The sequence below is a fragment of the Brevundimonas sp. EU05-FHT14B11 genome, from assembly GCF_058790835.1.
In genome coordinates, this window is record NZ_JBYTCY010000001.1 from 496183 (window position 1) to 551084 (window position 54902).

55 protein-coding genes (2 of these 55 only partly in view) are annotated in these 54902 nt (G+C 69.0%); 22 read left to right on the forward strand and 33 right to left on the reverse strand.

What is annotated here, in order from left to right; all coding sequences use genetic code 11:
* On the forward strand, positions 1-52 hold the end of the coding sequence (locus AC3WRV_RS02535; protein WP_492312027.1) for an EcsC family protein. 746 nt of this gene lie to the left of the window's left edge; 52 of the gene's 798 nt are visible here — the last part of the coding sequence; the start codon falls outside the window, past its left edge; it ends in the stop codon at positions 50-52.
* Here the strand turns inward: AC3WRV_RS02535 and AC3WRV_RS02540 are convergent.
* The gene (locus AC3WRV_RS02540; RefSeq protein WP_492312028.1) at positions 49-3144 is read right to left on the reverse strand and encodes a DUF2339 domain-containing protein; all 3096 of its coding nucleotides are present in this window, start codon (positions 3142-3144) and stop codon (positions 49-51) included. The two genes, AC3WRV_RS02535 and AC3WRV_RS02540, sit on opposite strands and share 4 nt — an antisense overlap.
* Before the next feature lie 209 nt (positions 3145-3353).
* On the opposite strand from AC3WRV_RS02540, the gene katG reads away from it, so the two are divergent.
* From katG to AC3WRV_RS02555, 3 genes are all read left to right on the forward strand, one after another.
* Positions 3354-5591 (forward strand): catalase/peroxidase HPI, encoded by a 2238-nt coding sequence (gene katG / locus AC3WRV_RS02545; RefSeq protein WP_291835772.1) that lies wholly within the window; start codon positions 3354-3356, stop codon positions 5589-5591.
* 97 nt (positions 5592-5688) lie between these two features.
* A complete protein-coding gene (locus AC3WRV_RS02550; protein WP_492312713.1) occupies positions 5689-6576 on the forward strand; it encodes a hydrogen peroxide-inducible genes activator in 888 nt (295 codons plus the stop codon).
* Between the two features lie 89 nt (positions 6577-6665).
* On the forward strand, positions 6666-9509 hold the full coding sequence (locus AC3WRV_RS02555) for a M16 family metallopeptidase (protein WP_492312029.1): 2844 nt from the start codon (positions 6666-6668) through the stop codon (positions 9507-9509).
* Between the two features lie 147 nt (positions 9510-9656).
* On the opposite strand, the gene AC3WRV_RS02560 is transcribed toward AC3WRV_RS02555, so the two are convergent.
* The 4 genes from AC3WRV_RS02560 to AC3WRV_RS02575 form a co-directional block, all read right to left on the reverse strand.
* Entirely contained in the window at positions 9657-10478 is an 822-nt protein-coding gene (locus AC3WRV_RS02560) for a S1 family peptidase (protein WP_291841066.1), read from the reverse strand.
* Between the two features lie 4 nt (positions 10479-10482).
* Positions 10483-10926, reverse strand: coding sequence for a DUF350 domain-containing protein (locus tag AC3WRV_RS02565; protein ID WP_291841064.1), 444 nt, complete (start codon positions 10924-10926; stop codon positions 10483-10485).
* A 224-nt stretch (positions 10927-11150) separates the two neighbouring features.
* Positions 11151-12326 carry a dual-specificity RNA methyltransferase RlmN gene (gene rlmN, locus AC3WRV_RS02570; RefSeq protein WP_492312030.1) on the reverse strand — a complete coding sequence of 392 codons (1176 nt, stop codon included), beginning with the start codon at positions 12324-12326 and terminating at the stop codon, positions 11151-11153.
* 75 nt (positions 12327-12401) lie between these two features.
* Complete coding sequence (locus AC3WRV_RS02575) at positions 12402-12812, reverse strand: metallopeptidase family protein (protein WP_492312031.1); 411 nt, start codon at positions 12810-12812, stop codon at positions 12402-12404.
* Between the two features lie 157 nt (positions 12813-12969).
* On the opposite strand from AC3WRV_RS02575, the gene AC3WRV_RS02580 reads away from it, so the two are divergent.
* Entirely contained in the window at positions 12970-15291 is a 2322-nt protein-coding gene (locus AC3WRV_RS02580) for a PAS domain-containing sensor histidine kinase (protein ID WP_492312032.1), read from the forward strand.
* Between the two features lie 4 nt (positions 15292-15295).
* On the opposite strand, the gene AC3WRV_RS02585 is transcribed toward AC3WRV_RS02580, so the two are convergent.
* Positions 15296-15913: an ankyrin repeat domain-containing protein gene (locus tag AC3WRV_RS02585; RefSeq protein ID WP_492312033.1), complete on the reverse strand. Its 618-nt coding sequence runs from the start codon at positions 15911-15913 to the stop codon at positions 15296-15298.
* 115 nt (positions 15914-16028) lie between these two features.
* Here AC3WRV_RS02585 and AC3WRV_RS02590 point away from each other — a divergent pair, with 115 nt between their 5' ends.
* A complete protein-coding gene (locus AC3WRV_RS02590; RefSeq protein ID WP_492312034.1) occupies positions 16029-16883 on the forward strand; it encodes an HAD family hydrolase in 855 nt (284 codons plus the stop codon).
* A 149-nt stretch (positions 16884-17032) separates the two neighbouring features.
* Here AC3WRV_RS02590 and AC3WRV_RS02595 read toward each other — a convergent pair whose 3' ends face one another.
* A complete protein-coding gene (locus AC3WRV_RS02595) occupies positions 17033-17926 on the reverse strand; it encodes a LysR family transcriptional regulator (protein WP_492312035.1) in 894 nt (297 codons plus the stop codon).
* A 94-nt stretch (positions 17927-18020) separates the two neighbouring features.
* Here AC3WRV_RS02595 and AC3WRV_RS02600 point away from each other — a divergent pair, with 94 nt between their 5' ends.
* Together AC3WRV_RS02600 and AC3WRV_RS02605 are read left to right on the forward strand one after the other, a co-directional pair.
* Positions 18021-19028 carry an aldo/keto reductase gene (locus AC3WRV_RS02600; protein WP_492312036.1) on the forward strand — a complete coding sequence of 336 codons (1008 nt, stop codon included), beginning with the start codon at positions 18021-18023 and terminating at the stop codon, positions 19026-19028.
* 70 nt (positions 19029-19098) lie between these two features.
* Complete coding sequence (locus AC3WRV_RS02605; RefSeq protein WP_492312037.1) at positions 19099-20061, forward strand: dienelactone hydrolase family protein; 963 nt, start codon at positions 19099-19101, stop codon at positions 20059-20061.
* On the opposite strand, the gene AC3WRV_RS02610 is transcribed toward AC3WRV_RS02605, so the two are convergent.
* From AC3WRV_RS02610 to sdhC, 8 genes are read right to left on the reverse strand one after another with little or no spacing between them, the layout of a single operon-like run.
* Positions 20058-20381 (reverse strand): PilZ domain-containing protein, encoded by a 324-nt coding sequence (locus tag AC3WRV_RS02610; RefSeq protein ID WP_492312038.1) that lies wholly within the window; start codon positions 20379-20381, stop codon positions 20058-20060. The two genes, AC3WRV_RS02605 and AC3WRV_RS02610, sit on opposite strands and share 4 nt — an antisense overlap.
* Entirely contained in the window at positions 20378-21232 is an 855-nt protein-coding gene (locus AC3WRV_RS02615; RefSeq protein ID WP_492312039.1) for a kinase, read from the reverse strand. The genes AC3WRV_RS02610 and AC3WRV_RS02615 overlap by 4 nt, the downstream gene beginning before the upstream one ends.
* The gene (locus tag AC3WRV_RS02620) at positions 21166-21486 is read right to left on the reverse strand and encodes a 2Fe-2S iron-sulfur cluster-binding protein (RefSeq protein WP_291833500.1); all 321 of its coding nucleotides are present in this window, start codon (positions 21484-21486) and stop codon (positions 21166-21168) included. The genes AC3WRV_RS02615 and AC3WRV_RS02620 overlap by 67 nt, the downstream gene beginning before the upstream one ends.
* A gap of 18 nt (positions 21487-21504) precedes the next feature.
* Positions 21505-21846, reverse strand: a complete 342-nt coding sequence (locus tag AC3WRV_RS02625) for a gamma-glutamylcyclotransferase family protein (protein ID WP_492312040.1) — start codon at positions 21844-21846, stop codon at positions 21505-21507.
* A gap of 5 nt (positions 21847-21851) precedes the next feature.
* Positions 21852-22655, reverse strand: coding sequence for a succinate dehydrogenase iron-sulfur subunit (locus tag AC3WRV_RS02630; protein WP_291833493.1), 804 nt, complete (start codon positions 22653-22655; stop codon positions 21852-21854).
* A gap of 2 nt (positions 22656-22657) precedes the next feature.
* Positions 22658-24445, reverse strand: coding sequence for a succinate dehydrogenase flavoprotein subunit (gene sdhA, locus AC3WRV_RS02635; protein ID WP_291833491.1), 1788 nt, complete (start codon positions 24443-24445; stop codon positions 22658-22660).
* Positions 24446-24448: 3 nt separating this feature from the next.
* Positions 24449-24868, reverse strand: coding sequence for a succinate dehydrogenase, hydrophobic membrane anchor protein (gene sdhD, locus AC3WRV_RS02640; protein ID WP_492312041.1), 420 nt, complete (start codon positions 24866-24868; stop codon positions 24449-24451).
* Complete coding sequence (gene sdhC / locus AC3WRV_RS02645; RefSeq protein ID WP_291833523.1) at positions 24865-25242, reverse strand: succinate dehydrogenase, cytochrome b556 subunit; 378 nt, start codon at positions 25240-25242, stop codon at positions 24865-24867. The genes sdhD and sdhC overlap by 4 nt, the downstream gene beginning before the upstream one ends.
* Positions 25243-25540: 298 nt before the next feature.
* Between sdhC and AC3WRV_RS02650 the strand changes: the two genes are divergently transcribed.
* Positions 25541-26095, forward strand: coding sequence for a hypothetical protein (locus tag AC3WRV_RS02650; RefSeq protein WP_492312042.1), 555 nt, complete (start codon positions 25541-25543; stop codon positions 26093-26095).
* Here the strand turns inward: AC3WRV_RS02650 and AC3WRV_RS02655 are convergent.
* Positions 26079-26507: an HIT domain-containing protein gene (locus AC3WRV_RS02655; RefSeq protein ID WP_492312043.1), complete on the reverse strand. Its 429-nt coding sequence runs from the start codon at positions 26505-26507 to the stop codon at positions 26079-26081. The genes AC3WRV_RS02650 and AC3WRV_RS02655 overlap by 17 nt on opposite strands.
* Positions 26508-26664: 157 nt before the next feature.
* Positions 26665-27576, reverse strand: coding sequence for an SIMPL domain-containing protein (locus AC3WRV_RS02660; protein WP_492312044.1), 912 nt, complete (start codon positions 27574-27576; stop codon positions 26665-26667).
* Between the two features lie 231 nt (positions 27577-27807).
* On the opposite strand from AC3WRV_RS02660, the gene AC3WRV_RS02665 reads away from it, so the two are divergent.
* Positions 27808-28362, forward strand: coding sequence for a peroxiredoxin (locus AC3WRV_RS02665; protein WP_291833476.1), 555 nt, complete (start codon positions 27808-27810; stop codon positions 28360-28362).
* Between the two features lie 164 nt (positions 28363-28526).
* Positions 28527-29057: an alkylhydroperoxidase, AhpD family gene (ahpD, locus tag AC3WRV_RS02670; RefSeq protein WP_291833473.1), complete on the forward strand. Its 531-nt coding sequence runs from the start codon at positions 28527-28529 to the stop codon at positions 29055-29057.
* A 2-nt stretch (positions 29058-29059) separates the two neighbouring features.
* On the opposite strand, the gene AC3WRV_RS02675 is transcribed toward ahpD, so the two are convergent.
* Positions 29060-29845 (reverse strand): LytTR family DNA-binding domain-containing protein, encoded by a 786-nt coding sequence (locus tag AC3WRV_RS02675; RefSeq protein WP_492312045.1) that lies wholly within the window; start codon positions 29843-29845, stop codon positions 29060-29062.
* A 104-nt stretch (positions 29846-29949) separates the two neighbouring features.
* On the opposite strand from AC3WRV_RS02675, the gene AC3WRV_RS02680 reads away from it, so the two are divergent.
* On the forward strand, positions 29950-30615 hold the full coding sequence (locus AC3WRV_RS02680) for a DUF2306 domain-containing protein (protein WP_492312046.1): 666 nt from the start codon (positions 29950-29952) through the stop codon (positions 30613-30615).
* Here the strand turns inward: AC3WRV_RS02680 and AC3WRV_RS02685 are convergent.
* The gene (locus AC3WRV_RS02685) at positions 30548-31084 is read right to left on the reverse strand and encodes a hypothetical protein (protein ID WP_492312047.1); all 537 of its coding nucleotides are present in this window, start codon (positions 31082-31084) and stop codon (positions 30548-30550) included. The genes AC3WRV_RS02680 and AC3WRV_RS02685 overlap by 68 nt on opposite strands.
* 62 nt (positions 31085-31146) lie before the next feature.
* The gene (locus AC3WRV_RS02690; RefSeq protein ID WP_291833461.1) at positions 31147-31998 is read right to left on the reverse strand and encodes a glutamate racemase; all 852 of its coding nucleotides are present in this window, start codon (positions 31996-31998) and stop codon (positions 31147-31149) included.
* Between the two features lie 121 nt (positions 31999-32119).
* Here AC3WRV_RS02690 and AC3WRV_RS02695 point away from each other — a divergent pair, with 121 nt between their 5' ends.
* Positions 32120-34294: a M3 family metallopeptidase gene (locus AC3WRV_RS02695; RefSeq protein ID WP_291833458.1), complete on the forward strand. Its 2175-nt coding sequence runs from the start codon at positions 32120-32122 to the stop codon at positions 34292-34294.
* Positions 34295-34378: 84 nt separating this feature from the next.
* Here the strand turns inward: AC3WRV_RS02695 and AC3WRV_RS02700 are convergent, their stop codons facing one another.
* From AC3WRV_RS02700 to ppc, 3 genes are all read right to left on the reverse strand, one after another.
* On the reverse strand, positions 34379-34699 hold the full coding sequence (locus tag AC3WRV_RS02700; protein WP_291833455.1) for a UrcA family protein: 321 nt from the start codon (positions 34697-34699) through the stop codon (positions 34379-34381).
* A 175-nt stretch (positions 34700-34874) separates the two neighbouring features.
* Entirely contained in the window at positions 34875-35180 is a 306-nt protein-coding gene (locus AC3WRV_RS02705; RefSeq protein ID WP_492312048.1) for a UrcA family protein, read from the reverse strand.
* Between the two features lie 135 nt (positions 35181-35315).
* The gene (ppc, locus tag AC3WRV_RS02710) at positions 35316-38012 is read right to left on the reverse strand and encodes a phosphoenolpyruvate carboxylase (RefSeq protein WP_492312049.1); all 2697 of its coding nucleotides are present in this window, start codon (positions 38010-38012) and stop codon (positions 35316-35318) included.
* Positions 38013-38173: 161 nt separating this feature from the next.
* On the opposite strand from ppc, the gene AC3WRV_RS02715 reads away from it, so the two are divergent.
* From AC3WRV_RS02715 to rimM, 4 genes are all read left to right on the forward strand, one after another.
* Complete coding sequence (locus AC3WRV_RS02715) at positions 38174-38551, forward strand: hypothetical protein (RefSeq protein WP_291840068.1); 378 nt, start codon at positions 38174-38176, stop codon at positions 38549-38551.
* A gap of 248 nt (positions 38552-38799) precedes the next feature.
* Entirely contained in the window at positions 38800-40332 is a 1533-nt protein-coding gene (gene ffh / locus AC3WRV_RS02720) for a signal recognition particle protein (RefSeq protein WP_492312050.1), read from the forward strand.
* A gap of 25 nt (positions 40333-40357) precedes the next feature.
* Positions 40358-40939, forward strand: a complete 582-nt coding sequence (rpsP, locus tag AC3WRV_RS02725) for a 30S ribosomal protein S16 (protein WP_291837167.1) — start codon at positions 40358-40360, stop codon at positions 40937-40939.
* Between the two features lie 116 nt (positions 40940-41055).
* Positions 41056-41580, forward strand: coding sequence for a ribosome maturation factor RimM (gene rimM / locus AC3WRV_RS02730; protein ID WP_492312051.1), 525 nt, complete (start codon positions 41056-41058; stop codon positions 41578-41580).
* 72 nt (positions 41581-41652) lie between these two features.
* Here the strand turns inward: rimM and AC3WRV_RS02735 are convergent, their stop codons facing one another.
* Positions 41653-41829 (reverse strand): YegP family protein, encoded by a 177-nt coding sequence (locus AC3WRV_RS02735; RefSeq protein ID WP_492312052.1) that lies wholly within the window; start codon positions 41827-41829, stop codon positions 41653-41655.
* A gap of 160 nt (positions 41830-41989) precedes the next feature.
* On the opposite strand from AC3WRV_RS02735, the gene AC3WRV_RS02740 reads away from it, so the two are divergent.
* Together AC3WRV_RS02740 and AC3WRV_RS02745 are read left to right on the forward strand one after the other, a co-directional pair.
* A complete protein-coding gene (locus AC3WRV_RS02740; protein ID WP_492312053.1) occupies positions 41990-42364 on the forward strand; it encodes a DUF3597 family protein in 375 nt (124 codons plus the stop codon).
* 54 nt (positions 42365-42418) lie between these two features.
* Positions 42419-42619 (forward strand): KTSC domain-containing protein, encoded by a 201-nt coding sequence (locus AC3WRV_RS02745; protein WP_492312714.1) that lies wholly within the window; start codon positions 42419-42421, stop codon positions 42617-42619.
* Positions 42620-42628: 9 nt separating this feature from the next.
* Here AC3WRV_RS02745 and AC3WRV_RS02750 read toward each other — a convergent pair whose 3' ends face one another.
* The 6 genes from AC3WRV_RS02750 to AC3WRV_RS02775 form a co-directional block, all read right to left on the reverse strand.
* On the reverse strand, positions 42629-43795 hold the full coding sequence (locus AC3WRV_RS02750; protein WP_492312054.1) for a benzoate/H(+) symporter BenE family transporter: 1167 nt from the start codon (positions 43793-43795) through the stop codon (positions 42629-42631).
* Between the two features lie 84 nt (positions 43796-43879).
* A complete protein-coding gene (locus AC3WRV_RS02755) occupies positions 43880-44584 on the reverse strand; it encodes a hypothetical protein (RefSeq protein ID WP_492312055.1) in 705 nt (234 codons plus the stop codon).
* The gene (locus AC3WRV_RS02760; protein ID WP_492312056.1) at positions 44581-45093 is read right to left on the reverse strand and encodes a hypothetical protein; all 513 of its coding nucleotides are present in this window, start codon (positions 45091-45093) and stop codon (positions 44581-44583) included. The genes AC3WRV_RS02755 and AC3WRV_RS02760 overlap by 4 nt, the downstream gene beginning before the upstream one ends.
* A 108-nt stretch (positions 45094-45201) precedes the next feature.
* The gene (locus AC3WRV_RS02765; protein WP_492312057.1) at positions 45202-45801 is read right to left on the reverse strand and encodes a hypothetical protein; all 600 of its coding nucleotides are present in this window, start codon (positions 45799-45801) and stop codon (positions 45202-45204) included.
* 111 nt (positions 45802-45912) lie between these two features.
* Entirely contained in the window at positions 45913-46518 is a 606-nt protein-coding gene (locus tag AC3WRV_RS02770) for a hypothetical protein (RefSeq protein ID WP_492312058.1), read from the reverse strand.
* A gap of 88 nt (positions 46519-46606) precedes the next feature.
* Complete coding sequence (locus AC3WRV_RS02775; RefSeq protein ID WP_492312715.1) at positions 46607-47404, reverse strand: enoyl-ACP reductase FabI; 798 nt, start codon at positions 47402-47404, stop codon at positions 46607-46609.
* Between the two features lie 206 nt (positions 47405-47610).
* Between AC3WRV_RS02775 and AC3WRV_RS02780 the strand changes: the two genes are divergently transcribed.
* Positions 47611-49704 (forward strand): DNA/RNA non-specific endonuclease, encoded by a 2094-nt coding sequence (locus tag AC3WRV_RS02780; protein ID WP_492312059.1) that lies wholly within the window; start codon positions 47611-47613, stop codon positions 49702-49704.
* Between the two features lie 101 nt (positions 49705-49805).
* Here the strand turns inward: AC3WRV_RS02780 and fabB are convergent, their stop codons facing one another.
* From fabB to AC3WRV_RS02795, 3 genes are all read right to left on the reverse strand, one after another.
* Positions 49806-51035 (reverse strand): beta-ketoacyl-ACP synthase I, encoded by a 1230-nt coding sequence (gene fabB / locus AC3WRV_RS02785; protein ID WP_492312060.1) that lies wholly within the window; start codon positions 51033-51035, stop codon positions 49806-49808.
* A gap of 63 nt (positions 51036-51098) precedes the next feature.
* Positions 51099-51623, reverse strand: a complete 525-nt coding sequence (gene fabA, locus AC3WRV_RS02790; RefSeq protein WP_291839928.1) for a 3-hydroxyacyl-[acyl-carrier-protein] dehydratase FabA — start codon at positions 51621-51623, stop codon at positions 51099-51101.
* A gap of 112 nt (positions 51624-51735) precedes the next feature.
* A complete protein-coding gene (locus tag AC3WRV_RS02795; RefSeq protein ID WP_291839917.1) occupies positions 51736-52299 on the reverse strand; it encodes an SH3 domain-containing protein in 564 nt (187 codons plus the stop codon).
* A 44-nt stretch (positions 52300-52343) separates the two neighbouring features.
* On the opposite strand from AC3WRV_RS02795, the gene AC3WRV_RS02800 reads away from it, so the two are divergent.
* Positions 52344-53330 carry a 2-hydroxyacid dehydrogenase gene (locus AC3WRV_RS02800; protein WP_291839919.1) on the forward strand — a complete coding sequence of 329 codons (987 nt, stop codon included), beginning with the start codon at positions 52344-52346 and terminating at the stop codon, positions 53328-53330.
* A 64-nt stretch (positions 53331-53394) separates the two neighbouring features.
* Positions 53395-54902, forward strand: the 5' portion of a protein-coding gene (locus AC3WRV_RS02805) for an alpha/beta hydrolase family protein (RefSeq protein WP_492312061.1). Its footprint extends 526 nt past the window's final position; 1508 of the gene's 2034 nt are visible here — the first part of the coding sequence; it begins with the start codon at positions 53395-53397; the stop codon falls past the right edge of the window.

Sequence of the window (54902 nt, forward strand, 5' to 3'; positions counted from 1 at the left end):
CGTCATGGCCTGCCGGATGCGGTGGTTCGGCGAGACCGAGGACGCCGTCTAGGTTTCTCCAGCGGGCGCATCGTCGGTCTTCGGCCGGGTGTTCAGCCGCCGAGCGGCCAGCGCCCCGGCCAGGAACAGGGCTCCGACCACCAGGAAGGAGGCGGCGCGGACGATGCCCTGCAACTGGCTGAGATCGAAGAACAGCACCTTCACTGCCGTGACCAGCAGCACCAGCAGGCCCGCCCAGCGCAGGGTCGCGTCCTTGCGCAGCGTGCCCAGGCTCAGGGCCGCCAGACCGAACACCGCCCACAGGGTCGAGAAGGTCCAGGTCTCCAGCCCGCCGCCTTCCGACGCGTCGCCCATATCCACGCCATGGAAGACCCAGCGGATCAGCAGGGTCATCAGGACGAACAGAACGCCGACCGTCGCCGCCATCGCGGCCTTGCCCTGGGCGCCCGGCCCCTTGCGCAGGCCGAAGATCAGCGCGGCGCCCGCGGCGTAGAGGGCGAACAGCAGCAGGGCATGGGGCACGGAGGCCAGCGGGGCGTCCAGCGGGCCCCACCACGGGCTGGCATAGAGGCCGAACACCAGCACCGACACGCCCAGCGCGATCCAGTTCAGCGACCGGGCGATGGTCCCGGTCCATTCGCTTCGGGTCCGGAGCGTCAGAGCCTGGCCGGTCAGCAACAGCAGGACGGCGTAGGCGGCGCTCTCGGCGCGGCCGATCCCGGCCCAATTCATGGCGTCGCCATGGAACAGATGACGCAGGACCAGCAGGGCCCAGAGGAAGGCGAACAGCACGGCCGCCGCCGCCCAGACCCGGGTCCAGACGTCGGCCGGACGCCGGCGCCATGCACTGACGGCCAGCAGGGCCGCGGGGGCCAGGAAGGCGACGATCAGGGTGTTGACCACCGGCAGGCCGACCGGCGCCGCGCCGCCCCCCCACCACGGGTTCCAGACCAGCCCTTGCATCAGCATTCCGTGCAGAGCGCCGACCTCGACCACGATGACCGTGCGCCAGCGGGCGATGGGGCCGTCGTCAGGCCGCTGACGGGTGACCAGCAGGACCCCGGCGGCCAGCAGCAGAAGCGTGCGCAGGGCGCCTTCGAACAGACCGCCCGACACGTCGCCCTTCACGCCGGCCAGCAGGACATGCAGGCCGATGAACAGGCCGGTCAGCAGCACCATCAGGGAGGCGGTGACCTGAGCCTCGACCTCGTTGCGCCGCGCTCCGTCCGGACCGGACATCAGCCGGGCGCCGAGGAACAGAAGGGCCGCGGCGCCGATGGAGACGCCCATCGCGACCGGCAGGGCCAGCCGCCCGTCCAGCGCCGCGCCGATGAAGCCGAAGCGGAACAGCATGGCCAGGGTCAGCAGGCCGCCGACCACGCTGGCCTGGGCCAGGCCCCGCCAGGGGAGGCGGCCGGCGGCGACGGCGAGGAGCAGGGCGGCCGCGGCGAGGGCCAGCGGCTCCAGATGCGTCGGGACCGCCGCATGGATCGACAGGAAGGCCAGCTCGGCGGCGGCGGCGAGCCAGAAGGTCAGCCCCCTGTCGCTCTCGGCCTGTTCGACCCGCCGGGCGATCACGGCGGCCGAGGCGAACATCGCGCCGCTCAGCAGGGCGGCGGGGAGCCAGGGCAGGCGGGCGCCGATCTGATCGAGCAGGGGCCAGGACAGGCTGGCGAGCAGGGCCAGGCCGATACCGCCGACCGCCAGCATGGGGGTGCGCGCGGCGGGGGGCGAACGGAGCGCCCCGATCAGAGTGACGACGGCGATGACGGCGGTCAGCCCATGGATCCAGACCAGGGGCGTGAGCTGGGCGGGATCGTAGGCGAGGGACGCCAGGGTCAGCAGCGAGGCCAGCACCGCCATGCCGACGGGGACCGCGAAGATCATGGGCATGGCCATGCCCAGCGCCACGACGGCCGCGCCGAGCGCGACGAGGACGCCGGCGACCAGCACCGCTTCCGGAACGTCGGCGGCTCCGGTCGGAGACAGCAGCCACAGATGCGCCGAGACCAGGCTGGCCAGGATCAGGGCGACGGCCGGCTGCGCCCGGAAGGTCGCGAGGGGCTGGCCCGGCCGGTCTTCGAGCCCCTGGCGGCGGCGCCACAGGACGGCGAAGACGGGTCCGGCCGCGGCGAGAATCAGCAGGCCTGAGCCGCCCCCGAATTTCGGCGCGAGGCTCCACAGCAGCAGGCCGGCCACGGTGATGAAACCGGCCCGGCCCCACAGCCGCGTGGCGCTGAGCACGAAGCCGGTGACGCCGATCAGCAGGGCGTAGGCGTACAGCACCGTCGGGGACCAGGCGTCCATGCCGGTCACCCACGGCGTGATCACCGCCCCGAACAGCGCCAACAGAGCCAGGGGTTCGCCATGGCGCAGGGACAGGCCGAGCAGGCCGACCGATATGGCCGCCGTCAGCATCGCCGCGACCGGGAAGGGGATCAGGCCGTACAGGGTGTAGGCCGCGCAGACCGCACCATACAGGGTGACCGCCCCGGCTCCGGCCGCGACGGCGGCGGCCAGCAGGTGCCGCCCGCCGGGCGCACGCTTCTGGCGCAGGATCCATTCGCTGGCGGCGATCATCAATCCGCCGAGCACGACGGCGGCGGCGATGCGCAGCGGCGGGCCGAAGACGCCCTGCTGAGCGGCGTAGACCACAAGCAGAAGGCCGCCCAGGGCCAGCCCGCCGCCGCCCAGCCAGGCCAGGCCGTTCTCGGCCAACCAGGTCGACAGCGCGGCCCAGGTCAGATCGGGGGACGACCGGCGCGGCTCCGGAATCGGCGTCGGACGCGGCTCGGCGCGCCAGTCCGACCGGCGCTCGGACCGCGAGGTCGGCGCGTCATCCGAGACGCTCCAGTCGTCGGCGGGCGTTCGCCGGGCGGGCGAAATAGGGGCGGGCTGCGGTGTGATGGGAGCGCTGGCGCGCGCGACGGGGAGACTTTCGGCGACGGCGGGCGCGGGCTTCGGCGTGGCCGGTTCGGGGGCCGCCCGGGCGACCTCGGGTTTCGGCGCCGTCGGGGCGGGCCGGCGCTGGGCCGCCTCCAGCGCGCGCAGCACCATGTCCAGCCGGCGTTCCAGCTTCTGCAGCGCCCTGGCCTGCACAAAGACGAACCCGGCCAGCACCAGGGTCAGAAGCCAATGCAGCATGGTGACGCGCCCCCGAGACACAGGCCTGTCTCTGGGACAGGCTCATCCGGCTATCGCCAGACAGTTGTGCAGGAAGCGTTACCTGCTGCAACCAGCCGGTTGTCGGAGGGGCGGTCCATAACCTGTACTGTTCCCAACGACAAAGTTTATTGATTTTCCCTGTCCACAGTACGGGCATAGGCTCCTCCCGCAATCAGGGAGAAGACATCATGGACGGCAACGCCGGCGGCCCCTCGCCCCTCAACGATCCGAAGAAGGAGCCCGCGGCGCTCCGCAGCCTTGTGGGACGCACCAACCGCGACTGGTGGCCCAACCACCTGTCGATGGACATCCTGCATCAGCAGGGCAAGTCGGGCGACCCGATGGGCGACGACTTCAACTACGCCGAAGCCTTCAAGACGCTGGACTACGCCGCGGTCAAACGGGACCTGACGGCCCTGATGACCGACAGCCAGCCGTGGTGGCCGGCGGACTACGGCCATTACGGGCCCTTCTTCATCCGCATGGCCTGGCACTCGGCCGGGACCTATCGCACCGGGGACGGCCGCGGCGGCGCCGGCGCGGGCCAGCAGCGCTTCGCCCCGCTCAATTCCTGGCCGGACAACGGCAACCTGGACAAGGCGCGCCGCCTGCTGTGGCCGATCAAGCAGAAGTACGGGGCCAGCCTGTCGTGGGCCGACCTGATGATCCTGGCCGGCAATGTGGCCATCGAGAGCATGGGCGGGCCGGTGTTCGGCTTCGGCGGCGGGCGCGCCGATGTCTGGGAGCCCGAGAAGGACGTCTACTGGGGCACCGAGGAGCAGTGGGTCGGCGAGGAAGGCAACGAGACCCGCATCCAGCCGGACAAGCAGATGGCGCTGGAAGAGCCGCTGGCGGCGATCCAGATGGGCCTCATCTACGTCAATCCCGAAGGTCCGGGCGGCGTGCCGGAAGCCCTCGCCTCGGCCCGCGACATCCGCGAGACCTTCGCCCGCATGGGCATGAACGATGAGGAGACGGCCGCCCTGACCGCCGGGGGTCACACCTTCGGCAAGGCCCACGGCGCCGGCGACGCCTCGAAGGTCGGGGTCAGCCCCGAAGGCGCCGACATCGCGCAGCAGGGCCTCGGCTGGATCTCGGGCCACGAGAGCGGCGTGGGCGACCACGCCATTACCTCGGGCATCGAGGGCGCGTGGACCCCGACCCCGATCACCTGGGACATGAGCTTCTTCGACATGCTGCTGGACCATGACTACGAGCTGGTCCGCAGCCCGGCGGGCGCCAAGCAGTGGCAGCCGGTCGGCAATCCGCCGGAGACCCTGGCCCCCGCCGCCCACACGCCGGGCAAGCGCGTGCCGACGATGATGACCACCGCCGACATGGCGTTCAAGATCGACCCGGAATACCGCAAGATCATGGAGCGGTTCCGCGCCGATCCGGCCTATTTCGGCGACACCTTCGCCCGCGCCTGGTTCAAGCTGTGCCACCGCGACATGGGCCCCAAGGTCCGCTACCTCGGTCCGGAGGTCCCCGCCGAGGACCTGATCTGGCAGGATCCGATTCCCGCGCCGTCCGGCCCGGCCCTCGGCGCCGCCGATATCGCCGCCCTGAAGGCGAAGATCGCGGCCTCGGGCCTGTCCGTGGCCGAGCTGGTCTCGACCGCCTGGGCCTCGGCTGTGACCTATCGCGGCTCGGACCATCGCGGCGGCGCCAACGGCGGGCGTCTGCGCCTGGCCCCGCAGAAGGACTGGGACGTCAATGAACCGGCGAAACTGGCCAAGGTTCTCAAGGTCTATGAAGACATCAAGGCCGGGACCAACGCCTCCATCGCCGACCTGATCGTGCTGGGCGGCTCCGTCGGCGTCGAGCAGGCCGCGAAGGCGGCCGGCCACGACATCATGGTCCCCTTCACCCCCGGCCGCACCGACGCCTCGCAGGAACAGACCGATGTCGAGGGCTTCGCGGTTCTGGAACCGCGCGCCGACGGTTTCCGCAACTATCTGCAGGTGCGCTTCAACGTTCCGACCGAGGAGCTGCTGGTTGATCGGGCCCAGCTTCTGGGTCTGACGGCGCCGGAGATGACCGTCCTGGTCGGCGGCCTGCGGGTGCTGGGCGCCAACCACGGCGGATCGAAGCATGGCGTCTTCACCGACCGGCCGGGCCAGCTGACCAACGACTTCTTCGTCAACCTGCTGGATATGAAGACCGGCTGGAAACAGGTCGATGGTCATGCGGATGAGACCTTCGTCGGCACGGACCGGATCAGCGGCGAGGAACGCTGGACCGCGACCCGCACCGACCTGGTCTTCGGCTCCAACTCGCAGTTGCGGGCCCTGTCGGAGGTCTACGCGTCGGCCGACGCCGGTCCGAAGTTCGTGAAGGATTTCGTGGCCGCCTGGACCAAGGTCATGAACGCCGACCGGTACGACGTCACCCTCGGCGAGGAGTTCGGCGCCGCCGCCGTCTGAGCCTGTTCGCCCTTCGCGGCCTCGGTCGCGAAGGGCGGCCTCATAGGAGGCGTGGATCGCCATGGCTTTCCCTATAGCGAACGCCTATGTCGCTCGCATGCTTCCCACCCTGCGCCAGCTTCAGTATCTGCGCCTTCTCGCCGAGCACGCCTCCTTCAGCCGCGCCGCCGAAGCCGCGCATGTCAGCCAGCCCGCCCTGTCCGCGGGCGTGCAGGAGCTGGAGCGGATCCTCGGCGCGCCTGTCGTCGAGCGCACCCGGGGCAATGTCCAGCTGACCGCCGTCGGCGCCGAGGCCGTGCGCCGCGCCGAGGATGTGCTGGCCCGCACCGAGGACCTGGTCGAGGCCGCGCGCAACGCGGGCAAGCCCCTGTCGGGCCGGTTCCGGCTGGGCGTCATCCCGACCGTCGCCCCCTTCCTGCTGCCCGCCCGCCTGCCGGACATCAAGCGGGACTATCCGGCCCTGCGCCTGTTCATCCGCGAGGACCTGACGCCGCGCCTGGTCGCGGCGCTGAAGAGCGGCCACCTGGACGCCGCGGTGATCGCCCTGCCTTACAGCGCCGCGGGCATCGACCACGCGCGCATCGGCGACGACGAGATCCTGGCCGCCGCCCCGGTGGGCCATGCGCTGGCGGGGCCCGGCCCGATCGCCCCGGGCTCGCTGAAGGCCGAGGACCTGATCCTGCTGGAGGACGGCCACTGCCTGCGCGATCAGGCGCTGGCCGCCTTCGACATCGAGGCGCCGAAGGGCGACGACGTCTTCGCCGCCACCAGCCTGCACACCCTGGTCCAGATGGTCTCGTCGGGCCTGGGCGTCAGCTTCCTGCCCGAGATGGCGGTGCGCGCCGGTCTGGCCGACATGCCCGGCGTGGTGGTACGGCCCATCGCCGCCAAGGCGCCCCGCCGCGAGATCGTGGTCGCCTGGCGCACCGGCTCCAGCCGCGCGGCGGAGGCGAAGCTGCTGGCCGAGGCCCTGACCCTCGACTGAGGGCTTCATTACCACTCTGTAAGGTGCGCCCCGGATCGGCCCTGATAGGGTCGCCCCGCCCGTCGTCCGGGCGTCCGGAGTTGTCCTATATGAAGACCCGCCTGATCCTCACCGTCGCCGCCTCGGCCCTGCTGCTCGGCCTGCCCGCCGCCGCGCCGGCCTTCGCGCAGACCGCCGCCCCGACCGCCGGTTCGGTGGTGGTGCCGCCGCTGGGCTTCCAGGAGCGCACCCTGCCGAACGGCCTGAAAATCTATACGGCGCGGGACACCTCGACCTCCAACGTGACGGTGCAGGTCTGGTACAAGGTCGGCTCCAAGGACGACCCCCAGGACCGGTCGGGCTTCGCCCACCTGTTCGAACACCTGATGTTCAAGGCGACGCAGAACTTCCCGGACGAGACCTTTGACCGCCTGACCGAGGACGTGGGCGGCAACAACAACGCCTTCACTTCCGACGACGTGACCGCCTACCACGAAACCGTTCCGGCCAACCACCTGCAGCGCCTGATCTTCGCCGAGGCCGACCGCCTGGGTTCGCTGGTGGTCAATGAATCGGTCTTCGCCAGCGAGCGCGACGTGGTGAAGGAGGAATACCGCCAGGGTGTCCTGGCCAGCCCCTACGGCCGCCTGTTCAGCCTGTTCGTTCCGGCGACCATCTATCAGGACCACCCCTACCGCCGCTCGACCATCGGCTCGATCGAGAACCTCGACGCCGCCACCATCGAGGACGTGCGCCGCTTCCACGCTACCTACTACCGCCCGGACAACGCCTATCTGATCGTGGCGGGCAATTTCGACCAGGCCCAGTTGGACGGCTGGATCGATCAGTATTTCGGCCCGCTGACCAATCCGTCGCGCCCGCTGCCGGTCAATAATGTGCGCGAGCCGGAGCCGACGGCTCCGCGCGAGACCACCTTCTATGCACCCAACGTGCCCCTGCCCGCCGTGGTGCTGGCCTGGCCGGCGGTGCGCTACGACGATCCGGACCGCGCCGCCCTGACGGTGCTGGACGGCATCCTGTCGACCGGCGAGAGCTCGCGCCTGTACCAGGCCCTGATCTACGACCAGAAGATCGCCACCCAGGCCAGCTCGAGCCTCGACGCCAGCCAGCAGGCCGGCGCCGTCGTCACCTACGCCATCATGGCCGAGGGCGAGACGCCTGAGGCCGGTCTGGCCTCGCTGCGCGCCGAAGCCGCCCGCCTGCGCGACGCCCCGGTCACCGAGGCCGAGCTGACCGAGGCCAAGAACGAACTCGTCGCCGGCGCCCTGCGCGACCGCGAGACGGTTGAGGACCGCGCCAGCGCGCTGGGCTGGTCGCTGATCAATACCGGCGACGCGGCCGCCGCCGACCGCGAGGTCGCGGCCCTGCAGGCGGTGACCGCCGCCGACATCCAGCGCGTCGCCCGCCGCTATCTGACGGATCAGCGCAGCATCGCCATCCGCTACCTGAACGCCGACGACCAGCACCCGGCCACGGCCCAGTCGGTCGATGTGGAAGCCCCGGTCAAGGTCGCCGACCTGGCTCCGGTCGGCCGCATCTTCGAACTGCTGCCCGAGGCCCAGCGCGTCGCGATCCCGGCCGCCGGTCCGGCGGTGGATCTGGCCACTCCGGCGGTCGAGACCTTCACCCTCGCCAACGGCCTGGAGGTCTATGTCGCCCACAAGCCGGGCATGCCGCTGATCTCGGCCCGTCTGGGCCTCGCCGTCGGGTCGGCGGACGACGGCGCCAAGTCCGGTCTGTCGGTGCTGACCGCGGGTCTGCTGACCCAGGGCGCCGCCGGCCGTTCCGCGCCGGAGATCGCCGCCGAGATCGAACAGCTGGGGGCCCAGGTCGGCGCCTCGTCCGGCCCGGACTTTTCCAACGTTTCGGCCAATGCGCCGTCCGACGTCTTCCCGCGCGTGCTGGGCCTCATGGCCGATCTGGTGCGCCGTCCGGACTTCGCCGCCGAGGAGGTCGAACGTCAGCGCGATCAGTCGCTGGACGGCCTGCGCGTTCAGCTGAGCTCGCCCGGTCCGGTCGCCGCCATGGCCGCCGGCCGTCTCGTTTACGGCGACGCGCCCTATGGATCGCCTTCGGGCGGCACGCCCGACAGCCTTCCGGGCCTGACCCGCGAGGACGTGGTCGCCTTCCACGCCAGCCGCTACCGGCCGGAGACCGCCCGCCTGATCTTCTCGGGCGACATCACCGTGGCCCAGGCCCGCGCCCTGGCGGAGCAGGCCTTCGGCGACTGGCGCGCCACCGGCCCCGCGCCCGCCCCCCGCGCCCATCCGGCCGGCGCGGTCACCACTCCGCGCGTCGTGGTCATCGACCAGCCGGGCGCCGGTCAGGCGGCGGTCTATGTCGCCATGCGCAGCATCGCCCGCAGCGACGGCGACTACTTCCCGCTGACGCTGGGCAACACCCTGCTGGGCGGCAGCTTCACCTCGCGCCTCAACCAGGAAATCCGCATCAAGCGCGGCCTCAGCTACGGCACGCGCTCGAACATGGGCGTCCGTCAGGACCAGGGCGCCTTCGTCGCCTCGGCCCAGACCCGCAACGACGCCGCGGTCGAGGTGTCCGACCTGATCCTGGCCGAGATCGCCCGCCTGTCGAACAGCCGTCCGACCGACAGCGAGATGACCACGCGCCAGGCCATCCTGTCGGGCGGATTCGGCAGTTCGCTGGAGACCGTCGACGGCCTGGGCGGTCTGGTGGCCGGCCTGGCCCTCTACGACCTGCCGATGAGCGACCTTGCCGCCTATGTCGGGCGGGTCGAGGCGATCACGCCCGATCAGGTGCAGGCCGCCTTCGCCGAGCATCTGCCCGCCTCGAACGCCAGCCTGGTGATCGTCGGCGACGCCTCGAAATTCCTCGAGGCCCTGCGCGCCAAACACCCGAACGTCGAGGTCATCCCGCTGACCGACCTCGACCTCGATACGGCGGCGCTGAAGTAGGGATATGGATCTCCCTCCCCTTCATGGGGAGGGATGTCGGCGCGTCAGCGACGACAGGGTGGGGGACCTTACGGCCGCTCCCCACCCGTCCCGCTGCGCGGTCCACCCTCCCCATGAAGGGGAGGGAGAGATCACCCCGTCACTCGCCTAGACCGACAGACACACCACCCGCGCCACCCGCAGGTCGCGGCGCAGGTTGTCGGCGACGAGGAAGTAGTTGTCGATCGTGACCGCGCGGCTGGTCAGGGGCTCGTCGGCCTTCTGGACCCCGCGCATCGCCGGCAGGAAGGTGTCGGGCGCGGTTGTGTAGATGCGCCCGCGGCGCGGGCTTTCGGCGATGGTCACCCCGACCACCCGACCCTGACGATCCATCACCGGTGCGCCCGACAGCCCTGCAAGGGTCCCGCCCAGCCCGTCGGTCCGGCCGACCTCGGCCCAGACCAGAACCGGCTCGGAGCGTTCGCCGCGACCGCGAATGTTCAGGGTCTCCCGACCCAGCAGGCGCGAGGTCACCTCGCCCGCCCGCGCCTGTGGAAAGCCGGGGTGGAAGCCTCTCTGACCCGCGCGCAGCGTGCCGGGCGGGGCGATCGGCAGGGCAGGGGGGCCGCCGGCGGTTTCCAGCACGGCGATGTCGGCCCGGGCGGCCAGGCGCACGTCGGCGGCCACGGCCCGCCCGCCGCCCACCATGATGGCAGGGCGGCGGCAGCCTTCGACCACGTGGCGGGCGGTCACCCAGCGGCCTGATCGGGCGATGGAGAAGGCGGTGCCCGTGCTGGGCTGGAAGGGAATGTCGGGAGCGTTGACGGTGACGGCCGGATCGAAGGGCGTCACCGGTCCCAGCAGGGCGCCTTCGACGTCGTCCGGAGCGGCCGGCGCGGCCGGGGCGTCCGCGTTCTCGCGATGCGCCAGCGACGCGACCAGAAGGGCTCCGAGCACCGACGAATAGATCAGCCAGTCGGGAACCCGCATCCGATCAGCCCGTGAGAGCCGCCGCGAGGATCACCGCGGTCGCCAGCTTGGCGCCGACCAGCAGGACGGCGGCGGAGACCTCGCCCTCGCGGATGCGCTGGGGCAGGCCGGTCAGCAGCAGATCGACGACGCGGAAGGCCAGCAGCTGCAACGCCAGGGTCGCGACGCCCCACAGGGCGATGTCCTTGATCGAGGTCGAGACGCTGAGCGAGACCGCCAGCGGCACGGCCAGGCCGACCAGAACCCCGGCGAAGGCGACGGCGGCGGCGGCGTTGCCCTCACGGATGAGCGCGATCTCCTTCCACGGGGTGAACAGGGCGTAGACCACGGCTCCGACCAGCAGCAGGCCGAGGGTGACGGCCAGATGGGCCATCGTGGTCGGGAAGCCGGTCGCGAAGGCCTGCACCTCGGCGCTTTCGAGCACATTGGAAAGGGACGAGGAGTCCATGGGAGTCCGGCTGGTCAGGGGGTCGAAAACGATTGCCCGTTTTTCGCCCCAATCCGCAAGCGCGTGGAAGCCACAGGTGGTCAAGATTGGTGACGGGGTGTGTCTGGGGGGGATTAGTGGTTAGTGATTAGTGGTTGGTTGGATCAGGCATCCCAGCCAACGGACCAACCACCGGCGCGTCCGCATCGACCCACTAATCACTAGCCACTAATCACTTGCCGCGCTCAGGCGGCTTCCGCGCTCGCACTGTCGTCCGCGCCAGCTTTGCGCAAGGCGCTCGCCCGCACCTTCTCGCTCTCGGACTTCAGCTGACCGCAGGCGGCCAGGATGTCGCGGCCGCGCGGCGTGCGGATCGGGCTGGCGTAGCCGGCCTTGTTGAGGATGGCCGCGAAGCGCTCGATCGTCTTCCAGTCCGAGCACTCATAGTCCGTGCCGGGCCAGGGGTTGAACGGGATCAGGTTGATCTTGGCCGGGATGCCCTCAATTAGCTTCATCAGGGCGCGCGCTTCCTCGGGACTGTCGTTGACGCCCTTCAGCATCACGTACTCAAAGGTCACGCGGCGCGCATTGGACAGGCCCGGATAGGCCCGGATCGCCGCCATCAGCTGTTCCAGCGGGTATTTCTTGTTCAGCGGCACCAGCACGTCGCGCAGCGGGTCGTTGGTGGCGTGCAGGCTGATCGCCAGCATGGTCTGGGTCTTCTCGCCCAGTTCCGCGATCTTGGGCACCACGCCCGACGTCGACACCGTGATCCGGCGGCGCGAGATGGCGATGCCCTCGTTGTCGGAGATGATGTCGATGGCGTTGGCGACGTGGTCCAGATTGTACAGCGGCTCGCCCATGCCCATGAACACGATGTTCGACAGGCGGCGGTCTTCCTTGGGCGACGGCCATTCACCCAGGTCGTCGCGGGCGACCTGCACCTGGGCCACGATCTCGGCGGCGGTCAGGTTGCGCACCAGCTTCTGGGTGCCGGTGTGGCAGAAGGTGCAGTTGAGCGTGCAGCCCACCTGGGACGACACGCACAGGGCGCCCGCGCGGCCCACGTCGGGGATGTAGACGGTCTCGATCTCGATGCCCGGCGCGGTGCGGATCAGCCATTTGCGGGTGCCGTCCTTGGACACCTGCCGCTCGACGATCTCGGGGCGGGCCAGGGTGAAGGCCTCGGCCAGCTTGGCCTGCATGTCCTTGGCGACATTGCTCATCGCCGCGAAGTCGGTGACGCCGTAGTGGTGGATCCAGCTCCACACCTGCGACGCCCGCATCTTGGCCTTCTCGGGCGGACAGACCCCGGCGTCGACCAGCGCCTGCCGCAGCTCCGCGCGCGTCAAACCGGACAGGTTGACGGGGGCCGTGGACGGGGTCGCGGTCGTGCGCGATAGATCGAGCGTCAGGCTCAAGGCGGCATCCTTGGGTGGCGGGGAACGCGCCTTATACCACAGATCTCGCTGGTTTTAAGGCGGACCGCGGACGGCTCAGTCCGCCTCATCCTCGATGTGGTGGATCTGGTCGTCGTCCAGCCCGAAATGGTGGCCGATCTCGTGGATCAGGACGTGGGCGATGATCTCGCTCAGTCCCACATTCCCGCGCTCGCACCATTCGTCCAGGATCGGGCGCCGGTAAAGGAAGATGCGCGACGGCGCCGCCGCTGGGCCCATGCTGTCCCTCAGGCCGATATCGACGCCGTGGTACAGGCCCGTCAGTTCGAACGGGTCCTCCATGCCGAACCCCGCCAGCACCTCGTCACTGGCGAAGTCGTCGACGCGGATGACCACGTCCCCGGCCAATCCCTTGAACGGCTCCGGCAGGGCGTCGAACGCCTCGCGCGCCAGCCGGGCGAAGTCCTCGAGGGAGGGGGCGAGTTGGTCGGTCCAGGGGGAGGGCATGCAGGATAAGTGAGCAGGCGACGGGCGGCAGGCAACAGGTAAAGCGGTCGCGGGGTCGGTCCAGAGCGTCGCACCATCCCGCCGCCTAACTCCCTAGCCCCTCGCCCCCCATCAGGTATGGTTACCGAATCGGAGCGTGGGAGCTGATCGACACACAATGGCCGAGGCGGACATCGCCTATGTCGCGACCGCGGGCGCCGCGGGCCTCGCCCTGGCGCTCAGCGCCTGGGCCGCGCGGCTGCGCGGGCGGCTGGCCGATCGCAACCGCGTGCTTGAGGCCGCCATGGGCCGCGCCCACGCCGACATCTCCGCCCGAGACGGCGCGCTGGCCGCCTTCGAGGACGTGCGCATCGCCCTGACCCCGGGCGGCGGCGCCGACCGGCTGGGGTCGCCCGCCACCTGGGACGTGATCGTCCGTGATCTGATGACGGACTCGGATGTGGTCCCCTCGGACCCTGTCCTGGTCGTGCTGGACGCCGTCCGCGCCGCCGCCGGCGCGCGTCTGGACGGCCTGATCGACCGGGGCGAGGCCTTCGACGCCGTGCTGGAGGGCCAGTCCGGCGCCTGGGCCGTGGAAGGGCGCTCGGCCGCGGGCGCCGCCTGGCTGCGCCTGTCGCGTCTGGGCCTGATCGGCACGGCGGCCGAGAGCGGCCTGGGCCTGCTGGCCGACTACTATCCGGCCCCGACCTGGGTGGTCGATGCGGGCGGACGCCTGGCCTGGGCCAACCGCGCCTGGCTGGCCGAGATGAAGGTCGAGACCGCCGAGGCCGCCCGCGACAAGGGTCTGACCTTCGACCGCGGGGCCGACGCCATCGTCGCCGAGGCGGGGCGCCTGCATCAGCGTCAGGAAGGCTTCCGCTGGACCACGGGCGGCGGTCGCCGCCGGGCCTGGCGCATCGTGGCCGAGCCCGCGCCGGGCGGCGGCGTGCTGGCCTTCGCCCTGGACATGACCGAGGCGGAAGAGACGCGCGACACCCTGCGCCGTCACGTCGAGGCGCATGACGAGACCCTGAACCACCTCGCCGACGCGGTCGCCATCTTCGGCCCGTCCAAGCGGCTGGCGTTCCACAACACCGCCTTCCAGTCCCTGTTCAGCCTGGACCCCGCCTGGCTGGACGAGCGCCCGACCCACGCCGAACTGCTGGACCGCCTGCGGCAGCGCCGGCTGCTGCCCGAGGTTGTCGACTACGCCGGGTGGAAGGCGCGCGAACTGGACTTCTACGGCGCGGCCGCCGCCGCCCCGGACGACAGCTGGTCCCTGCCTGACGGCCGTACCCTGCGCATGGTGCGCCAGCCCCATCCGCTGGGCGGCGTCCTGCTGCTGTTCTCGGACATCACTGACGAGCTGAAGCTGCGCAGCCGCTTCAACGCACAGATCCAGGTCCAGACCGCCACCCTCGACAAGCTGAACGACGCCGTCGCCGTGTTCGGGTCGGACGGCCGCATCCGGCTGCACAACGAGGCCTTCGAGACCTTCTGGGGCGTCAGCGGCGATCAGCTGCGCGCCGCCGGCGACTTCGACGCCGTCGCGGCCCTGTGCCAGACCACCATGCCCGATCCCAGCCTGTGGCTGGGCCTCAAGGCCCGGGTCGCCGATCCGGATCCGGAAAGCCGTGTGCCGATCTCCGGCGAGGGCCGCACCGCCGACGGCCGCGTCGCCTCATGGCAGACCCGTCCCCTTCCAGACGGCGCGACCCTGGTCGCCTTCTCCGACGTCACCGCCCGCCGCGATCTGGAGCAGGCTCTGGCCGCAAAGGCCCAGGCGCTGGAGGAATCCACCGCCCTGAAACGCGAATTCGTGGGCAGCGTCTCCTACGAGCTGCGCACCCCGCTGACGACCATCGTCGGCTATTCCGAACTCCTGGAGCTGCAGGGCGAGCTGCCCGAGCGCAGCCGCCAGCACGCGGGGGCCATCCGCGTCGCCGCCAGCCAGCTGGCCAGCTCCATCGACGACGTCCTGGACATGGCCCAGATCGACGCCGGGGAGATGGAGCTGACCCTCGGCGACGTCCGGGTCTGCGACCTGCTGGATACGGCGGCTGACAAGGTCCGTGCACGGATCGAGGGTCGAGGCGCGACGCTGACGGTCGCTTGCCCGGCCGGGCTGCGCCCTATCCGCGCCGACGCCCAGCGGGTCGGTCAGGCGCTGGAACACCTGCTGGACAACGCCGCCCGCGCGGTGGGCGACGGCGGCGGCGTCAGCCTGATCGCAGAGGGCGCGCCGGCCGAGGTCCGCATCCGTGTGGAGGACACCGGGCGGGGCATTCCCTATCACCTGCAGGCCCACGTCTTTGACCGCTTCGTCCGGCGCGAGCGCGGCGGTCCGGGCGTCGGCCTGGCTCTGGTGAAGGCGCTCGTCGAGCTGCACGGCGGCTGGGCCGAGGTCGAGAGCGAGCCGGGCAAGGGCGCCGCCTTCATCCTGCACCTGCCGCTGGAAGCGGCGGGCGTGGCGGCCCCGCCGGAGTTGCGGCTCGGCTGAAGCGTTAGCTCCGCGCGCCCTGGCTGACCAGATAGGCGACGACAGCCGCGTGGCGATTGCGACGCGCCTGGCTGAGGGGGGAGCGGATTTCCGTGGCGCCGGAGTTCAGGGTGACCGGCACGGCCAGGTTGACGTCCGCACCGGCCGCCACAAGCTGTCGCACAACATCCAGATGGCCTTCGCGCGCCGCGTTGATCAGGGGTGTCTCGTCATCCGGGACGACGGCGTTCACATCGGCCCCGAGGCTGATCAGGTAGTCCGCCATCTCGGCCCGACCATTGGCGGCGGCGGCGATCAGGGGATTTCCATCGCCCTTCATCGGACGATCGACTTCAGCGCCTTGCCCGACCAGGAAGCGCGCCATGACGAGATCGCCGTTCCGGGCGGCCACGATCAGGGGCGTGCCGTCGTGGTCCCGGCCTGTATTCACATCGGCGCCGTGAGCGATGAAGACCGCGGCTGCGCGCGTATCCCCGGTGCGGGCGGTATCGACCAACCCGCCGCCGGAAGCCCGCGCGACGGGGGTCTGAGCCGAAGCCTGGATGGCGGCGCCGCAAAGGACGGTCGCGGTGAGAGCGCCGGCGGCGATCAGGGTACGGGCGAAAGCAGGCTTCGAGGGCATAAGCGGCTCCGTAGGACAGTCGAACTATGACAGAGGACCGTCACGGAGGTACTTAAGGTTTGGTCATCTCTTGGCGGCGCTGGCGCGCGGTCGAGTGGAAGAATAAGAACCCGGCATGACGAAGCTTCTGAAAACCGCCCTCATCTATGATTTCGACGGCACCCTCGCGCGTGGCAACATGCAGGAGGTCACCTTCATCCCCTCGATCGGGATGGGAATCGGCGACTTCTGGGCCGAGGCCGAAGCCCTGACCAAGGCCGCCGACGGCGACGGCATCCTGATGTACATGCAGTTGATGCTGGCCCACGCGCGCCAGAACGATGCGCCGATCACCCGCGACACCCTGCGCGAGCACGGCCAGGACGTGAAGCTGTTCGACGGTCTGAAGAACGACCTGACCGGCAAGGGCTGGTTCGATCGGATCAACGCCAAGGGCGCCGAGTACGGCCTCGACATCGAGCACTACATCATCTCCGCCGGGCTGGAGGAGATGATCGACGGCTGCCCGATCCGGGACGAGTTCCACCACGTGTTCGCGTCCAAGTTTGTCTATGACGAGCACGGCGTCGCGATCTGGCCTGCGGTGGGCGTCAACTACACCACCAAGACCCAGTATCTGTTCCGCATCAACAAGGGCGTGCTGAACCACTGGGAGCACGACAAGATCAACAAATTCATGGCCGACGACGACCGGCCCGTGCCGTTCGAGCGGATGATCTTCCTCGGTGACGGGGACACCGATGTCCCGACCATGAAGATGATGCACACCAAGGGTGGCTTCTCGATCGCGGTCTACGACCCGCGCTTCAACGAGAAGGATCAGAAGAAAATCTACTCCCTGATCTCCGAGGACCGGGTCAATTTCGTCGCTGCCGCCGACTACCGCGAGGGTTCGGCGCTGGACCTGATCGTCAAGGGCCTGATCGGCCGTATCGCCATCAACGCAGGGACGATGCCGGACGGGGTGTAGTTCTCCCTCCCCTCCTGGGGAGGGTGGCCGAGCGATGCGAGGCCGGGTGGGGCCCCCTCGCAAGGAGAAACTGCCCCGTCGTCCCCCGCCCTGTCGTCGCTTCGCGCCGACATCCCTTCCCACAAAGGGGGGGGGGAGAGTCTTACAGCCTACCCTCGCACCCTGTTCCGCTCCCGGACGAACGCGACGAAGGCCGCCAGCGCCGGCGGCGCATGTCGCCGCGACGGATAATAGAGGAAGGGCCCGTCGAAGGGCGGCAGCCAGTCCTCGAACAGGGACACCAGCCGTCCGTCGGCGATGTCGTTGCGCGCCCAGGCCTCGAAGGTGGCGAAGAAGCCCAGCCCGTCCAGCGCCGCGGTCCGGGCCATTGACGCGTCGCTGATCGTCAGGGGCCCCTGCGGCTGGATGCGGACTGTCCGCCCGTCCTTCTCGAACTCCCACGCCATGACCCCGCCGGGCAGCCGCATCCGCAGGCAGGGCAGGGACGCCAGATCCTCCGGGCGTTCCGGCCGCCCGACCCGGTCCAGCAGCGCGGGCGCGGCGACCAGCACGAAGCGCTCGGGCCCGCCCAGCGGCACGGCGATCATGTCCTTGTCCAGCCGTTCGCCGTAGCGCACGCCCGCGTCGAAGCCCTCGCCGACCACATCGGTGAAGGCGTTGTCGATCACGATCTCCATCTGCACGCCCGGGTGGGTCGCCAGGAAGGGTGCGATCAGCGGCCCCAGCGCCGTATCCGCCGCGCCCGGCGCATTGATCCGCAATCGCCCGACCGGCGCGTCGGCCGGCAGGCCGGTCGCCGCCACCGCCTGGGCCAGATCCTCCAGCGCCGGACCGATCCGCGCCATCAGCGCCTCCCCCGCCTCGGTCGGGCTGACGCTGCGGGTGGTCCGGTTGAGCAGCCGGACGCCCAGCCGATCCTCCAGCGCCCGGACGCGCTCGCTCAGGCTGGACGGCGACACCCCCGCCTCGGCCGCCGCCCGGCGGAACCCGCGATGGCGGATCACCGCGGCCAGCAAGGCCAGATCGTCGTAGGAGGGATTCATTGTTCGCTATTCCGAACGGCTCATGCGGACATTGGCGGATTATCGAACGGCGGGGAAGGGCGCACATATCGCTCCACCGATAAGGAGATCCTCGATGACCGCTTCCCTCCCTACCCGCCGGCTCGGCCGCACCGGTCCTGAAACATCCGCCCTCGGCCTCGGCTGCATGGGCATGTCCGGCATGTATGGCCCTGCCGACCGCGCCGAGAGCATCGCCACCATCCATGCAGCCCTCGACCAGGGGATCACCCTGCTCGACACCGGCGACTTCTACGGCATGGGCCACAACGAGATGCTGATCGGCGAGGCCCTGAAGGGCCGCGACCGCGACGCCGTCATCCTCAGCGTCAAGACCGGCGCCCTGCGCGACCCCGACGGTGCCTTCAACGGCTACGACAGCCGTCCCGAGGCCCTCTACAATTTCGTCGCCTATTCTCTGCAGCGGCTGGGGGTGGACCACATCGACATCTATCGCCCGGCCCGCCTGGACCCGGCTGTGCCGATCGAGGAGACCATCGGCGCGCTGGTCCGCATGGTCGAGAAGGGCTGGATCCGGCATATCGGCCTGTCCGAGGTCGGGGCGGAAACCATCCGCCGGGCCGCCGCCGTCGCTCCTATCGTCGATCTGCAGATCGAGTATTCGCTGATCTCGCGCGGCATCGAGGATGACATCCTGCCGACCTGTCGCGAGCTGGGCGTCGGCGTTACTGCCTACGGCGTGCTGTCGCGGGGCCTGATCAGCGGCCACTGGTCCAAGGACCGCGCGCTGGGTCGGGATTTCCGCGCCATGAGCCCGCGCTTCCAGGGTGAAAACCTGGACCGCAATCTGGCCCTGGTGGACGCCCTTCGCGGCGTCGCCGAGGGGCGTGGCCTGACGGTCGCCCAGGCGGCCATCGCCTGGGTGGCGGCGCAGGGCGATGACATCGTCCCGGTCATCGGCGCCCGCACCCGCGAGCGCCTGACGGAAGCGCTGGGCTCGCTCGACGCCGTCCTGACGCCCGCCGATCTCGCCGCGCTGGAGGCCGCCGCGCCCAAGGGCTCGGCCGCCGGATCCCGCTATCCGGAAGCCCAGATGAAGCACATGGACAGCGAACGCGGCTGAGGTTGCATCCAAAGGCTCCCCCGGCGACGACTACTCCATGAAGGCGGATGATCCGCCGGGGGAATTCCAGATGCTTCATCGAATGGCCGGACTTCTGGCCGCCTTCGTCTTGCTGGCCTTCGGGGGCGTGGCGGCGGCTCAAACCGTGACCGAGCGCCCTATCGCGGGCTTCCCGCACGCGGTCCTCTATACCGTGGGCGAGGCCCCGAAGCCTGTGGTGGTCATCCTCCACGGCGCGGACGGCAATGACGAGGCGAGCACCCGCTTCGGCCCCATCCTGGCCCGCATGGGCTATGCCGCCGTCGGCCTGCCCTACTATTCGCCGAACTGGGGCGAGTATGGTCCGCCGCCGAAATTCCCAGACCTGCCGGGCAGCTTCATCGACATCCGCGTCGACCAGATCGCCGACCTGCGCGAGACCCTGAGCGGCATGCCGGGCGCTGACGTCGAGCGCTTCGGCCTGTTCGGCGCCTCCAAGGGGGCCGAGTTCGCCCTGATCGCCGCCAGCCGCTATCCGTGGATCGACAGCGTCGTCGCCTACGCCCCCACCGACGTGGTCTGGGAGGGCTGGGGTCTGGAAATGGTGGAGGCCGAGGGCACGCGGTCGTCCTTCTCATTCGGCGGCCAGGCGCTGCCCTTCATGCCCTATCGCGGCTTTGTCGAGGGCCTGCTGGCGGGACCCGCCGCCGACCTGCGCGCCATCCACGCCAACGGCCGCACCGATCATCCCGAGAGGGAGGCTGCGGCCCGCATTCCGGTCGAGGCCTACCCCGGCGCCCTGCTGCTGATCGCCGGCGGCAAGGACGCCCAGTGGGATTCAGCCGCGGCGGTGAGCAACATCGTCCGTTCACGGAGCGCAGCGAGTCTTGAGACCACCGCCCTGGTCTATCCGGACGCCGGTCACGACCTCGTGGGCGACGGCGGAGTGCGTCAGGCGAACCGCAGCGGCGGGTCGCCCGAGGCCGATGCGGCGGCGCGCCAGGACGCCTGGCCCCAGGTCGTGGCCTTCATGACGCGAACCCTGGCGAACTAGCGCCCGCCGGCTCTCAGGAAGGCGGCGCGGGCCGCCGCGAAACGCGAGGGGGTCAGTCCGCGCAGGCTGGACTGGCCCTTTCGTTTCAATCCCGCCTCCTGCCCTTTCGACCAGGCCACGTCGGCTTCGATGGCGACGCCCTGGGCGATGTCCACCACCTGCACCTGGGGCGGCAGGGCCAGCTTGCGGTCCAGACGAACCTTCAGTCCGGCGCCGGACACGTCCGCGATCAGACACGGCATCTCGAGCCCGGGCGCGACGACGATTCCGCGCGCATTGGCGGGCGAGCGCGGTTCAAAACGGCGGTCCTGGGAACTCATGCGGACACCGTGACCGGCAATCGGTTTCGATCCAGTTTCACCACCACGTCCGCGCGCACGCCGCCGTCGATCATATGGCGGGTCAGGCGTTCGAAGGCCTGGATGAAATCCGCGATCCGGCCGCGTTCCGCCCCGGTCAGGGCCCTGCCCCGTAACGTCTCTTCCTGCTCGCAGCGCCAGTCCAGGACCACCTCGAACCCCGGCGCTTGGAGGAATACGCGCGCGTCCAGCCGCTCGGCCAGCGCCCGGTAGGTCCCGCCGGTGAAACCGTTCACGGCCCTGCGCCAGACACCGTCCGAATCCTGGTCCCGTTCGAGCGGGTTCAGGGGTTCGATCAGGGAAGCGCCGTCCTGGGCGACCGCGCCGAGGCACCATCCGTCGATCAGGATCGCCGCCGGCCGTCCTCTGAAAGGCGTCCAGTCCTGTTCGGGCACGCGGTCGTCCGTCAGCTTGTCGAAGGCCGGGATCGGGGTCGTGTCGTCCGGTGCCGCCGCGGACAGGCTCGTCACCGTACGCTCCAGCAGCCTCAGGTCATGAGTCCCCGGCGGTCCCCGGACCGCGAACAGGGGATGGACCTTCCGCGCCATGGCCTCGCGTTCGGCCCGGGTCAGGTAGACGTCGTCCAGCGAGATCTGCACCGCCCCGAAGGCCTTCGCCGCGGCCCGCGCCAGAGTCGTCTTGCCCGAGCCCTGCGACCCGGCGATCCCGATCAGGGGCGGACGATCCTTCGGTCCGGCGGCGATCAGGCCGCCGATCAGCGCGACCAGATCGGGCCGGGCGTCGGTCAGTGCTGGTTTTCCGGCAGCCGCACGATCAGGCCGTCCAGATCGTCCGACACGCGGATCTGGCACGACAGGCGGCTGTTCGGCTGGACGTTCTCGGCGAAGTCCAGCATCGACTCCTCCATCGCCGAGGCCCTTCCGGTCTCGGCGGCGAAGGCCTCGTCGACGTAGACATGGCAGGTCGCGCAGGCGCAGGCCCCACCGCAGTCGGCGTCGATCCCGGGCACATTGTTCCGGATCGCGCCTTCCATGACGCTGAGGCCGTTCTTGACCTCGACGACGTGCTCGCGGCCGTCATGCTCGATGTAGGTGATCTTCGCCATTGATGGGCTGCTAGCAGACTATGAACGGGCGACATAGACCCAGGCGACCCGCCCGGATTGCAGTGTCACGAGAATGCGGTGGTAGTCGTCGACCTCATAGTCGTCGGCGGCGCGAAGCTCGGCTTCGGTGATGTGGAAAACCGTGCCGTCAATCCGCCCGCCGCCATCGGCCGTCGGGCGGACGATCGGGTGATGAGTCAGGCCGCTTTCGGCGATGACTTCCGGATCGGTGATTTCGACCAGGGTGCGGTCATAGCCCGGCAGGGCGTCCACCGAACCGTCCAGCCGCCGCCCGAAGTTCGCCTCCTGCACCCGCGGATCCTGAAGGGTGCCGTAGGAGAAGAGGAGAACTTCGGTCATCCGGATCAGGCCGAAGCCTTTTCCTTCTTGCGGCCCGGCGCGACCATCAGCTTCTTGGTCTTGGCGATGGCCTCGGCCGGGTTCAGCCCCTTGGGGCAGACCTGGGCGCAGTTCATGATCGTATGGCAGCGGTAGAGCTTGAACGGGTCCTCGAGGTCGTCGAGGCGCTTGTCCGTCGCGTCATCGCGGCTGTCGGCGATCCAGCGGTAGGACTGCAGCAGGGCCGCGGGACCCAGGTACTCTTCCTGGTTCCACCAGTAGCTGGGGCAGGAGGTCGAGCAGCAGGCGCACAGGATGCACTCGTACAGGCCGTCCAGCTTGGCGCGGTCTTCCGGCGACTGCAGGCGTTCCTTCTCCGGGTCGGGCTCGTCCGACTGGAGATAGGGCTGGATCGAGTCGTACTGGGCGTAGAACAGGCTCAGGTCCGTCACCAGATCCTTGACCACCGGTTGGTGCGGCAGCGGCCCGATCGAGATCGTGTTGGACGCGCACTCGTCCATGCCCTTGGTGCAGGCCAGCGCGTTGCGCCCGTCGATAGTCATCGAGCAGGAGCCGCAGATGCCTTCCCGGCACGACCGGCGGAAGGCCAGGGTCGGGTCGATCTCGTTCTTGATGTGGATCAGCGCGTCCAGCAGCATCGGGCCGTGGTCGTCGGCCGAGACCTCATAGACGTCCCAGCGCGGGTCGGCGTCGACCTCGGGGTCGTAGCGATAGACCTTGTAGGTCTTGACGTTCTGCGCGCCGGCCGGGGCCTTGTGGACCTTGCCGGTGGTGGGCTTGGAGCCGCGGGGGAGAGTGAGCTGGACCATGTTCAGTAAACCCGCGCCTTGGGCTCGATGTACGAGACATCGTCCGACATCGTGTAATTGTGCACCGGACGGTAGTCGATCTTGGTCTGGTCGCCCGGCGTCTTCCAGGCGAGCGTGTGCTTCATCCAGTTGACGTCGTCGCGATCCGGGAAGTCCTCGCGGGCGTGGGCGCCGCGGCTCTCGGTGCGGTTCAGGGCGCCCTCGATCGTGACCAGGGCCTGATCGATCAGGTTGTCGTACTCGAGGGTCTCGACCAGATCGGTGTTCCAGATCAGGCCGCGGTCTGTGGTCTTGATGTCCGCGCCCTGGGCATGGATGGCGCGCAGCTTGGCGACGCCTTCTTCCAGGGTCTTGCCCGTGCGGAACACGGCGGCGTCCGACTGCATGGCGCGCTGCATCTCGATGCGCAGCTTGGCGGTCGGGGTCGAGCCGTCGGCGAAGCGGAAGCGGTCCAGGCGGGCCAGGTGGCCGTCGGTCGAGGCCGCCGGAGCGTCCGGAACGGCGCCGGCCTTGTCGACGATCTCGCCGGTGCGCAGGCCGGCGGCGCGGCCGAACACGACCAGGTCGGTCAGGGAGTTGGAGCCCAGACGGTTGGCGCCGTGCACCGAGACGCAGGCCGCCTCGCCCACAGCCATCAGGCCGGGAACCACGCTGTCAGGGTTGCCGTCGCGCAGGGTCAGGACCTCGCCGTGATAGTTCGTCGGGATGCCGCCCATGTTGTAGTGGACGGTCGGCAGGACCGGGATCGGCTCCTTGGTCACATCGACGCCGGCGAAGATCTTGGCCGATTCCGAAATACCCGGCAGGCGTTCGTGCAGGATCGCCGGATCCAGGTGATCCAGGTGCAGGAAGATGTGGTCCTTCTTCGGACCCACGCCGCGGCCTTCGCGGATTTCGATGGTCATGGAGCGGCTGACCATGTCGCGCGGGGCCAGGTCCTTCACGGTCGGCGCATAGCGCTCCATGAAGCGCTCGCCTTCCGAGTTGGTCAGGTAGCCGCCTTCACCGCGGGCGCCCTCGGTGATCAGGCAGCCGGCGCCGTAGATCCCGGTTGGGTGGAACTGCACGAACTCCATGTCCTGCAGCGGCAGGCCGGCACGCAGCACCATGGCGTTGCCGTCGCCGGTGCAGGTGTGGGCGCTGGTGGCCGAGAAGTAGGCGCGGCCATAACCGCCGGTCGCCAGGATCACCATCTTGGCGCGGAAGCGGTGCAGGGTGCCATCGTCCAGCTTCAGGGCCGTCAGGCCGGTGCAGACGCCGTCCTGCATGATCAGGTCCAGGCCGAAATATTCGACGAAGAACTCGACCTCGCGACGGACCGACTGGCCGTACAGGGTGTGCAGGATGGCGTGGCCGGTGCGGTCGGCGGCGGCGCAGGTGCGTTGCACCGGGCCTTCGCCGTAGTTGCGGGTCATGCCGCCGAAGGCGCGCTGGTAGATGCGGCCGTCATCGGTCCGGCTGAAGGGCACGCCCCAGTGTTCCAACTCGTAGACCGCCTTGGGGGCCTCGCGGACCAGGTATTCGATGGCGTCCTGGTCGCCCAGCCAGTCCGACCCCTTGACGGTGTCGTACATGTGCCATTTCCACGAGTCCTCGCCCATGTTGCCCAGGCTGGCGGAGATGCCGCCCTGGGCCGCCACGGTGTGGCTTCGCGTGGGGAAGACCTTGGTCACGCAGGCGACCTTGAGGCCCTGCTGGGCGGCGCCCAGCGCGGCGCGAAGGCCCGAGCCCCCGGCGCCCAGAACCACCACGTCATAGGCGTGATCGATGAATTCGTAAGCAGCCGCCACCGATCAGGCTCCGATACCAGCCGGCAGCGGGGCCGAACCCAGCGCCAGGCGCACGATGAAGAAGACGCTGGCCGCGGCCAGGGCCAGGAAGACGAGGTTCAGACCGCCGATCGCCAGGGTCTTGGCCATCGGCTTGTGGATGTAGTCCTCGATGATGACCTTCCACGCCAGGCTGGCGAAGAGGAACAGGGTCAGCAGGGTGAGGATCAGCAGGCCCGCGTTCAGCGGGACGGCGAACCAGGCCAGCAGGTCGTCGTAGCCGGCGCCGGCCAGGGTGAAGACGCTCGACACGACCCACAGACCCAACGGCATCAGCAGCGCCAGGGCGACACGCTCGGTCAGCCACTCACCGGCGCCGTGGCGCTCGGAAATCTTGACGTGGTTCTTGAATCTGGCCGAATTCTTGTTGGCTTGACCGTTCACAGCGAGACCCTCCCGGTGGCGAACAGCAGGACCCAGAACAGCACGGCCAGCGGGATCGGCCCCCAGACGGCGATGTTCGACAGCAGGTTGGCCGACTTCAGGGACAGGCCGTTGCCGGTGTCGTTGAACAGGTGGCGCGCGCCGTTCAGCAGGAAGGAGAACAGCACCACCGTCAGGCCGAAGCCGATGAACAGGCCGAACGGCGAGCCCAGCAGGGCCGACACCCCGGCATAGGCTTCCGGTCCGCAGGCCAGGGCGGCCAGCCAGCCCACCGCGATCGCCGCGCCGACGCTGATCGCACCGATGGTGACCCGGAACAGGATCGAGGCCGTCATGGTGACGTGCCAGCGCCAGATCTGGAGGTGGGGAGACAGGGGCCGGATGCGGCCATTGGGCTGACGCACGAAACGGCCGGTCTTGTCGGTCGGATCGTTGGAGGCGTCGCCCGGCAGAGGGGAGCTCGACATATTGCGAATGGTTCTCAAAAACCTGAGCGAAATCAGGCGCTCGAAATCGGTGAACAGGCTTTAGTCAGCGGCGGCGGGGGGGTCAACGCGGCCAAGGTCGAGTTGCGCTCTCAGACGCGTGATCGGGGCGCCCGGCGTCCATCACGATTTCGCGTGTGGCGCTTCTGCACTAGGCGCGGCGGCCCACGCGCGGCAGCTTCCTTTCATGTCGGGGTTCATCGTTCTCGCCTTCGCGGGCGCGCTGCTGCAGCAGTCCGCGCCGCATCCGTCCACGCTGGCGCAATATTCGGCGCCGGCGATCCGGCCGTTCGAGCCGGCGTCCGACTTCGGTCGCGAACGGGCCCAGGGCGACGCGGAGACGGAGGCGCACCGCCGCCCGCTGGACGCGCCGGTCTCGGTCGAGGCTTATGTCCGCTCGTATGAGTATTCGCCCGGCGATACCGAGACGGCCTATGACCAGGGCGTGGCCGCGGCGGAAATCCGCGTCGATCAAAGCGCCGGCGCCATGGACGGCCGCTGGCGGGTCTCGGACGATCAGGGCCGGGTCCTGTTCGGCCTGGTGCTGGATGACGACGGCCGCGGTCCGGTCGAGGGCGGCTGGCGCGGGGCGGCGGGCGCGGGCGTGGCCACGGCGGAGGGCGGAACGGTGACGCTGGACGGGCTGGGCGCGCTGATGCTGGAGCCCGCCGGTCGTGACTGGCGCGGGACCCTGACAGAGGGCGGCCGCACCCGGACCGTCACGGTCAGCCGGGCGAACTGAGTCTGAGCCGCGATACGGCGGCCTGCAGGCCGGACGCGCCATAGGGAACCGCCGGGCCCCGGCCCCAGACCGGATCAGGCCACAGGGCGTCGTCATGGCGACGACCGACCACATGCACGTGCAACTGGGCCGTGACGTTGCCGAGGGCGCCGACGTTCAGCTTCTGCACCGGTCGTCCCGCGGCCTCGCCCAGCAGCCGCACCGCCTCTCCCGCTTTCAGGATCTCGTCCATCAGGACAGCCCGGTCGGCCGTGTCGAGATCTTCCAGTTCGTGCAGGCCCGTCCTGCGCGGGATCAGGATCAGCCACGGAAAGCGGGTGTCGTCCTGCAGCCGGACCTGACACAGCGGCCAGTCGAGCACGATCACGGAGCCGACGTCGAAGGCGGGGTCGGCCTTGAAGGAAACGGTCATGACGCCTCGGTCGCCCGTCGCGGCCGAGGCGTCAAGCGGAACGCCTAGACCATTTTTGCTTCAGGTCGGAACGATCTGAATCCAAAAAATGGTCCAGCATCAAACTGGAGCGAAATCTGAGCCGAGTTGGACTGCGTCCAACTCAACCGATTTCGCTCTAGTTCAACGCATAGACGACGCAGGCCCGATCGGTCAGTTCGCGCAGAGGCGGCTGCAGCGCGAGGCGGGCCGCCTCGATCTGGGTCTCGTCGGGCGCGACGCCCGGGCGAGGCGGCGGCGGAGGCGGCGGAGGGGGAGCCGGCGACGCGTAGCCGGCGATACGGTTTCCGGTCACGACGGCTTCCTGCACCGTCGTGGCGTCTTCCGTGCCCGATCCATAGGACGGCCAACCGGCGAGGACATCCGTCTGGCAGGCCCGGCCGGTCGGGTCGATGACCCTGACCCCGCCGAGACTGGTTCCGGCGTTCTCGGCCGCAGCGCGAGCCCTGCGAGCCGCGTCCTTGACGGCTTCAGCCTGAAGCCAGGTCAGGATCGCATTGTCAGGCTGCAGGCCGAAACCGACGGCGCTGACCGAGGTCGGCTGCGAGGCGATGACGGTCGCGTAGACCCGTTCCAACACGGCGACATCTCTTATGGTCACCGACACCGAGGCGTCGGATTGATAGCGGGCGATGCGGTCGGCGCGGACGTTGTCGCGCATGACGCCGTTCTCGTCGCGATACTGATCATAGATGGGCCGGGTGGTGATGGTCGTCTCGACGCGGACGGTGTCGGCGCCGTAGGCGCCCAGCGCCTGGCTGAGGGCGCGGACCTGATCCGCCGCCTTGCGGGAAGCTTCCGTCGCGGTGCGTTCCACTGACTGGAAGGTGGCGCCGAAGCTGGCCCGGTTGGCCTGCACTTCGGTTCGCACATAGCCGACCGAGGCGATGACCGGATCGCGCATCCACCAGGGTGCGGGCACGTAGCGGTCGCCGATGGAGGCGGGCGGCGTCTGGGCGAGGGCGGTCGCGGGGGTGATGATCGGCGCGAGGCTGGCGAAGGTGAGGAGGATGGCGGTTAGGCGGCGCATTCGAAAACTCCCTGTTACACCCCGACCTGATCCCTGAAACCGGCCAGGGTAAAGGGGCGGAGGGCAATCGTCAGGCTCCGTCAGGGTCTATGCGGACTATAAAAATTATCTATCGATCATTCGCCTCTGCAATGATTGACTTTGTGCATCGCACGCGTCATTTCGCAGCTGCGGCGCCGCTCCCCCGGCGCTCCGGATTTCCATCCTTCAAGCTTATCCAGGAGAACAGCGATGCTGGGCGTCGGTCAAAAACTGCCGGAATTCAAGATCATCGGCGTGAAGCCGGGCTTCAACAGCCACGAAGAAGGCGGCGTATCGGCCTTCGAGCCGATCACCAACGAGAGCTTCGAAGGCAAGTGGAAGGTCATCTTCTTTTACCCGAAGGACTTCACCTTCGTGTGCCCGACCGAGATCGCCGAATTCGCCAAGCTCGGTAAGGACTTCGCCGACCGCGACACCATCGTTCTGGGCGGCTCGACCGACAACGAGTTCGTCAAGCTGGCCTGGCGCCGTGACCACGCCGACCTGAACGCCCTGCCGATCTGGCAGTTCGCCGACAACGGCGGCAAGTTCGCCCGCGAACTGGGCGTCCTGAACGAGGAAGAAGGCGTCGCCCTGCGCGCCACCTTCGTGGTCGATCCGCACAACGTCGTGCAGCACGTCTACGTCACCAACCTGAACGTCGGCCGTGCGCCGGCTGACACCCTGCGCGTTGTCGATGCGCTGCAGACCGACGAACTGTGCGCCTGCAACCGCCCGGTGGGCGGCGAGACCCTGGCGGCGTAACTGTAACGCCCGTGTTTCCCTGACAGGCGGCGGCGCAAGTCGCCGCCTGTTTCGTTTTGTGAACGCGCCGGGCCTTTGGCCTATCGGAGCGCGACCACACATGAAGGCGCTGTCCGGCCGTCGGCGCGGATGGCGGACCTCACCTCCAGGAAGGACCCCGAACCATGTCGATCGACGCCCTGCGCGACCTCATTCCCGCCTACGGCAAGGATATCTCGCTGAACCTGTCGTCTCTGGCCGCCGAAACGGTGCTGAACGACCAGCAGAAATGGGGCTGCTTCCTGGCCTCGGCTCACGCCATCGGCGTGGCGCCGGTGGTCAAGGCGATCGAGGCTCAGGCGGCCACGATCCTGTCGCCCGAGGCGATGAACGCGGCCAAGGCCGCCGCCGCCATCATGGGCATGAACAACATCTACTACCGCGCCCTGCACCTGATGAAGAACCAGGAGTACACGACCATCCCGGCCAAGCTGCGGATGAACGTCATCGCCAATCCGGGCGTCGACAAGATGGACTTCGAACTGTGGTCGACCGCCGTCTCGGCCATCAACGGCTGCGGCGCCTGCCTGGACGCCCACGAGGGCGAACTGCGCAAGCACGGCGTGCCCAGCACCCAGGTCCAGGCCGCCCTGCGCATCGGCGCGGTGGTCCACGCCGCCAGCCGCATCGTGGCGTCGGAAGCGGCGCTGGCCTGAACCTAGGCGGTGACGGGGGCGGCCCAGTCCGTCCCCTTCAGCGCGGCGGCGTAGGTTCGGCTGACCGGCGCCGTCGCTCCGTCCGACAGGACCAGTTCGCCCCGCCCGCTCTTCCAGCGAGCGGTCTCGACGCCGGTCCGGGCCACCCACCATGAGCGATGGGTGCGGAACCCGTCGCAGGCGCCCAGCGAGTCCAGGGCGTCGCCGAACCGCATCAGCACCAGATCGGATCCGGCCTCGGTGCGGACGCGCAGATAGTGGTCCTCCGCCTCGACGGCGATGAGACGCGCCCGCGCCAGGCGCGGCGGAAGCTTGACCCGAATGGCCGGCGGCGCGGCCCCATCGGAGACGGGCGCGGGGGTCTGCTTGAACGCCGTGCGCACCAGCCAGGCCAGGCCGACGACGGCGCTGTTGACCGTCAGCACGCTGGGCATGCCCCAGATCAGCTTTGCGGGCTGAAACGTCGCGCCCCACAGGGCCACCGGCAGCATCGCCACCCACAGGGTGATCGGCGGTGTCATGGCGATCAGCTGGGCCAGGACGAACAGGCGCGGTCGGCCGGGAAGCCGCCGCGCGACCCACGGCTCGATCATGGCCGCGATGACGCCGCCGCCGACCAGGGCGAATTGCCAGAAAAGGTAGCGCTGAAGCTTCGGGACGTTTTCCGAGTCAAACGCCGAGGTGGCGGCGAGGAACCACCCGAGCAGCATCAGGCCGATCAGCTCGACGATCCCCGAGCGGCCGATGCGCAGACGCCGCATGCCCTGTTTCACGCCTTCGGTCGTCACGCCCTGCTCCGTTCACGAAGCGGATCGGGCCGTTCGCGAAATCAAGGCTGACACGCCCGGTGCGGGCGTTTCAAGCGGGCTGCATGTTTTCCCGGAGATCCCTCATGCAGCGCGTGGCGACCACGACCCTGTTCGGCCTGCTGGCCCTGATGTGCCTTGCGGTCGCCCTGTTCAGCGCCCGCTTCCTGTTGCCGTCGCCGATCATGGCGGAATCTATGGCGACGCACCTGCAGGCGCGGCCGATCATCTTCCTGGCGCATGTGGCGGGCGGAGTGACGGCGCTGGCCCTGGGCGCCTTCCAGCTGGTCACCTGGCGCGGTCCGCGAAGGGCGTGGCACCGCATGGCGGGCCGGGTCTATGTGGTCGCCTGCCTGATCGGCGCGCTCGCCGGCCTCGGCCTGGCGCTGACCACGTCGGCGGGACCGCTGGCCGGCCTAGGGTTCGGCTTGCTGGCCCTCGCCTGGTTCGCGACCACGACGCTGGCGTGGCGCAAGGCCGTGGCCGGGGATTTCGCCCAGCACCGGCGCTGGATGATCCGCAGCCTGGCCCTGACCTTCGCAGCGGTGACGCTCAGGATCATGATCCCGCTGTCGATGATGAACGGGCTGGATTTCGCGATCGCCTATCCCGCCATCGCCTTCCTGTGCTGGGTTCCGAACCTGATCGTGATCGAGCTGTGGCTCAGATTGTGGGGCTGGGACGCTACGCCTCCGGCGCCTCGGGCCCGTAGTGGATATACCGGACGAATCGATAGAACTGATCCTGCATGACCGCGTCCACGCCGTCGGCGTACGCCCCCAGGCCGGGCCCGCGGACGACATAGGTCATCACCACATCCCAGCCGGCCCCGCCCGCGCCGCCGGTCCAGCCGATGCCCCAGTTGGCCAGTGTGGCCTTGCCCTTGAGCGGTCCCAGAGCCGCGTCGATCAGGACCCCGGTCTCCGGATCATATTCATAGACGGCGCCGTGCTCGAACGTCGACCCGTCCGGCATGGCCTCGCAGAAGCAGGTCCCAGGGTCCAGGGACAGGTGCAGATTGTGAGAATCGCCGCTGTAGGTGTGGGCGGGGTTCCACCAGTTCCCGATGTCCTCGACCGAGACGATCAGGTCCTCCTGCGTGGTCTCCAGGGTCGATACATAGCGCAGGACGAAATGGTCGGCGCTGCGTTCGACGACCTCGGCGGCGGCCGGCGTGGCGAACGCCAGCACGGCGACGGCGGCGAGCAATGACTTGAGCATGATCGATCCTCCCGCCGCCATCGGGCGACGAACGGCGGTATTCGTCAAGTCACAGTCTGGCGTCAGGCGGGCGTGAAGGTCAGGGGCGCGCCCCAGAACTGGCTGACCAGTTCCGACTGCGGCCCGGCCTTGCCGCTGGTCAGGAAGTCGCGGCGGCCGGAACCGCCCAGCACATATTCCGGATGCCGTTCGAAATAGCGGTCCAGGGCGTCGGCCACGGCTGTGGGCTGGTGGATCAGCGACGTCCCGGGCGGCAGGGCGGCGGCGAAGATCTCGGCCACGATCTCATAGTGGGTGCAGCCCAGGATGGCCTTGTCCGGATGACGGCCGATGCGGCGGCGCAGGGCGTCGACATGGTCCCGGACCACGACCTCGAGCTCCTCGGCCGGGGCGCCCAGTTCGATCAGGCCGGCCAGGCCGGGGCAGGGCTCGGAGAAGACGGCCAGATCCTCGCGCCGCTTGTCGATCTCGATCTCATAGACCCGGCTCATGGCCGTGGCGGCGGTGCAGAAGACGCCGGTGATCTCAAGCGCCTCGATCTTGTCGCCCAGACGTTCGGCCTCATAGGTCCAGGGCAGGCCGGTGGCGGCCTCGATCGTCGGCACGATGATGCCCAGCACATTGACCGGGCGGCCGTGGCGCGCGCGCGCCTCGGGCACCCAGGTCTGCTGCAGGCGGCGCAGGGCGATGGCGCTGGCGGTGTTGCAGGCCAGGACGATGACGTTGGCCCCCGCCTCGAACAGGCGTTCGCAGCCCGCGCGGGTCAGATCGACGATCTCCTCGCCGCCCCGGCCGCCGTAAGGGGCGTTCGCCTGGTCCGCCAGATAGACGAAATCCCGCTCGGGAAAGCGTCGGGTCAGTTCGCGGTGAACGGTCAACCCGCCCACGCCGGAGTCGAAAACGCCAATGGCCATGGGCGCGCTTTAGCCGCGCGGCTCCGCGCCGTCCATGGCTGGAGGTTACAGGGCGTTCATGTGACAGTCCGCCCCCCGCGGGCCTAGGGTCCCGGAAACGAACCGCCGCTACGGAGTTCCCATGCAAAGACGTCAACTTCTCATCGCCGGAGGGAGCCTCATGGCCCTGACCGCCACCGCCGGCTGCGCCGCCGGCACGGCCCTGGGCGCCAGCGCCTCCGCCGGGAGTCTCGAAGCGGACGCTCGGGTCGCCCGCGCCGTCCTGCCGGTGCAGACCCCGCGCGCGGAACTGCTGCAGCCCTGGACCGGTCCCTACGGCGGCGTGCCCCCGTGGGACAAGGTGACCGCCGCCAAGCTGCGCGAGGCGCTGCTGGAAGGCATCGAGCTGCAACGGGCCGACTACAACGCCATCGCCGACAACGCCGAGGCCCCGACCTTCGCCAACACCCTGGTGGCCATGCAGATGGCGGGCGAGCCGCTGGATCTGGTCGGCAACATCTACGGCGTCATGACCTCCAACATTGGGTCGGACGACTACAACGCGGTCGACACCGAGCTGTCGCCGCTGCTGTCCGCCGCCGGCGACGAGATCAGCTTCAACGCCAAACTGTTCCAGCGCGTGAAGACGGTCGCCGACAACGCCGACGCCATGGGTCTGACCGCCGCCCAGAAGCGCATCGCGACCCGCAGCCGCGACAGCTTCATCCGCTCGGGCGCGGCGCTGGACGCCGCCGGCAAGGCCGAGCTGGGCCGGATCAACACCGCCCTGGCCAACGCCTTCACCGCCTTCAGCCAGAAGGTCGTGGCCGACGAGAACACCTGGACGGTGATCCCCAACGAAGCCGGCGTCGCGGGCCTGCCCGCCTCGAACAAGGCCGCCGCCGCGGCCGCCGCCCGCAATCGCAACCTGCAGGGCTGGGCGATCATCAACACCCGCTCCAGCGTGGATCCCTTCCTCAGCTTCGCCGATGACCGCGCCCTGCGTGAGGTGGTGTGGCGCAAGTTCGTGAACCGTGGCGACAACGGCGACCGCAACGACACCAACTCGACCATCGCCGAGATCGTGCGCCTGCGTCAGCAGCGCGCCCGCCTGCTGGGCTACCGCAACCACGCCGAACTGCGCATGCAGGACACCATGGCCAAGACCCCGGCCGCGGCGATGGAGCTGATGAACCGTGTCTGGGCTCCGGCCAAGGCCCGCGTCACCGAGGAAGTGGCGGACATGCGCGCCATCGCCGGGCACGACATCGAGCCGTGGGATTATCTCTATTATTCGGAGAAGGTCCGGAAGCAGAAGTACGACCTCGATCAGAATGAGCTGAAGCCGTATTTCGAGCTCAACAATGTCCGCGCCGGCTCGTTCGAGATGGCGCGCCGCCTGTATGGCTTCACCTTCGAGAAGCTGGCGCCGGGGACCGTGCCGGTCTTCCACCCGGATGTGGTGGTCTATGAGGTCAAGGACGCGGGCCGTCCGATCGGCCTGTATTACACCGACGACTACGCCCGCGCGGGCAAGCGGTCGGGCGCCTGGATGACGACCTACCGGTCGCATTCGACCTTCGACGGACCGAAGAACACCCTCGGCTCGAACAACAACAACTTCATCAAGGCCGAGGGCGGCGAGCCGATCCTGATCTCGCTGGACGACGCCGAGACCCTGTTCCACGAGTTCGGCCACACCCTGCACGCCTATTCGTCCAATGTGGTCTATCCGGCGCTGGGCGGCACGCCGCGCGACTTCGTCGAGTATCCCTCGCAAGTGCACGAGCACTGGGTGCTGAGCCGTCCGATCCTGAACGGCTACATGAAGCACGTGCAGACCGGCCAATCGATGCCGCAGGCGCTGTTGGACAAGGTCGAGGCCGCTTCGACCTTCAACCAGGGCTACGCGACGGTCAGCTACCTGTCCTCGGCGCTGGTCGATATGGACCTACACACCCAGGCCACGCCGCCGACCGACATCGACGCCTTCGAGAAGGCCTCGCTGGAGCGTTACGGCATGCCCAAGGAGATCGTGATGCGGCACCGCCTGCCGCAGTTCAATCACCTGTTCACGTCGGACAGCTACTCGGCCGGGTATTATTCGTACCTCTGGTCCGAGACGATGGACGCCGACACCTGGGCCTACTTCGAGGAGTCGGGCGATGTGTTCAATCCGGACATCGCGCGTCGCTTCAAGGAGATCATGCTTGCCCCGGGCAACACTGTGGATCGCGCCGAAGCCTATCGCGCCTTCCGTGGCCGCGACCCGGACGTGCGGGCGCTGCTGAAGGTGCGGGGCTTCCCGACCTCCTGACGGCCCGGCCGCAGGGCGACCGGACGAAAAGAAGAGGGCCGGCGGATCATCTCCGCCGGCCCTTTTTGCACCTCATGCCCGGGATCACGCCGGCCAGGCGGGGGCGACCATGGCCTGCGGGCTGTCGCTGCGGCGGGCGCGGGCGTAGTCGTCCTGACGGGCTTGCGGCAGCTGACGGATCGCTTCGCGCTGGATTTGCCGGATGCAGACGGCGCTGGGCGTCCGGCGCGAAGACGTCACGCAGGCGTCGCGGGCGGCGGCGGCCACGCGGGCGTCGAACGCCGCCGCGCCGGCGGGCGTCGACAGGTCCAGACCGTTGGGGGACACGCGGATGCTGTCCTGGGCGGCGGCCGGAGCGGCGGCCAGCAGAGTGAAGGCGGCGAGGGTAAGCAGGGTCTTGGTCATCGGATCATCCTCCTGTCGCGGGGAGCGGCGACGACAAGTCAGATGATGGTCTCATATGACGAGCGCCAGACGACAACCGTGATGATTCAATGATCCGAGGCCGAGAATGGTGAAGCTGAACATAAGTCTGACTTATGTCAGGGCGGGAGCCGCCGAAGCGGCTCCCGTTTACCGATCAATAGGCGGCGGCGCGGCGGCTGGCGGCGTAGTCGACCTGGGCGGCGCCCGGCAGCTGGCGGACGGCCTCGCGGCGCACGGCGGCCTCGCAGAAGGCGCGGTCGTCCAGGCGGCTGCCGGGGCGTCGGGCGTCGCGGCAAAGCGCCCGGGCGGCGGCTTCGACGCGCTGGTCGAAGGCGTCGGCGCCGGCCACGCTGGCCAGATTGAGATCGGACCAGCCGATGCGGGCGTCGGCGGCGGAGGCGGAGGCGGCGCCGGCGGTGGCCAGAACCAGGACGGCGGTCAGGGAAGCGAGGGTTTTCATGGCGGTCTCCTTGGGGAGCTCTGCATCGCCCGGGGGCGGCGACCCCGGCCGTATGGGCCGACCCTGTTTCAACCCCGTGAGAGTTCGGCGGCGAAATAGAGACGCCGCATTAAATCGCGGACATCTGAAACTTGATCAGCCGCTGTTGCGCAGCCCCGCCGCCACCCCGTTGAGCGCCAGCAGGATGCCTTCCCGCACGCGCGGATCGTCATCCCCGGCCCGGCGGCGGCGGATCAGTTCGATCTGCACGTGGTTCAGCGGCTCGACATAGGGCATGCGCAGGCGGATCAGCCGGTCCAATTCGGGCTGGCCGCCCAGCAGGGCGTCCTGACCGGTGATGGCCAGCACCGCCGCCTCGGTCCGGTCCCACTCCGCCCGGATGGCGGAGAAGACGCGGTCGGCCAGCGCCTGATCCGGGACCAGTCCCGCGTAGCGGCGGGCGATGGTCATATCGGCCTTGGCCATGACCATCTCCATGTTCTGGATCAGGGTGCGGAAGAACGGCCAGTCATGGTGCATCTGGCGCAGCTCGTTGATGTCCACGCCCTGTACCGCCGAGCCGAAGCCGAACCAGCCCGGCAGCATGACCCGGCTCTGGCTCCAGCTGAACACCCAGGGGATGGCGCGCAGGTCCTCGATGGCGGTGGAGGCGGTGCGCGAGGCCGGACGCGACCCGATCTTCAGATCGGCGATCTCGGCGATCGGGGTGGCGGCGCGGAAATAGTCGACGAAGCCGTCGGTCTCATAGACCAGCGCCCGGTAGGCGCTCATCGAGGCCTGGGACAGCTTCGACAGGGTCGCGCCGTGCCGCGCGGTCAGCTCGGCGTCCGGCGGCGGGGCCAGGGAGGCCAGCAGGACGCCGCAGGTCAGGGCGTCCAGGTTGCGCCGCGCCACCTCCGGCTCGCCGTACTTGTTGGCGATGACCTCGCCCTGTTCCGTCACCCGGATACGGCCCGCGACGGTGCCCTGCGGTTGGCCCAGCACGGCGGCGAAGCTGGAGCCGCCGCCCCGGCCCACGGCGCCGCCCCGACCGTGGAAGAGCTGCAGGCGCAGGCCCGCCGCATCGGTCACCTGCAACAGGGCGCGCGAGGCCTCGTGCAGCTCCCAGGTCGAGGTCAGGTAGGAGCCGTCCTTGTTGCTGTCGGAATAGCCGATCATCACCTCCTGCACCCCGCGCGCCCGGGCGACAGCGAGGGCGGACGGCTCTTTCAGCAGGCGCTCGAGCGTCGGGCGGGAGGCGCGCAGGTCGCCGATGGTCTCGAACAGGGGCGCGGCCTGGACCGGGCAGGCGGCGGGGTCTTCGGGGCGGTAGAGGCCGACTTCCTTGAGCAGGAGATAGACCTCCAGCAGGTCCGAGGCCGCGTCGGTCTTGGACACGATGTGGGTGCGGATGGCCTGCGGACCGAACAGGCGCAGGGCTTCGGCCGCCGCCTGCAGGATGCCGCGCTCCTTGAGCGTTTCCTTGGCATAGGTCTCGTAGGGATTGAACAGCAGCCGGCCCGAGGCCAGTTCGGCGGCCAGCACCGACAGTCGGGCCTCCTCGTCCAGCGCGGCATAGTCGTCGGCGACCCCGGCGACCCGGAGCAGGTCGGCCACGACCCGCTCATGCACATCCGAGTTCTGGCGCAGGTCCAGCGTCGCCATGTGGAAGCCGAAGACGTCGGCGGCGGTGATCAGCCGGGCCAGCCGGTCGTCGGCGAAGACCGCGCCGTGGTTGGCGACCAGGCTGTCCTGCAGCACGGCCAGATCGGCGCGGAAGGCGGCGGGCCCCTCATAGGGCTGGGCGGTGAAGGCGGCGGCGCGGGGCGCGGGCTGGCCGGTCAGCACGGGATGGGTGGCGGCCAGGCGCGCGTAGATCTGGCTGAGCACCCGGCGATAGGGTTCGTCGGCGCGGTGGAGCGAATGATCGCCCGACGCTTCCGCCAGGGCCTTCAGGGCGGGCGAGATCTCGCTCATCGATCCCGACAGGCTGAGCTCGGCCCCCAGGGTGTTCACCTCGTCCAGATAGAAGCGCAGCACGGCCCTGGCTTGGCTGCGGAAGGCGGCGCTCAGCACCGCGCCGTCGACGTTCGGATTGCCGTCCCGGTCGCCGCCCACCCAGGTCCCGATGCGGATGAAGGGCTCCAGCTCCGGCGCGTCCAGCCGCTTGCGCCATTCGGCCAGCTGGGCCGGAGCGACATGCAGGAAGACGCGGTCCAGGAAGGAGACGACGGTGTCGATCTCGTCCTGCACCACCAGCCCGGCCTGCCGCACCAGCCGCGTGGCCCACAGGATGGTGGTCTGGCGGCGCAGGCCGGCGTCGCGGGCCTCCAGATCGCAGGCGGCGCCGTTCTGGTCGCAGGCGTCCAGCAGATCGGAGACCGAGGCGATGCGGTCGATGACGCTCTTGCGCCGGACTTCGGACGGGTGGGCGGTCAGCACCGGCGACATCAGGGCGCCGGCCAGCAGGTCGCGGGCTTCTTCCGGCGAGCGTCCGGCGGCCTTCAGCCGTTCCAGCGCGCCCTCGGGCGTATCGGGCCGGGCGCCCGACGCGGTCTGCTCCTGCGCCCGCCGCTTGCCCGCCCGATCCTCGGCGACATTGGCCAAAAGGGAGAAGACCGCGAAGCCGTGGGCCAGACCGACCGCCTGATCCAGCGACAGGTCTCCCAGCAGCTGCTCCAGCCGCTGGGCGTCCGCGGCGCCCGCGTCCCGGTGCCAGGCGACCGAGGCCTGACGCACCGCCTCGATCCGGTCGTAGAGGTCCTTGCCGCCCTCGACGAGAATGACCTCGCCCAGCAGCCCGCCCAGCAGGCGCACCTCGTCTCGCAACCGGTCGTCGGCGGCCTGGATCATGTCGGTTTCTCTCAGCGGGGAGGCTGTGAGCGTCACCGTATCAGGGGATTTCGGACTGGCCATCCCAAGGCGAACGCTGAAACCGAACGTGCGTTCGGCGCGGCGTTTGCAGCACTGGCGGCGACGACAGATGACCGCGGGTCCTGCGCAAGGAGAAAGTCATGTCTATTTCGCCGGTTAGTGGTTTCCTTAGCGGCCTGACGGGGATCTTCGGGGCAGATTCGACCCGGCAGAAATCGCCCGCTTCCATCGACGCCGCGCGCTCGGAGATGGACGAAATTCGCGAGAAGGGCCTGACCGAATGGGCCCGCGAGCAGAAGATGGAGGCGCTGAAGGAAAAGCTTCGCGCCGAGGTCCTGTCAGACAAACGCCTGACCGAGGACGGCGTCGCCGGGCTGTCGGTCGAGCAGCGCAGTTCGGTCGAGGACGAGATCGCCAAGCTGATCCAGCAGAAGATGGAAGAGATGATGCAGCGTTCGATGGATGACGCCGCGCGCACCGGCAAGACCGAGGCGGTCTTGCTGGACATCATGGTCTGAGGCGCGACGAGTCGACAAACGGTCGACTTTCCTCCATAAGCCGCCGCTTCCGACGCAAGTGAACCTCGCGTCTCCACCTGCACGACCCCATTTTCGAATGGACGAGGCAGGCGAGAACCCTCTGCCGACGTGATCGTCGCCAGAGGCCGTTGTCGTATGGAGCCGTCTCACCCGTCGGATGTTTGGCTGGCCCATTTTCTGGATTCAGGTCGTTCCGACCTAAAGCGAAAATGAGCATGAGGTAGTTGATGTTCGAGGCTCTGAACGAGCGGCTGACAGGCGTTTTCGACCGGATCACCGGTCGCGGCGCCCTGTCCGAAAAGGACGTAGCCGAGGCGATGCGCGAAGTGCGCGTGGCCCTGCTCGAGGCCGACGTCGCCCTGCCCGTCGTCAAGGACTTCATCGCCTTCGCCACCGAGCGCGCCACCGGCGAAGAGGTCATCCGTTCGGTCAAGCCGGCCGATCAGGTGATCAAGATCGTCTACGACGGCCTGGTCGAGATGCTGGGCGGCGATGAGCCGACCCCGATCAACCTGAACGCCACACCGCCCGCCGTCATCCTGATGGCCGGCCTGCAGGGCTCGGGCAAGACGACGACCTCGGCCAAGCTGGCGCTGCGCCTGACCAAGTTCGACCGCAAGAAGGTCATGATGGCCTCGCTGGACACGCGGCGTCCGGCGGCCATGGAGCAGTTGGCCAAGCTGGGCGAGCAGATCGAGGTCGCCACCCTGCCGATCGTGGCGGGCGAGAGCGCCGTACAGATCGCCAAGCGCGCCCTGACCTCGGCCAAGCTGCAGGGCTTCGACGTCCTGATCCTCGACACCGCCGGCCGGATCACCCTAGACGAGGCCCTGATGGCCGAGGTGGCGGAAGTCGCCGCCGTGTCCAAGCCGGTCGAGACCCTGCTGGTCGCCGACAGCCTGACCGGCCAGGACGCCGTCCGCACCGCCAAGGCCTTCCATGAGCGCCTGCCGCTGACCGGCCTGGTGCTGACCCGCGCCGACGGCGACGGCCGCGGCGGCGCCATGCTGTCGATGCGGGCCGTCACCGGCCTGCCGATCAAATATCTGGGCGCCGGCGAGAAGGTCGACGCGCTGGATGTGTTCGACAGCCGCCGCGTCGCCGGCCGCATCCTGGGTCAGGGCGACATCGTCGCCCTGGTCGAGAAGGCCAGCCAGGAACTGGACGCCTCCAAGGCCGAGGCCATGGCGCGCAAGCTGGCCAAGGGGCAGTTCGACCTGAACGACCTCGCCGCCCAGCTGCAGCAGATGAAGAAGATGGGCGGTCTTCAGGGCATCATGGGCATGCTGCCCGGCGTCGCCAAGATGAAGAACCAGATGGCGGAAAGCGGCGTCGATGACCGCATGATCGCCCGCCAGGAAGCCATCATCTCCTCGATGACCAAGGCCGAGCGCAAGAAGCCGGACCTGCTCAACGCCAGCCGCAAGAAGCGCGTCGCCGCCGGCGCCGGCGTCGAGGTCCAGGACATCAACCGCCTGCTCAAGCAGCACCGGCAGATGGCCGACATGGTCAAGTCGCTGTCGCGCGGCGGACCCAAGAAGATGCAGCAGATGGCCGCCATGCTGGGCGGCCTCGGCGGCGGCGGCGGCCCCGACATGGCCCGCCTCAAGGCGATGGGCGGGGGCAAGATGCCCGAGCCGAGCGCCGACGAAATGAAAGCCCTCCAGGACCGGCTCGCCGGACTTGGAAACCCCCTCGGGGGCGGCGGACAACTTCCGGGGGGCCTTCCGGGCCTGCCGGGCTTCCCTCCCAAGAAATAACGACTTCCTAGAAAAGAGACTGAAAATGCTGAAGATTCGTCTGGCCCGCGGTGGCGCCAAGAAGCGCCCGTACTACTACATCGTCGTCGCCGACTCCCACTCGCCGCGCGACGGCAAGTTCATCGAGCGCGTCGGCACCTACAACCCGATGCTGCCGCGCGACGGCGAGCAGAAGCGTGTCGTGCTGAAGGCCGACCGTATCTCGGAATGGCTCGCCAAGGGCGCCCAGCCGACCGACCGCGTCGCCCGCTTCCTGTCGCAGGACGAAGCCCTGGCCGGCAAGGTGAAGTGGACCCAGTCCAACAACCCGAACAAGGCCCAGCCGGGCAAGAAGGCGCAAGAGCGCGCCGCCGAACGCGCCCAGCGCGAAGCCGACCGCGCCGAAGCCGAAGCCGCCGCCAAGGTGGAAGCCGCTGAAGCCGCCGTCCGCGCCAAGGAAGAAGCCGCCGCCGCCGCCGAAGCCGCCAAGAACGCTCCGGTCGTCGAAGAAGCCCCGGCTGAAGTCGCTGCTGAAGAAGCCCCGGCGGCCGAAGCCGCCGCTGAAGAGGCTCCGGCAGCTGAAGCCCCGGCTGCTGAAGAAGCCGCCGAGGAAAAGTCGGAAGGCTGATTTCGTCCGGTTCGCCGGTTATGAAATGAAGAGGGCGGCGTCCGTTCGGGCGCCGCCTTTCTTTTTGAGGCGCGCTATTTGAGGCGTGACGACGGCGAGGCCGTGGCGAGGTGAACGTGGCGCAGGACAAACTGATTCTGGTCGGGCAGGTCGCCGGCGGCTTCGGGGTCAAGGGCGAGGTGCGCATTACCGCCTACACCGCCGAGCCGATGGCCCTGCTGGGGTACCGCGACCTGCTGCGGGCGGACGGCTCGGTGGGGCTGACCCTGCTGTCGGCGCGGCCGGACAAGGTCGGCGTCGTCGGGCGGGCGAAGGAGATCGCCACCAAGGAGGAGGCCGACGCCCTGCGCGGCCTCAAGCTGTTCATCCCGCGCGAACGGCTGCCCGAGCCGGACGAGGACGAGTTCTACCTGACCGATCTGGTCGGGGTTCAGGCGCGTGACCCTGACGGGGCGGTGCTGGGGGTGGTGAAGTCGGTGCAGAATTTCGGCGCGTCGGACATGCTGGAGATCGCCCCGGTCGCCGGAGGGCCGACTTGGTACCTGCCATTCACCCGCGAGGCCGTGCCCGAACTGCATCTGGCCGACGGTTGGGTGCTGGCGGTGCGGCCCAATGAGGTGGGCGAACGCGAGCCCGACTAGGGCGAAACCGGCCCGGGCGGGATGACGCCGGAGCCGATTTCGCTCCCGTTCAAGGTTGTCGTCGGCCCGTGACTAGCTGTTGTCCTCGGTCGGGGCGCCCGGTCCGTTCTTCTTGATGGAGTCGATGGCGTTCTGAGCCGAGGCTTTCGACGAATACCCCTCGGTCGAGAATATGGTCTCGGAATTGTACTTGAAGCGGACCCGGAATTCGCCCGCCTTGTCTTTGTAGATCTCGAACTTGTGCGCCATTTCAACATCCTTGGGTTGGGCCTTCGAGGGTGTCACAGTGAGGCTCGTCGTCAACCGCGTTGTGTCCGGCGCCCGACACAGGAGCGTGATCGCGACGGAGGTGAACCCCGGCTGTAGCGCGGCGTTACCGGTCCCGTGCAGCAAGGGAAAGGCGCGCGACATGAGCATTTTCAGTTCGATCTGGGACCGCATCCGGGGCCGCAAGCCGGCCGCCGCGGCGCCGGCGCCCGACGTGACGTTGACGTCTGCTCCCGCCGCCGCGCCCGTCGCAGCGGCTCCCGTGGATGTCGAGGCGGTGCTGGTCGCCCTGGCCGAGCAGAAGGGCGGGGGCGGTAACTGGCGCACCTCGATCGTCGACCTGCTCAAGCTGCTTGATCTCGATTCCAGCCTCGACGCCCGCAAGGCGCTGGCCGAGGAGCTGAACGTTCACGCCGGGGCGCACGGCAGCGCCGAGCAGAACATCGCCCTGTCCAAGGCGGTGTGGGCCAAGCTGGCTGAGAACGGCGGGGTGGTTCCAGCCTCGCTGCGGGACTGATCCGGGCGGGCGATCATACCCTCCCCCACGCTCTCTCCGGGCCCCTCCAGCGTCATCCGCCGCTTCGACTATGACGCGCCGCGTCGGCGGCTGCGGGTAACGTTCACCTCGGGCGACGTCTACGACTACGACGCCGTGCCGCCCGAGGTGGTGGAGGGTCTGCGGGCTGCGCCTTCCAAGGGGCGGTTCTTCGGGCCGAACATCCGGGACAGCTATCGCTACCGGCGGATCGCGCGCGGTGAAGGCCGGGCCTGATCCGTCTCTTCAGGCCGGGCGTCGCCAGCGCAGTGCGGCCAGGGCCACGAAGCCCGCCAGCAGGCCCCAGAAGGCCGAACCGATGCCGAACAGGGTCACGCCTGAGGCCGTGGCGGCGAAGGCGATGACGGCGGCCTCGCGGTCGCGCGGCTCGGCCATGGCGCCGGACAGGGCCCCGGTCAGCGGGCCGATCAGGGCCAGGCCGGTCAGGACCGCCAGCGCGCCCGGCGGCATGGCGATGAATAGCCCGGCCAGCGGCGCGGCGAACAGGGCGACGACCAGATAGAGACCGCCGTACAACAGGCCGACGATCCAGCGGCGCTGCGGATCGGGATGGGCGTCCGTTCCGGTGCAGATGGCCGCGACGATGGCCGCCATATTGATCCCGTAGCCGCCGAAGGGCGCCAGGACGACGGTGGCCAGTCCGGTCGAGAGCAGCAGCGGCCCCGGCGGCGGCTCGTAGCCGGCGGCCTTGAGCACGACGAGGCCGGGCAGGTTCTGCGAGACCAGGGTCACCAGGAACAGCGGCAGGGCCAGGCTGACGGCGGCCTTGAGGTCGAAGGCGGGCGCGACGGGCGACAGCTGGCCGAACAGGCCGGTTCCCGGCGGCGTCGTGACCTGCCCGCGCAGGGCCAGCACCAGGAAGGCGCCGACCAGAACCGCGGGCAGGGCCCAGGTCGGGGCCAGCCGCCGCATGATCAGGAAGACCGCGAACAGCCCCGCCGCCAGCGCCAGATCGGTCGGGAAAACGAGGAACAGCTTCAGGCAGAAGGGCAGCAGCACCCCCGCCAGCATGGCCGAGGCGATGCCGCCGGGGATCCGTCCCGCCAGCCGCCCCAGCGCGGGCACCAGGCCGGTGACGACCATCAGCAGGCCCGCGATGACGAAGGCCCCGACCGCGGTGGGCCAGCCGAGGCCCAGCGTCGACGCCGCCAGCAGGGCCGCGCCGGGCGTCGACCAGGCCAGGATAATGGGGACCTTCATCCGCCAGCTGAGCAGTATGCCCGGCACGGCTATGCCGAGGCACAGCGCCGTCACCATCGACACGATCTGGTCCGGCGAGGCCCCCATCGTGTGGCCCGCCTGAACCACCAGGGCCACGGTCCCGCCGAAGCCGATGATCACCCCGACGGCGGCGGCCGACAGGGCGGAGACGGGCAGGCGGGAAGAGGTCATGCCTCGCGCTTACCGCCTGGGTTCAAGGAGGGGAAGCCTGCCTGCCCGGTTCGGGCCTGTTCCCACCTCAAGGCGCGAGACGGGTCAGCCCGCGCCTTCCGGCCAGGTCGGATCCACGTCCGGCAGTCGCCGGAGCATGTCGCGCGTTGCGATCCCCTCTGGCGGTTCGCTGGTCCAGCAGTCCTGCAGTTGCGCGTCCGCGAATTCGACCCATTGACGGATCAGGCCGTCCGAGCCGGTGATCATCATCGTTCCGAAGGCCATGTCAGGTAGGTTTGAATAGCCCCAGAAGGCGAGGCTCGGCGCGCCCGTATCCAGGGCCGGCGCGGGCGGTCCGCCGACGCCGGCTGGAAGGTCAAGGAAACGCGGCGACCTGAATCGGCCCGCGGGGAAGTCCGCCATAGCGACCTGCACGCTGTAGACGCCGGGACAGGTGTGCCCGTCCGCCCACTCCACGCCTCGGCTCTGGGTTCCAGAGCCCGTCAGGCGCACGGCCCAGGGCAGCCAGTCCGGCTGCCGACCAGCGGGATCTCGTTCGCCTCGAAAGTCGTAGAGGTGAACCCGATACGGCGTGAAATCCCGGGCCCCCGAATAGCCGCCGACGTAGAAGCTGCCGTCCGGTTTGAGGGCTTCACCCTCCACCATGCGTGGAACGTTGTGTCCGCCCGCCACCGGCGTCTGGGCCTGTGCATTGCAATGGATGAGGCCCAGGGCTCCAAGGACGAGTATCCGGATCGGGGTCTTGGGCATGGCGACGCCTCTGGGATGCGCAAACGCGAGGTCGGTCATTCCGACCGCCAGCAATCCTTCAGTTTGAAATCAGCGCCGATCATCCATTCCGCCAAGGGGCCCGAGGTTGCCGACATTTCCAGGTTAGCAAATGATCCCTCGGGCTGGTGAGCTCTTCCCCAGACCCTGAAGGCGGCGCCGCTCGAGAGCGGTGGCGCGGGATGACCCGTGGCGGAACTTCCCGGACGCCGAATCTCCACCGAAGGAAGGTTTGCGACCTCAAGGACGACGGCGCTCAAAGCCGGGCAGGTGTCGGTATCCGTCCACGTAAACTGTTCGGGGCCGGCGGGCGTGGCGAGTGATCGCCTGGCCACGAAGACATCCGGGCTGAAATTATCGCCTTGCGGCGAATAGATTTCGACCTGCCACATCCCGTAGCGGTCGATCCCGTAGCCCATCAGGAATCTGAGGCCGATGGGCTCAGACTGTATGCTGTCCTGAACCCCAACGGCTTGTGGGCCTGCGGGAGCGGCGGCTAGCAGGCCGAGGGCAATAAGAAGAGGCGTCATTGTTCCTCACAGGATTTGGCGTCCGGATTGACCTCCGGCCCAACTGCTCCCGACGAGGAGGTCTGCTCGACGTTGGCGCCGACAACCCACCCGGTGGCGACGAGAGGGCTATGCAGCGGGAGGCTCCTGCGCCCCCCAGCACTTGTCGAGTTGGGCTTCAGCAAAAGTGGTCCATCTGTCTATGAGGCCATCCGATCCGGTAAAGGTGAGAACGGATGGAGCGCCATCCGGCTGCCGGGCGAGGCCCCAGACCGAGCTATCGATCGGGTGCATTCGCGTGGGCGGGCCGCCCAGCGCTTGGCTACCGGCCGGCGGTGCCTGGTAGAGGAATGGAACCTGGAAGGCGGGCGCAACCAGTCTGGAGTATTCCATCAGCACGCCGTTGAGCGAGCCGCATGTGCGTCCATCGGCCCATGCCAGTACGGCTGGCACGCCCGCACCGGTGTCGAGGCTGCGTCGCGCGAAGGGAATCGCGCCGAACCGGATGCCGTCATTGGTCAGGGAGCGATCCTGCCGTGAGTAGAAGTCGACGATGATCTGCCCGTCTTCGCTATCCCGGGAGTATCCGCCCAGATACAGGGCGCCTTGGGGGGCGGTTCCATACCCATGATCATATCTCGGGTGCACATCCGCATGGCGTTGGGCCATGGCGGGTCCGGGCCATATGAGAGCGATCGCGACAAGCAGATTGGTCAGCTTCCAGGACATGATTCTGCTTCCGGATCCGTCACCCGCCAGGCCCATCATGTGGACGCCGGGGCCAACAAGGATGACTTCGACCGTGGTGGAAACGCCGAGGGCAGGGCGCAGCCACAGGGCTCAATGAGCTGACCGCCAGCAAGCCGCAAGATTGGCTTGGGCGGCGCGACCGAACTCGGCCACCAGCCCGCCATTGCTGGATATCTCAACGCGCGTGTTGGCGATGTGATCGGGCTGTGTGCCTCTTCCCCAGACGGTGATCTGGAGGCCGTCTTCCGTGACGCTTCTCGGTCTCCGGCCCTCATGAGAAGCCTCGCTGGCGGTGATGCCGGGGGTTTCGATGCGAGGCGCGACAAGCGTCGTCAGCCAGATGAGGGTGTTTCTGAGCGCCGGACAATCTTCCGAACTTGCCCATGTTGTCTCCTCGCCGCCGGCGGCGCTGGTCACCTGCCTTTGGGCCGCAAAATCAATCCACGGTGCGCCGTCCGGCAATCGAAGGTCACGGCGCGGCTTGATGAAGACGTCGATGCTTTCGATGACGCCTGTTTGAGAGTCGCGGATGCTGAAACCGGCCACGGCCGGTAAACCTTCCACTCTTTCCAGTGACCCGGTCTCCTGCGCGCGAGCGGCGGTAGGCAGGGACATTGCGCCGAGAATCAGTAGAAGCGCGACCTGGCCAACTACGTAGATCGTGCCGAGATCAGTCGGCGGGCCTGAATCCGTCATCGAGGTTGTCCCGGTCAGCTTGTCCTGAGCGGGACTTGAACACTCTATGGATGTCTATTCAACCAACCAGGGGTTGGGGCGCTAACCGTCAGCCCTCGTCGTCGCCCGCCAGGCCCATCATGTGGAAGCCGGCGTCGACGTGGATGACTTCGCCGGTGGTCGAGAAGCCCAGGTCCGAGCACAGCCACAGGGCGGCGCCGGCGACGCCCTCCATGGAGGTGTCCTCCTTCATCGCCGACATGGCGCGGCCCTGGGCGATCATGCCCCGGCCGCCCGAGATGCCCGCCAGCGACAGGGTGCGCATGGCGCCGGCCGAGATGGCGTTGACGCGGATGCCCTTGGGACCCAGGTCGCGGGCGATGTAGCGGGTCGCCGCTTCCAGCCCGGCCTTGGCCACGCCCATGGTGTTGTAGTTCGGGATGGCCCGCTCGGACCCGAGGTAGGTCATGGTGATCATCGAGCCGCCGTTCGGCATCAGCCTGGAGGCGCGCTTGGCCACGTCGACGAAGCTGAACACCGAGATGTTCATGGCCAGCAGGAAGCTGTCGCGGGTGGTGTTGTCGACGAAGGAGCCCTGCAGCTCGTTCTTGTTGGCGAAGGCCACCGAGTGGACGACGAAGTCGATCGTGCCGAAGGTCTTTTCCAGCTCGGCGAAGGCCGCGTCCATCGAGGCGTCGTTGGTGACGTCGGCTTCGAGGATCAGTTTGGCGTTCACGCTCTCGGCCAACGGGCGCACGCGGCGCTCCAGGCCCTCTCCGAGGTAGGTGAAGGCCAGCTCGGCGCCCTGGGCGGCCAGCTGCTGGGCGATGCCCCAGGCGATGGAGTTGCTGTTCGCGACCCCCATGACCAGGCCCTTCTTGCCCTTCATGAGGTCGCCCTTGGGCATGTTCCAGGCGGATTCGGCGGCCATGGGATGTCTCTCCATCTTGCGTCGCCCGGTTGCCCCGGGTCGGTCGGTGTCGCCGGAGGGGTAGCAGCGGCGGCCGCGCGGGGGAAGCGGGGATGGCCGGCGGCGGGGTTCGCGGGCGCGCGCCTGAGTTTCGCCTGTCGCAAAACGACGTTATGGTTGTGTTTCTTCGACAGGAGGACGCCATGAAGGTCGATCGTCTGAAGGGGGTGGTGGAAACCACCGGCGTCCGCCTCGTCGAGGAGGTCGGACCGCCGGCCTCGACCCGGGCCGCGCCGATCGAGGAGAAGGCGGCTGAGGCCATCGACCTGCTGAAGGCCCGCGTTGACGCCACCGCGCCCGGCCAGCTGGAAACCCCGGAACGGCAGGCGCTGCGCACCCTCCAGCTTCAGGAAGGCGGCCGCCGGGCCTCGCTGTCCGAGCTGGAGCGGACCATCGGCAGCGACGACCTGGTCGATCTGAACTATCTGTTGCGCGGATTGGACGCGGCGCGGCCGGTCGGGCGGATCACCATCCGGGACGGCGGCGGACGCGCGCTGGGTGACGCCACGGGCTTCATGGTCACCCCGACGCTTCTGCTGACCAACCAGCATGTGCTCGCCGATGCGGCCACCGCTGCGGCCTCGCGCGTCGATTTCGACTGCGAGCTGGACCGGCTGGGCTTCCCCCGCCCGACCACCACCTTCGGCTTCGATCCCGGCCGGTTCTTCGTGGTCGACGCCGCTCTGGACATGGCGCTGGTCGCCGTCAGCCCCCAGCCGATGAGAGGCGACGGGCGGCTGGGCGACTACGGCTGGCTGAGGCTCAGCCCCGAAGTGGGCAAGATCAACGTCGGTGAGGCCATCACCATCATCCAGCATCCCAATGGCCGGACCAAGCAGGTGGCCCTGCGCGAGAACCGGCTGCTGGACATCACCGCCGACCACCTGACCTATGAATCCGATACGGCTCCGGGGTCGTCGGGTGCGCCGGTGTTCAACGATTCCTGGCAGGTCGTGGCCCTGCATCACTCGGGGGTGCCGCGGAAGGACGCGCAGGGCCGCTGGCTGCTGCAGAACGGCCAGCCGGCGGGCGAGGAGGACGATGACGCCGACATCGACTGGATCGCCAACGAGGGCGTGCGCGCCAGCCGCATCGTGACCACCGCCCTGGCGCTGGCTCCCGCCGGCGCGCTGCGGGATGAACTGGAAGCCTGCAGCCTGGGCCGGGTCGAGCCTCCGGTTCCGGCGACGGAAAGCACGCGGATTCCCGGTTCGGCTGTCAGCGGCGCCCCCGTCGGCGCCTCGACGGGCCTGTCGGTCGCCGCGTCTGGAACGTCCACCACCCTGACCGTGCCCCTGACCATCACGATCGGCCTGGGCGGCGCATCGGCTTCCGCCGGGACCGCGAGCGCTTCCGCCGGGGCGGTCGAGAAGGTCGTCGAGCCCTGGCACGATCCGAACTATCCCGCCCGGACCGGGTACGACCCCCGCTTCCTCGGCGTCTCCGTGCCCCTGCCGACGCTGCGGGACGCCTCGGTGGCGGCGCGGATGCATGACGGCGGCGTGGTCGTGCCCTACCAGAATTTCTCGCTGGCCATGCACAAGGCGCGGCGCCTGCCCCTGTTCACCGCCTCGAACGTGGACGGGTCCGCCGCGGCCAAGGAGCCGGAACCCGGCCGGTCCTACAACCGCGACGCCCTGGGCGGCCTGGCCGATAACGATTTCGAGCGCTGGTTCCTGGATCCCCGGCTTCCGGCCGACGCCCAATTGCCGGACCGCTTCTTCGACAAGGACCGCAAGGCCTTCGACAAGGGCCATCTGGTCCGGCGCGAGGAGGTCTGCTGGGGCGTCGACTATGCCCAGGTGCGCCGCGCCAACGGCGACACCTATCACGTCACCAACTGCACGCCCCAGGTGGCCGGCTTCAACCGGTCGAACCGCAAGGGCGTCTGGGGGCTGCTGGAGAATCTGATCGAGGCGCAGGGGCGGGTCGAGCGCTATTCCCTGTTCGCCGGGCCGCTGCTGGCGGCGGACGATCCGGTCTTCGTCGGCGTCGATGACGACGGCCCGGTGCAGGTGAAGATCCCGCGCGCCTACTGGAAGGTGGTGATCGCGCGCGGTCAGGCCGGGCTGGAGGCGTTCGGCTTCCTGCTGGAGCAGGACCTGACCCAGGTCGCATTCGAGTTCGACGTCGACCCTGTATGGCGCGCCCGCATGATTCCGCTGAAGGCGCTGCAGGACCGGATCGGCCTGATCCGCTTCCCTCGCGCCGTGATGCGGGCGGACAAGGGCGCCTAGAGCCTGATCGGCTGAAGTGGAATCAGGCTCCAGAATCATGCGGGAGCGGAATCTGAGCCGAGTTGGACTATGTCCAGCTCAACCGATTTCGCTCTGGGGCCTCAGACCTTCGACAGGATCAGCGTGCCGTTCGTGCCGCCGAAGCCGAAGCTGTTCGACATGACGTGCTTCAGCGGCCCGTCGTGGCGCTTGCGCAGGATCGGCATGCCCTCGAACTCCGGATCGAGGTTCTCGATGTGGGCGCTCTCCGCGGCGAAGTCGTTGTCCATCATCAGCAGGCAGTAGATGGCCTCCTGGGCGCCCGCCGCGCCGAGCGAGTGGCCCGTCAGCGACTTGGTCGAGGAGATCATCGGCAGGTCGTCGCCGAAGACGTTGCGCACCGCGCCCATCTCCTTGCTGTCGCCGACCGGCGTCGAGGTGCCGTGCGGGTTCAGGTAGTCGATGCGCGGATTGCCGGCCATTTCCAGCGCGATCTTCATGCAGCGCTCGGCGCCCTCGCCCGAGGGCGCGACCATGTCGTAGCCGTCCGAATTGGCGCCGTAGCCGGTCACCTCGGCGTAGATCTTGGCGCCGCGCGCCACGGCGCGTTCGTACTCTTCCAGCACCACGATGCCTGCGCCGCCGGCGATGACGAAGCCGTCGCGGTCCTTGTCATAGGCGCGGCTGGCCTTGTTGGGCGTCTCGTTGAAGTTGGACGACATGGCGCCCATGGCGTCGAACATGTTCGACATGGACCAGTCGATGTCCTCCACGCCGCCGGCGAAGACGACGTCCTGCTTGCCCCAGGCGATCTGTTCGGCGCCCGCGCCGATGCAGTGGGCGCTGGTCGCGCAGGCCGAGCTGATCGAATAGTTGATGCCCTTGAGCTCGAACCAGGTGGCCAGCACGGCCGAGGGGCCCGAGGCCATGGCCTTGGGCACGGCGAACGGCCCGATACGCTTGGGCGAGCCCTTTTCGATCGTGGTCTGGGCCGCCTGCAGGATGACCTGGGTCGAGGGGCCGCCCTCGCCGACGATCAGGCCGATGCGCTCGGACTTGATCTCTTCCGGAGTCATGCCGGAGTCCTTCAGGGCTTCCTCGAAGGCGATGTGGCCCCAGGCGGTGCCGTTGGCCAGGAAGCGCGCGGCACGGCGGTCGACCAGCGGAGCCCAGTCCTCGGCGCTGACGCCCAACGCCGGCGGAGCCCAGACCTGCGAACGGAAGCCGTGCGTGACGTGGTCGGGGGCGGTTTGCACGCCCGACTTCGCCTCGCGCAGCGATGCGATGACCTCTTCCTGGCCCGTGCCGATGGAAGAAACGATGCCCAGCCCGGTGACGACGACACGCCGCATGGTGGTTTCCTTCTAAGAACGCTCAGTCGCCGCGTAGTGCGCGGTCTGTCTGAATATAGGGATTCAGCCGCCGGCCGCTTCCGTGGTCGCGCCGAACAGGCCGACGCGCATGTCGTTGCAGGTGTAGATCACCTCGCCGTCAGCCTCGAGCACGCCGTCGGCGATGCCCATGACCAGCTTGCGGTTGATCACGCGCTTCAGGTCGATCTTGTAGACGACCTTCTTGATGTGCGGCTGGACCTGACCGGTGAACTTGACCTCGCCGACGCCGAGCGCGCGGCCCTTGCCGGGGCCCCCGATCCAGCCGAGGTAGAAGCCGACCAGCTGCCACATGGCGTCCAGGCCCAGGCAGCCCGGCATGACCGGATCGCCGATGAAGTGGCACTGGAAGAACCAGAGGTCCGGATGGATATCCAGCTCGGCCTCGACATAGCCCTTGCCGTGCGCGCCGCCGTCGGCGTTGATCTTGGTGATCCGGTCGAACATCAGCATCGGCGGGGCCGGCAGCTGGGCGTTGCCCGGCCCGAACAGCTCACCCCGGCCCGAGGCCAGCAGGGCTTCATAGTCAAACGACGACGGATATTTCAGCTCGGTCAAAAGCGTTCTCGTTGCGGCAGGGCGCGACTTCGCGTCCGGATGTTGCCGTGGGGTTACACGAGGGAACCCGGGCGCTCAAACGTTTTAACAGACCGGTGGAGTCCTAGCGTTCGGCCCGTCCCGTGCCCGCGGGCCGGTTGGCGTTGCACAGGGCGTGGTCCTGGGCGCCGAACACCGCGCGCTGACGCAGCCAGCCGCGCAGACGACGGACGCGGACCTCGCACCACTGGTCGACGCACGCGTCCAGCGACACCAGCGAGCGGGGCGACAGGCGGGCGCGCACCGGCGAGGTGTCGGAGCGTCCGGCGTGGATGGCGATTTCCTCGCGGGAGGCGTTGAAGACGCTGCGGCGGCTGGAGACCACGCTGCGGTGGACCCAGGCGACCGCGCCTTCGGGATCGCAGATCTTCCGCCATTCGGCGGTTTCGGCGATGACCTGAACCGGCAGGCCCGGGACGCGGTATTCCCATAGGATCGGATAGTCGAGCCCCGGCCCCTGGCGCGCCCGGACCTCGTCGGACTTGAGCGACAGCCAGCGCGGCACGGGTTGGCCGCTGGGGGTCGGGCGGCCGCCCGGCATGGCGTTTCCGGCCCCGGCCATGACGCCGAGCCCGACCAGGGCGGCGACCAGCGCGACGCGCTTGAGGCGAGGAACTTTGCCAGACACCGGGAGGACCATTAAAGCCGGGGACGTGAAACCGAAGGCTCCGAATGTCCTCTCCCCGGCTTAAGGTCGTATTAACCAGACGCTTGCCCGACGCCGTGGAGACACGGATGCGCGAGCTGTTCGACGCCGAGCTTAACCTGACCGACCGTCCGATGGACCGGGCGGCGCTGGAGGCCGCGGTGCAACGGGCCGACGTCCTGGCGCCGACCATCACCGACATCATCGACGCCGACCTGATCTCCAAGGCCGGGCCGCAGCTGAAGATGATCGCCAATTTTGGCGCGGGCGTGGATCACATCGACGTGGATGCGGCGGTCGGTCGGGGCCTGATCGTCACCAACACCCCGGGCGTCCTGACCGAGGACACGGCGGATCTGGCCATGACCCTGATCCTGGCGGTCAGCCGCCGGATCGTGGAGGGGGCGCAGGTCATGCAGGAGGGCCGGTTCGAGGGCTGGAGCCCGACCTGGATGACCGGGCGCAAGCTCTGGGGCAAGCGGCTGGGCATCGTCGGCATGGGCCGGATCGGTCAGGCGTTGGCCCGCCGCGCCAAGGCCTTCGGGATGCAGGTCCACTATCACAACCGCAAACCCGTCCCCGACATGATCGCCGAGGAACTGGGCGCGACCTACTGGGATGACCTGGACCAGATGCTGGCGCGGATGGACCTGATCTCGCTGAACACCCCGGCGACGAAGGACACGCATCATCTGCTGTCGGCGCGGCGGCTGGCCCTGCTGCGGCCCGAGGCCATTCTGGTCAACACCGCGCGGGGCGAGCTGATTGATGAGGCGGCGCTGGCCGAGGCGGTGGCGCAGCGGCGCATCGCGGGCGTCGGACTGGACGTGTTCGAGCAGGAGCCCAAGGTGCATCCGGGTCTGCTGGGGCACGCCAATGTCGTGCTGCTGCCCCACCTCGGCTCGGCGACGATCGAGGCCCGTCAGGACATGGGCGACCGGGTCATCGCCAACATCCAGACCTTCGCCAACGGCCACCGTCCGCCGGACCGCGTGATTCCCGCGATGTTCTGACGCTCCGGCTTGACGGCGCGGCGACGCTTCGGTTGTTTGCCGGAACAAGTCTTGGGGGATTACCGTGAAGTGTGGATTGAGCGAGGCGGCGCAGGCCGCCCTGTCGCGGCGTGGGCTGTTGGTCGGCGTCGGAGCGCTGGCGGGTATGGCGGCGTTGCCGACCGGGGTCGGATCGGCCCGGGCCCAGACCGCCCCGCACGCCATCGGTGACTTCTTCGGATCGACCGGAACGCGGGCCGTGTCGCTGTCGCCGTCGGGCGCGCGCATCGCCGTGCTGGAACAGCTGGGCACCCAGGAAGAGCCCAACGGCGCCATCGACATCATCCAGGCGGACGACCCCGAGGGCACGCGCCGCCGGCTCGATCTCGGTCCGGTCGAGGTCAACTACCTCTACTGGGGCAGCGACGACCGGCTGCTGGTGGGCGTCCTCATTCGCCAGAAGACGGCGCGGCGCTCGCAAGCCGGCTCCAATTTCACCACGCCCGGCGTCGAATATACGACGCGGCGCGCCCTGTCGGTGAACGTCAGCACCGGCGCCATCGTGGTCCTGTTCAACGACCAGCGTCAGCGCATGCGCGCCACCGCCGACATGGGCCGGATCATCGACCTGCTGCCCAACGATCCCGACCACGTGCTGATGGCGGCCTGGGAGGGCGACGGGATCATGGCCCTGCACAAGGTCAACCTTGCCACCGGCAGCGCCGAGCGGATCGAGCGCGGCAGCGCCGGCACCTTCAACTGGCGCACGGTGAACGGCGTCCCCGTCATGCGGCATGACGTCAACAGCCGCGGCACGATGGAGACCATCATGGTCCGCGCGCCGGGTGAAACGGAATGGAAGATGGCGCGTCGTTCGCGCTTCCGCGACGCGCCGGACTTCTACTGGGTCGGCGGCACGGACCGTCCGGGGACGGTGCTGGTCCGGGCCCGACTGGAAAGCGAGGACGTGCAGTCCGTCCGCGAGATGGACCTGGCCACTCTGGCCGTCGGCCCGCCGCTGAACGGTCGCGCCGGGCGCGACGTGAGTTACGGACTGCGCGACTCCGCGGGTCACTATCTCGGCGCGGCCTACTATGGCGAGCGGCTGGAGTATGAGTTCGCCGATCCGACGCTGGCGCCGCACCATCGCGCCCTGAACCGCTTCTTCGACAACCAGTGCAACGTGACCCTGACCGGCGTCGACGCCGCCCGGAACCGCTTCATCGCGGCGGTCGAGGGACAGAACGAGCCGGGCTCGTGGTATTTCTACGACAAGGCCGCGCGGGCGATCGTTCACATCGGCTCCGCCACGGCCCTGGTCACGGAGCGTCTCGGCGCCGGCGAGATCCTGCAGGTCCAGACCCGCGACGGGGCGACCATCGAGGCCTACCTCATCGCACCTCCGGGTGGAGCGCCGGGGCCGTTGATCGCCCTGCCCCACGGCGGACCCGAGATGCGCGACACGCCTTCGTGGGACCGGCAGGCGCAGGTGCTGGCGGCGCAGGGCTGGTGGGTGTTGAGGCCGAATTTCCGCGGTTCGGGCGGCTACGGCATGGCCTTCGCTCGCGAAGGCTGGACCCGCTGGGGCACGCG

Coding starts and splice junctions, on each gene's coding strand:
- AC3WRV_RS02600 (WP_492312036.1), top strand. CDS start 18,021: ATGACCGCTTCCCTCCCTACCCGCCGGCTCGGCCGCACCGGTCCTGAA.
- AC3WRV_RS02780 (WP_492312059.1), top strand. CDS start 47,611: ATGAAGGTCGATCGTCTGAAGGGGGTGGTGGAAACCACCGGCGTCCGC.
- AC3WRV_RS02765 (WP_492312057.1), bottom strand. CDS start 45,801: ATGTCCTGGAAGCTGACCAATCTGCTTGTCGCGATCGCTCTCATATGG.
- AC3WRV_RS02750 (WP_492312054.1), bottom strand. CDS start 43,795: ATGACCTCTTCCCGCCTGCCCGTCTCCGCCCTGTCGGCCGCCGCCGTC.
- AC3WRV_RS02580 (WP_492312032.1), top strand. CDS start 12,970: ATGGCCGAGGCGGACATCGCCTATGTCGCGACCGCGGGCGCCGCGGGC.
- AC3WRV_RS02590 (WP_492312034.1), top strand. CDS start 16,029: ATGACGAAGCTTCTGAAAACCGCCCTCATCTATGATTTCGACGGCACC.
- AC3WRV_RS02770 (WP_492312058.1), bottom strand. CDS start 46,518: ATGACGGATTCAGGCCCGCCGACTGATCTCGGCACGATCTACGTAGTT.
- AC3WRV_RS02595 (WP_492312035.1), bottom strand. CDS start 17,926: ATGAATCCCTCCTACGACGATCTGGCCTTGCTGGCCGCGGTGATCCGC.
- AC3WRV_RS02585 (WP_492312033.1), bottom strand. CDS start 15,913: ATGCCCTCGAAGCCTGCTTTCGCCCGTACCCTGATCGCCGCCGGCGCT.
- rpsP (WP_291837167.1), top strand. CDS start 40,358: ATGCTGAAGATTCGTCTGGCCCGCGGTGGCGCCAAGAAGCGCCCGTAC.
- AC3WRV_RS02740 (WP_492312053.1), top strand. CDS start 41,990: ATGAGCATTTTCAGTTCGATCTGGGACCGCATCCGGGGCCGCAAGCCG.
- AC3WRV_RS02540 (WP_492312028.1), bottom strand. CDS start 3,144: ATGCTGCATTGGCTTCTGACCCTGGTGCTGGCCGGGTTCGTCTTTGTG.
- AC3WRV_RS02685 (WP_492312047.1), bottom strand. CDS start 31,084: ATGCTCAAGTCATTGCTCGCCGCCGTCGCCGTGCTGGCGTTCGCCACG.
- AC3WRV_RS02660 (WP_492312044.1), bottom strand. CDS start 27,576: ATGCGCCGCCTAACCGCCATCCTCCTCACCTTCGCCAGCCTCGCGCCG.
- katG (WP_291835772.1), top strand. CDS start 3,354: ATGGACGGCAACGCCGGCGGCCCCTCGCCCCTCAACGATCCGAAGAAG.
- AC3WRV_RS02760 (WP_492312056.1), bottom strand. CDS start 45,093: ATGACGCCTCTTCTTATTGCCCTCGGCCTGCTAGCCGCCGCTCCCGCA.
- AC3WRV_RS02610 (WP_492312038.1), bottom strand. CDS start 20,381: ATGAGTTCCCAGGACCGCCGTTTTGAACCGCGCTCGCCCGCCAATGCG.
- ffh (WP_492312050.1), top strand. CDS start 38,800: ATGTTCGAGGCTCTGAACGAGCGGCTGACAGGCGTTTTCGACCGGATC.
- AC3WRV_RS02665 (WP_291833476.1), top strand. CDS start 27,808: ATGCTGGGCGTCGGTCAAAAACTGCCGGAATTCAAGATCATCGGCGTG.
- AC3WRV_RS02650 (WP_492312042.1), top strand. CDS start 25,541: ATGTCGGGGTTCATCGTTCTCGCCTTCGCGGGCGCGCTGCTGCAGCAG.
- AC3WRV_RS02575 (WP_492312031.1), bottom strand. CDS start 12,812: ATGCCCTCCCCCTGGACCGACCAACTCGCCCCCTCCCTCGAGGACTTC.
- AC3WRV_RS02700 (WP_291833455.1), bottom strand. CDS start 34,699: ATGACCAAGACCCTGCTTACCCTCGCCGCCTTCACTCTGCTGGCCGCC.
- AC3WRV_RS02550 (WP_492312713.1), top strand. CDS start 5,689: ATGCTTCCCACCCTGCGCCAGCTTCAGTATCTGCGCCTTCTCGCCGAG.
- AC3WRV_RS02555 (WP_492312029.1), top strand. CDS start 6,666: ATGAAGACCCGCCTGATCCTCACCGTCGCCGCCTCGGCCCTGCTGCTC.
- AC3WRV_RS02705 (WP_492312048.1), bottom strand. CDS start 35,180: ATGAAAACCCTCGCTTCCCTGACCGCCGTCCTGGTTCTGGCCACCGCC.
- AC3WRV_RS02715 (WP_291840068.1), top strand. CDS start 38,174: ATGTCTATTTCGCCGGTTAGTGGTTTCCTTAGCGGCCTGACGGGGATC.
- AC3WRV_RS02560 (WP_291841066.1), bottom strand. CDS start 10,478: ATGCGGGTTCCCGACTGGCTGATCTATTCGTCGGTGCTCGGAGCCCTT.
- AC3WRV_RS02775 (WP_492312715.1), bottom strand. CDS start 47,404: ATGCCCAAGGGCGACCTCATGAAGGGCAAGAAGGGCCTGGTCATGGGG.
- AC3WRV_RS02620 (WP_291833500.1), bottom strand. CDS start 21,486: ATGGCGAAGATCACCTACATCGAGCATGACGGCCGCGAGCACGTCGTC.
- AC3WRV_RS02655 (WP_492312043.1), bottom strand. CDS start 26,507: ATGACCGTTTCCTTCAAGGCCGACCCCGCCTTCGACGTCGGCTCCGTG.
- ahpD (WP_291833473.1), top strand. CDS start 28,527: ATGTCGATCGACGCCCTGCGCGACCTCATTCCCGCCTACGGCAAGGAT.
- AC3WRV_RS02690 (WP_291833461.1), bottom strand. CDS start 31,998: ATGGCCATTGGCGTTTTCGACTCCGGCGTGGGCGGGTTGACCGTTCAC.
- AC3WRV_RS02625 (WP_492312040.1), bottom strand. CDS start 21,846: ATGACCGAAGTTCTCCTCTTCTCCTACGGCACCCTTCAGGATCCGCGG.
- AC3WRV_RS02755 (WP_492312055.1), bottom strand. CDS start 44,584: ATGACCGACCTCGCGTTTGCGCATCCCAGAGGCGTCGCCATGCCCAAG.
- AC3WRV_RS02800 (WP_291839919.1), top strand. CDS start 52,344: ATGTCCTCTCCCCGGCTTAAGGTCGTATTAACCAGACGCTTGCCCGAC.
- AC3WRV_RS02630 (WP_291833493.1), bottom strand. CDS start 22,655: ATGGTCCAGCTCACTCTCCCCCGCGGCTCCAAGCCCACCACCGGCAAG.
- AC3WRV_RS02735 (WP_492312052.1), bottom strand. CDS start 41,829: ATGGCGCACAAGTTCGAGATCTACAAAGACAAGGCGGGCGAATTCCGG.
- fabB (WP_492312060.1), bottom strand. CDS start 51,035: ATGCGGCGTGTCGTCGTCACCGGGCTGGGCATCGTTTCTTCCATCGGC.
- AC3WRV_RS02565 (WP_291841064.1), bottom strand. CDS start 10,926: ATGGACTCCTCGTCCCTTTCCAATGTGCTCGAAAGCGCCGAGGTGCAG.
- AC3WRV_RS02695 (WP_291833458.1), top strand. CDS start 32,120: ATGCAAAGACGTCAACTTCTCATCGCCGGAGGGAGCCTCATGGCCCTG.
- AC3WRV_RS02680 (WP_492312046.1), top strand. CDS start 29,950: ATGCAGCGCGTGGCGACCACGACCCTGTTCGGCCTGCTGGCCCTGATG.
- ppc (WP_492312049.1), bottom strand. CDS start 38,012: ATGATCCAGGCCGCCGACGACCGGTTGCGAGACGAGGTGCGCCTGCTG.
- AC3WRV_RS02605 (WP_492312037.1), top strand. CDS start 19,099: ATGCTTCATCGAATGGCCGGACTTCTGGCCGCCTTCGTCTTGCTGGCC.